The organism is Pseudomonas sp. B40(2017) (genome assembly GCF_002112855.1).
Lineage (GTDB): Bacteria > Pseudomonadota > Gammaproteobacteria > Pseudomonadales > Pseudomonadaceae > Aquipseudomonas > Aquipseudomonas pharyngis.
In genome coordinates this window covers 57,672-112,496 of the sequence record NZ_NEIT01000012.1, presented here as the reverse complement: position 1 = coordinate 112,496, position 54,825 = coordinate 57,672, and the positions used below count along the sequence as shown (strand labels likewise).

General features: G+C 60.8%; 56 protein-coding genes, 2 tRNA genes, 1 pseudogene and 1 riboswitch (2 of these 60 running past the window's edge). Of the genes and pseudogenes, 23 read left to right on the top strand and 36 right to left on the bottom strand.

Annotation, left to right across the window (positions count from 1 at the left end):
* A protein-coding gene (gene ggt, locus CAF76_RS27780) for a gamma-glutamyltransferase (RefSeq protein WP_085649230.1) crosses the window boundary here: on the bottom strand, positions 1–1,072 show its 5' portion. It extends 761 nt beyond the left edge of the window; 1,072 of the gene's 1,833 nt are visible here — the first part of the coding sequence; its start codon is at positions 1,070–1,072; its stop codon lies beyond the left edge, outside the window.
* 155 nt (positions 1,073–1,227) lie between these two features.
* On the opposite strand from ggt, the gene CAF76_RS27775 reads away from it, so the two are divergent.
* Entirely contained in the window at positions 1,228–2,325 is a 1,098-nt protein-coding gene (locus tag CAF76_RS27775) for a M14 family metallopeptidase (RefSeq protein ID WP_085649229.1), read from the top strand.
* A gap of 85 nt (positions 2,326–2,410) precedes the next feature.
* Here the strand turns inward: CAF76_RS27775 and CAF76_RS27770 are convergent, their stop codons facing one another.
* From CAF76_RS27770 to CAF76_RS27755, 4 genes are all read right to left on the bottom strand, one after another.
* Complete coding sequence (locus CAF76_RS27770; protein WP_064599398.1) at positions 2,411–2,662, bottom strand: bacteriocin immunity protein; 252 nt, start codon at positions 2,660–2,662, stop codon at positions 2,411–2,413.
* Positions 2,663–2,668: 6 nt separating this feature from the next.
* Positions 2,669–3,919 (bottom strand): S-type pyocin domain-containing protein, encoded by a 1,251-nt coding sequence (locus CAF76_RS27765; RefSeq protein ID WP_085649228.1) that lies wholly within the window; start codon positions 3,917–3,919, stop codon positions 2,669–2,671.
* Between the two features lie 224 nt (positions 3,920–4,143).
* Positions 4,144–4,220, bottom strand: a tRNA-Met gene (locus CAF76_RS27760).
* Positions 4,221–4,335: 115 nt separating this feature from the next.
* Positions 4,336–6,393, bottom strand: a complete 2,058-nt coding sequence (locus CAF76_RS27755) for a methyl-accepting chemotaxis protein (protein ID WP_085649227.1) — start codon at positions 6,391–6,393, stop codon at positions 4,336–4,338.
* Positions 6,394–6,726: 333 nt separating this feature from the next.
* Between CAF76_RS27755 and CAF76_RS27750 the strand changes: the two genes are divergently transcribed.
* Positions 6,727–7,944 carry an MFS transporter gene (locus tag CAF76_RS27750; protein WP_085649226.1) on the top strand — a complete coding sequence of 406 codons (1,218 nt, stop codon included), beginning with the start codon at positions 6,727–6,729 and terminating at the stop codon, positions 7,942–7,944.
* A gap of 63 nt (positions 7,945–8,007) precedes the next feature.
* Here the strand turns inward: CAF76_RS27750 and ychF are convergent, their stop codons facing one another.
* The 8 genes from ychF to CAF76_RS27710 all read right to left on the bottom strand — a co-directional run bounded on the left by ychF (position 8,008) and on the right by CAF76_RS27710 (position 14,932).
* Positions 8,008–9,108 (bottom strand): redox-regulated ATPase YchF, encoded by a 1,101-nt coding sequence (ychF, locus tag CAF76_RS27745; RefSeq protein WP_007951727.1) that lies wholly within the window; start codon positions 9,106–9,108, stop codon positions 8,008–8,010.
* A gap of 22 nt (positions 9,109–9,130) precedes the next feature.
* Positions 9,131–9,715, bottom strand: a complete 585-nt coding sequence (gene pth, locus CAF76_RS27740; protein WP_007951726.1) for an aminoacyl-tRNA hydrolase — start codon at positions 9,713–9,715, stop codon at positions 9,131–9,133.
* 171 nt (positions 9,716–9,886) lie between these two features.
* A complete protein-coding gene (locus tag CAF76_RS27735) occupies positions 9,887–10,489 on the bottom strand; it encodes a 50S ribosomal protein L25/general stress protein Ctc (protein WP_011335926.1) in 603 nt (200 codons plus the stop codon).
* Positions 10,490–10,630: 141 nt separating this feature from the next.
* Positions 10,631–11,572 carry a ribose-phosphate pyrophosphokinase gene (locus tag CAF76_RS27730; protein WP_003171603.1) on the bottom strand — a complete coding sequence of 314 codons (942 nt, stop codon included), beginning with the start codon at positions 11,570–11,572 and terminating at the stop codon, positions 10,631–10,633.
* Positions 11,573–11,619: 47 nt separating this feature from the next.
* Positions 11,620–11,694, bottom strand: a tRNA-Gln gene (locus tag CAF76_RS27725).
* A 37-nt stretch (positions 11,695–11,731) separates the two neighbouring features.
* Positions 11,732–12,583 carry a 4-(cytidine 5'-diphospho)-2-C-methyl-D-erythritol kinase gene (gene ispE / locus CAF76_RS27720; protein WP_085649225.1) on the bottom strand — a complete coding sequence of 284 codons (852 nt, stop codon included), beginning with the start codon at positions 12,581–12,583 and terminating at the stop codon, positions 11,732–11,734.
* A 3-nt stretch (positions 12,584–12,586) separates the two neighbouring features.
* The gene (gene lolB, locus CAF76_RS27715; RefSeq protein WP_085649224.1) at positions 12,587–13,204 is read right to left on the bottom strand and encodes a lipoprotein insertase outer membrane protein LolB; all 618 of its coding nucleotides are present in this window, start codon (positions 13,202–13,204) and stop codon (positions 12,587–12,589) included.
* Positions 13,205–13,207: 3 nt separating this feature from the next.
* Positions 13,208–14,932 (bottom strand): tetratricopeptide repeat protein, encoded by a 1,725-nt coding sequence (locus tag CAF76_RS27710; protein ID WP_085649223.1) that lies wholly within the window; start codon positions 14,930–14,932, stop codon positions 13,208–13,210.
* Positions 14,933–15,114: 182 nt separating this feature from the next.
* Between CAF76_RS27710 and hemA the strand changes: the two genes are divergently transcribed.
* The 6 genes from hemA to CAF76_RS27680 all read left to right on the top strand — a co-directional run bounded on the left by hemA (position 15,115) and on the right by CAF76_RS27680 (position 20,475).
* Entirely contained in the window at positions 15,115–16,401 is a 1,287-nt protein-coding gene (gene hemA / locus CAF76_RS27705) for a glutamyl-tRNA reductase (RefSeq protein ID WP_039766341.1), read from the top strand.
* Complete coding sequence (gene prfA / locus CAF76_RS27700) at positions 16,398–17,480, top strand: peptide chain release factor 1 (protein WP_085649222.1); 1,083 nt, start codon at positions 16,398–16,400, stop codon at positions 17,478–17,480. The genes hemA and prfA overlap by 4 nt, the downstream gene beginning before the upstream one ends.
* Complete coding sequence (gene prmC, locus CAF76_RS27695) at positions 17,481–18,311, top strand: peptide chain release factor N(5)-glutamine methyltransferase (protein ID WP_085649221.1); 831 nt, start codon at positions 17,481–17,483, stop codon at positions 18,309–18,311. It begins immediately after the preceding gene.
* Positions 18,305–19,060 (top strand): molybdopterin-synthase adenylyltransferase MoeB, encoded by a 756-nt coding sequence (locus CAF76_RS27690; RefSeq protein ID WP_085649220.1) that lies wholly within the window; start codon positions 18,305–18,307, stop codon positions 19,058–19,060. Before prmC ends, CAF76_RS27690 begins: the two co-directional genes overlap by 7 nt.
* A complete protein-coding gene (gene murI / locus CAF76_RS27685) occupies positions 19,053–19,844 on the top strand; it encodes a glutamate racemase (protein ID WP_085649219.1) in 792 nt (263 codons plus the stop codon). Before CAF76_RS27690 ends, murI begins: the two co-directional genes overlap by 8 nt.
* Positions 19,845–19,956: 112 nt before the next feature.
* A complete protein-coding gene (locus CAF76_RS27680; RefSeq protein ID WP_039766327.1) occupies positions 19,957–20,475 on the top strand; it encodes an acyloxyacyl hydrolase in 519 nt (172 codons plus the stop codon).
* Positions 20,476–20,607: 132 nt separating this feature from the next.
* Here the strand turns inward: CAF76_RS27680 and CAF76_RS27675 are convergent, their stop codons facing one another.
* From CAF76_RS27675 to CAF76_RS27620, 12 genes are all read right to left on the bottom strand, one after another.
* On the bottom strand, positions 20,608–20,913 hold the full coding sequence (locus CAF76_RS27675; RefSeq protein ID WP_007951707.1) for a YkgJ family cysteine cluster protein: 306 nt from the start codon (positions 20,911–20,913) through the stop codon (positions 20,608–20,610).
* Between the two features lie 52 nt (positions 20,914–20,965).
* Complete coding sequence (locus tag CAF76_RS27670) at positions 20,966–21,457, bottom strand: DUF2878 domain-containing protein (protein ID WP_085613397.1); 492 nt, start codon at positions 21,455–21,457, stop codon at positions 20,966–20,968.
* Entirely contained in the window at positions 21,450–22,721 is a 1,272-nt protein-coding gene (locus CAF76_RS27665) for a cyclopropane-fatty-acyl-phospholipid synthase family protein (RefSeq protein WP_064599381.1), read from the bottom strand. Before CAF76_RS27665 ends, CAF76_RS27670 begins: the two co-directional genes overlap by 8 nt.
* Positions 22,708–23,523, bottom strand: a complete 816-nt coding sequence (locus CAF76_RS27660) for a DUF1365 domain-containing protein (protein ID WP_085649218.1) — start codon at positions 23,521–23,523, stop codon at positions 22,708–22,710. The genes CAF76_RS27665 and CAF76_RS27660 overlap by 14 nt, the downstream gene beginning before the upstream one ends.
* Entirely contained in the window at positions 23,520–24,767 is a 1,248-nt protein-coding gene (locus CAF76_RS27655) for an NAD(P)/FAD-dependent oxidoreductase (protein WP_085649217.1), read from the bottom strand. Before CAF76_RS27655 ends, CAF76_RS27660 begins: the two co-directional genes overlap by 4 nt.
* On the bottom strand, positions 24,764–25,546 hold the full coding sequence (locus CAF76_RS27650; RefSeq protein WP_085613393.1) for an SDR family oxidoreductase: 783 nt from the start codon (positions 25,544–25,546) through the stop codon (positions 24,764–24,766). The genes CAF76_RS27655 and CAF76_RS27650 overlap by 4 nt, the downstream gene beginning before the upstream one ends.
* Positions 25,543–25,965 (bottom strand): nuclear transport factor 2 family protein, encoded by a 423-nt coding sequence (locus CAF76_RS27645; protein WP_085649216.1) that lies wholly within the window; start codon positions 25,963–25,965, stop codon positions 25,543–25,545. Before CAF76_RS27645 ends, CAF76_RS27650 begins: the two co-directional genes overlap by 4 nt.
* Complete coding sequence (phrB, locus tag CAF76_RS27640) at positions 25,958–27,403, bottom strand: deoxyribodipyrimidine photo-lyase (protein ID WP_143491858.1); 1,446 nt, start codon at positions 27,401–27,403, stop codon at positions 25,958–25,960. The genes CAF76_RS27645 and phrB overlap by 8 nt, the downstream gene beginning before the upstream one ends.
* 20 nt (positions 27,404–27,423) lie before the next feature.
* Entirely contained in the window at positions 27,424–28,365 is a 942-nt protein-coding gene (locus CAF76_RS27635) for a MerR family transcriptional regulator (protein WP_085649215.1), read from the bottom strand.
* On the bottom strand, positions 28,365–29,327 hold the full coding sequence (locus CAF76_RS27630) for a DUF523 and DUF1722 domain-containing protein (RefSeq protein WP_039766312.1): 963 nt from the start codon (positions 29,325–29,327) through the stop codon (positions 28,365–28,367). The genes CAF76_RS27635 and CAF76_RS27630 overlap by 1 nt, the downstream gene beginning before the upstream one ends.
* 112 nt (positions 29,328–29,439) lie before the next feature.
* Entirely contained in the window at positions 29,440–29,655 is a 216-nt protein-coding gene (locus tag CAF76_RS27625; RefSeq protein WP_039766311.1) for a TIGR02450 family Trp-rich protein, read from the bottom strand.
* A complete protein-coding gene (locus tag CAF76_RS27620) occupies positions 29,652–30,638 on the bottom strand; it encodes an NAD(P)/FAD-dependent oxidoreductase (protein ID WP_039766309.1) in 987 nt (328 codons plus the stop codon). The genes CAF76_RS27625 and CAF76_RS27620 overlap by 4 nt, the downstream gene beginning before the upstream one ends.
* A gap of 197 nt (positions 30,639–30,835) precedes the next feature.
* Between CAF76_RS27620 and CAF76_RS27615 the strand changes: the two genes are divergently transcribed.
* Complete coding sequence (locus tag CAF76_RS27615) at positions 30,836–31,738, top strand: TIGR01777 family oxidoreductase (protein ID WP_039766308.1); 903 nt, start codon at positions 30,836–30,838, stop codon at positions 31,736–31,738.
* Positions 31,739–31,751: 13 nt separating this feature from the next.
* Positions 31,752–32,777: a ferrochelatase gene (gene hemH / locus CAF76_RS27610; protein ID WP_085649214.1), complete on the top strand. Its 1,026-nt coding sequence runs from the start codon at positions 31,752–31,754 to the stop codon at positions 32,775–32,777.
* Between the two features lie 110 nt (positions 32,778–32,887).
* Here the strand turns inward: hemH and CAF76_RS27605 are convergent, their stop codons facing one another.
* Together CAF76_RS27605 and upp are read right to left on the bottom strand one after the other, a co-directional pair.
* Complete coding sequence (locus CAF76_RS27605; protein ID WP_039766305.1) at positions 32,888–34,162, bottom strand: uracil-xanthine permease family protein; 1,275 nt, start codon at positions 34,160–34,162, stop codon at positions 32,888–32,890.
* Positions 34,163–34,164: 2 nt separating this feature from the next.
* On the bottom strand, positions 34,165–34,803 hold the full coding sequence (upp, locus tag CAF76_RS27600) for a uracil phosphoribosyltransferase (protein WP_007951682.1): 639 nt from the start codon (positions 34,801–34,803) through the stop codon (positions 34,165–34,167).
* A gap of 165 nt (positions 34,804–34,968) precedes the next feature.
* Here upp and CAF76_RS27595 point away from each other — a divergent pair, with 165 nt between their 5' ends.
* The 3 genes from CAF76_RS27595 to CAF76_RS27585 all read left to right on the top strand — a co-directional run bounded on the left by CAF76_RS27595 (position 34,969) and on the right by CAF76_RS27585 (position 36,535).
* Positions 34,969–35,526 (top strand): hypoxanthine-guanine phosphoribosyltransferase, encoded by a 558-nt coding sequence (locus CAF76_RS27595; RefSeq protein ID WP_007951681.1) that lies wholly within the window; start codon positions 34,969–34,971, stop codon positions 35,524–35,526.
* Between the two features lie 178 nt (positions 35,527–35,704).
* Positions 35,705–36,184, top strand: coding sequence for a hypothetical protein (locus CAF76_RS27590; RefSeq protein WP_085649213.1), 480 nt, complete (start codon positions 35,705–35,707; stop codon positions 36,182–36,184).
* A 63-nt stretch (positions 36,185–36,247) separates the two neighbouring features.
* Positions 36,248–36,535, top strand: a complete 288-nt coding sequence (locus CAF76_RS27585) for a PA4642 family protein (RefSeq protein ID WP_085649212.1) — start codon at positions 36,248–36,250, stop codon at positions 36,533–36,535.
* A 75-nt stretch (positions 36,536–36,610) separates the two neighbouring features.
* On the opposite strand, the gene mqo is transcribed toward CAF76_RS27585, so the two are convergent.
* Both mqo and CAF76_RS27575 read right to left on the bottom strand, forming a co-directional pair.
* Complete coding sequence (gene mqo / locus CAF76_RS27580; protein ID WP_085649211.1) at positions 36,611–38,119, bottom strand: malate dehydrogenase (quinone); 1,509 nt, start codon at positions 38,117–38,119, stop codon at positions 36,611–36,613.
* Positions 38,120–38,819: 700 nt separating this feature from the next.
* Positions 38,820–39,053, bottom strand: coding sequence for a hypothetical protein (locus CAF76_RS27575; RefSeq protein WP_039766297.1), 234 nt, complete (start codon positions 39,051–39,053; stop codon positions 38,820–38,822).
* Positions 39,054–39,243: 190 nt separating this feature from the next.
* Between CAF76_RS27575 and CAF76_RS27570 the strand changes: the two genes are divergently transcribed.
* A complete protein-coding gene (locus tag CAF76_RS27570) occupies positions 39,244–39,828 on the top strand; it encodes a YajG family lipoprotein (protein ID WP_007951676.1) in 585 nt (194 codons plus the stop codon).
* 56 nt (positions 39,829–39,884) lie between these two features.
* Here the strand turns inward: CAF76_RS27570 and CAF76_RS27565 are convergent, their stop codons facing one another.
* On the bottom strand, positions 39,885–40,091 hold the full coding sequence (locus tag CAF76_RS27565) for a hypothetical protein (RefSeq protein ID WP_085613384.1): 207 nt from the start codon (positions 40,089–40,091) through the stop codon (positions 39,885–39,887).
* Between the two features lie 193 nt (positions 40,092–40,284).
* Between CAF76_RS27565 and CAF76_RS27560 the strand changes: the two genes are divergently transcribed.
* Positions 40,285–40,563, top strand: coding sequence for a hypothetical protein (locus CAF76_RS27560; RefSeq protein WP_011335898.1), 279 nt, complete (start codon positions 40,285–40,287; stop codon positions 40,561–40,563).
* A gap of 49 nt (positions 40,564–40,612) precedes the next feature.
* Here CAF76_RS27560 and CAF76_RS27555 read toward each other — a convergent pair whose 3' ends face one another.
* Positions 40,613–41,776 carry a 1-acyl-sn-glycerol-3-phosphate acyltransferase gene (locus CAF76_RS27555; RefSeq protein ID WP_178076209.1) on the bottom strand — a complete coding sequence of 388 codons (1,164 nt, stop codon included), beginning with the start codon at positions 41,774–41,776 and terminating at the stop codon, positions 40,613–40,615.
* Positions 41,777–41,918: 142 nt separating this feature from the next.
* Between CAF76_RS27555 and CAF76_RS27550 the strand changes: the two genes are divergently transcribed.
* The 3 genes from CAF76_RS27550 to CAF76_RS27540 are packed head-to-tail and all read left to right on the top strand — an operon-like array spanning position 41,919 to position 43,031.
* Positions 41,919–42,101: a CPXCG motif-containing cysteine-rich protein gene (locus tag CAF76_RS27550; protein WP_011335896.1), complete on the top strand. Its 183-nt coding sequence runs from the start codon at positions 41,919–41,921 to the stop codon at positions 42,099–42,101.
* 9 nt (positions 42,102–42,110) lie between these two features.
* Positions 42,111–42,371: a putative signal transducing protein gene (locus tag CAF76_RS27545; RefSeq protein ID WP_025109321.1), complete on the top strand. Its 261-nt coding sequence runs from the start codon at positions 42,111–42,113 to the stop codon at positions 42,369–42,371.
* A 36-nt stretch (positions 42,372–42,407) separates the two neighbouring features.
* A complete protein-coding gene (locus tag CAF76_RS27540) occupies positions 42,408–43,031 on the top strand; it encodes an SOS response-associated peptidase (protein WP_064599348.1) in 624 nt (207 codons plus the stop codon).
* Between the two features lie 199 nt (positions 43,032–43,230).
* Here the strand turns inward: CAF76_RS27540 and CAF76_RS29180 are convergent, their stop codons facing one another.
* A complete protein-coding gene (locus tag CAF76_RS29180; RefSeq protein WP_371857322.1) occupies positions 43,231–43,974 on the bottom strand; it encodes a methyl-accepting chemotaxis protein in 744 nt (247 codons plus the stop codon).
* 114 nt (positions 43,975–44,088) lie between these two features.
* Positions 44,089–44,283, bottom strand: a pseudogene (locus CAF76_RS29175) (HAMP domain-containing protein); the annotation flags it as partial.
* 1,352 nt (positions 44,284–45,635) lie between these two features.
* Between CAF76_RS29175 and CAF76_RS27530 the strand changes: the two are divergent.
* The gene (locus CAF76_RS27530) at positions 45,636–46,454 is read left to right on the top strand and encodes a M48 family metallopeptidase (protein ID WP_085649208.1); all 819 of its coding nucleotides are present in this window, start codon (positions 45,636–45,638) and stop codon (positions 46,452–46,454) included.
* 44 nt (positions 46,455–46,498) lie between these two features.
* On the opposite strand, the gene CAF76_RS27525 is transcribed toward CAF76_RS27530, so the two are convergent.
* The 3 genes from CAF76_RS27525 to CAF76_RS27515 form a co-directional block, all read right to left on the bottom strand.
* Positions 46,499–47,083: a TMEM165/GDT1 family protein gene (locus CAF76_RS27525; protein ID WP_007956837.1), complete on the bottom strand. Its 585-nt coding sequence runs from the start codon at positions 47,081–47,083 to the stop codon at positions 46,499–46,501.
* 88 nt (positions 47,084–47,171) lie between these two features.
* Positions 47,172–47,294, bottom strand: a riboswitch (yybP-ykoY riboswitch).
* A gap of 40 nt (positions 47,295–47,334) precedes the next feature.
* A complete protein-coding gene (locus CAF76_RS27520) occupies positions 47,335–48,333 on the bottom strand; it encodes a class I SAM-dependent methyltransferase (RefSeq protein WP_064599344.1) in 999 nt (332 codons plus the stop codon).
* 33 nt (positions 48,334–48,366) lie between these two features.
* The gene (locus CAF76_RS27515) at positions 48,367–49,332 is read right to left on the bottom strand and encodes a 2-hydroxyacid dehydrogenase (protein WP_085649207.1); all 966 of its coding nucleotides are present in this window, start codon (positions 49,330–49,332) and stop codon (positions 48,367–48,369) included.
* A 179-nt stretch (positions 49,333–49,511) separates the two neighbouring features.
* On the opposite strand from CAF76_RS27515, the gene CAF76_RS27510 reads away from it, so the two are divergent.
* The 4 genes from CAF76_RS27510 to CAF76_RS27495 all read left to right on the top strand — a co-directional run.
* A complete protein-coding gene (locus CAF76_RS27510; RefSeq protein ID WP_064599339.1) occupies positions 49,512–50,141 on the top strand; it encodes a LysE family translocator in 630 nt (209 codons plus the stop codon).
* A gap of 156 nt (positions 50,142–50,297) precedes the next feature.
* Complete coding sequence (locus CAF76_RS27505) at positions 50,298–51,980, top strand: fatty acid--CoA ligase (protein ID WP_085649206.1); 1,683 nt, start codon at positions 50,298–50,300, stop codon at positions 51,978–51,980.
* Positions 51,981–52,316: 336 nt separating this feature from the next.
* Entirely contained in the window at positions 52,317–54,206 is a 1,890-nt protein-coding gene (locus CAF76_RS27500) for a DUF1302 domain-containing protein (protein WP_064383978.1), read from the top strand.
* 27 nt (positions 54,207–54,233) lie between these two features.
* Positions 54,234–54,825, top strand: the beginning of a protein-coding gene (locus CAF76_RS27495) for a DUF1329 domain-containing protein (RefSeq protein ID WP_085649205.1). It continues 773 nt past the right edge of the window; only the first 592 of its 1,365 coding nucleotides appear in the window; the start codon lies at positions 54,234–54,236; the stop codon falls past the right edge of the window.

Here is a 54,825-nt window from a genome sequence, read left to right as displayed (position 1 = left end):
GGCGCTCGGCTTCGGCGATCAGGTGCACGGCTTGCGGTGCCGGTTCGATGCCGGCCGGTTTATCGGTCTTCACAGGCTTGAGCGGCGTCAGGGACAGGCGCGGATCGCGGGTTTCCAGCGCCTGCAAGGTGCCGAGAATCTGTGCCACCGCAATCCCGCCCGATGACGGCGGCGGCATTCCGCAAACCTGCCAGCGCTTGTAGTCGGTGCACAGGGGCGCGCGCTCCTTGGCCTGATAGTGCTGAAGGTCGGTCAGCGACAGGCTGCCGGGGTTGGCGTGACCCTGAACCTTGGCCACGATCTCTTCGGCGATCGGGCCTTTGTACAGTGCGTCCGCACCTTCGTTGGCGATGCGTTTGAGCACGGCGGCCAGCGCCGGGTTTTGCAGTCGCGTGCCGACGGCTTTGACGCTGCCATCGCTGTTCAGAAAGTACCTGGCCATGTCCGGCGAGCGGCGAATCACCGGGTCGGATTCCAGCAGTGAATGCAGGCGCGGGGAGATCGCAAAACCCTGCCCGGCCAGTTTGATCGCCGGTTCGAACAGCTTGGCCCACGGCAAGCGGCCGTGCTTTTTGTGCGCCAGTTCCAGCGCTCGCATCACGCCCGGCGTGCCGACGGAGCGTCCACCGATCTGCGCCTGCGGGAACGGCATCGGTTTGCCGTCGGCTTGTAGAAACAGCTTTTCGGTCGCACCGGCCGGTGCGGTTTCGCGACCGTCATAGGTGCGCACCTGTTTACCATCCCACAGCACGATCATCGCGCCACCGCCGATCCCCGAGGACTGCGGTTCGACCAGGGTCAACACGGCTTGCATTGCAATGGCGGCATCGATGGCGGAACCACCCTGACGCAACATCTCGCGCCCGGCCTCGGCGGCTAATGGATTGGCAGCGGCGGCCATGTGTTTTTCGGCGTGGCTGGCTTGCAGGCCGGTGCGGTAACCGGAGGCGGCTTCCGGTGCCAGCGGCAGGGTCGAGGAGGGCGGGGCGTTGCAGGCCGTGAGGGCGATGGCGCTGACGATCAGCGTCAAGGCGGGCAGGCGGAAACGGTTCAGGGGCAGGGCTGGAAACACGCGGGGCTCTCCGTCCGTGGGATAAAAGTCTGACGGACTGTATCGACCGGCCGTGTACGACGCAAACCGCAGGTGTGTTTGTCCTTCATGCCTTGGCGAATTTTCTGTAGGGTCAGAGCCAATAGTGAAGCCAGAACAATCAACAAGAGGCCGCCATGCACAACGCATTTCCGACACAGCCCAGCTATCGCGAACAGCGCGAGCGCTTTCTTGCCGCCGCGAAGGTGGCGGGTGCCACGCTCTCTTTGTACGTGCATCCGCTCAATGGGCCGTTTGGCGAGTCTTTGGGTACCGATGTCGCGGTGCTGGGGGATCCAGCGGCCAAACGGCGCCTGGTGGCGCTCAGCGGCACCCACGGTGTTGAGGGTTATTACGGTTCGGAGTGCCAGATCGACTGGCTGAAGCATTTCACGCCGGAGTCGCTGCCGAAGGATGTCGCGGTGGTGATGGTTCACCTGATCAACCCGTGGGGCACGGCGTGGCTGCGGCGGGTCAATGAAGACAACATCGACCTCAACCGCAATCACCTGGATTTCAACCGACCGCTTCCGGACAACCGTGCTTACGCCGCGCTGCATGAAATCTACGCCTGCACCGACTTGAATGGTCCCGAGCGGCAAAAGGCTGATGCCTTGCTCGATGCGCAAATTACCGAGCATGGCTGGCCGGCAGTCATGTCGATTGTCGAGGGCGGGCAGCACAGTCATCCCGACGGATTGTTTTTTGGCGGGCTCGCGCCGAGCTGGTCGAATCGCACGCTGCATTCAATCATCGAGAGTCATCTGGCCGGTGCTGAAACCGTGATGTGTTTCGACCTGCACACCGGCGCCGGCGAGTACGGGCATCCGATGCTGCTGACGATTACCCAGGCGCCGTATCCGGCACTGGCCCAAGCGCAATCCATTTACGGCCCTTGGCTCTACACGCTGCACACCGGTGCCGAAACCTTGAGTGATACCGGTGTTGCGGCAACCGCTACGGGTTACACCTCGCAGGCGCTGCTTAGTGCGCTACCGAATGTGCAACTGATGCCGTTCGTGATCGAGTGCGGGACTTACCCAGGGCCGGACGTGCATCGTTACCTGCGCGACGATCACTGGCTGCATCTGCATGGTGATCCGCTGGATGCGACGGGGCGCGAGATCAAACTGAATCTGCTGGAGCAGTTCTATCCCGCCGATCCGGACTGGCGGGCGATGGTCGGTTTGCGCACGCGGCAGATCTGGGCGAAAGGGCTCGCGGCCCTGGGATAACAGGTATAAACAAACGGTTTGCCCTTCGGTAAGCCGTTTTGACTGCTTGGATATTTGCAGTGGTGGGACTATGGGGGCCTGATGTTCACTGCTTGAAGCCAGGCAGTCCGTTGGTCGCACGCCATTCTTTCACGGTCTTCGTAATGCCCACGGCAGAGTTGTCCTCTCCTGGTTCGGGATAAAAAATCAAGTCGGTGCCATCCGGGTGACCCGTAAGCTTTCTGAATTGTGCCAGCAGCTCGCCAAGCTCCGTATCCGATCCACTTTTATTGGTGGCACGTATTTTTTCGATGAAACGGATAAATTCGGTTTCAGTGTATTCAGATATTTTTTCCATGTGTGTTCACTGTTTTTTATGTTGAAAGATGTGATTTTTAGGGGTGTTGATTCGGAGGTTGTCTATGTCGTAGACAGCGCCGCCATCAGTAATCCGCTCGACGTGATGTATTTCAAATACCCCTCTTGTGCCTACAGACTCCCTGTCTCGAACCGCGGGTGCGTTGCCCGACATTAAACGATCTTGGGCATCCGAATTGAACTGATCGAAAAGTTCTGGATCATCCCGCACGGCTTGCCAGAGTGCTTTTCTGAACGCGTCGAAACTTGAAAACTCCCGCCCTCTGAGCCTGTCCGCTATTCGCGTGGGAATTGGCACACCAATCCCCGTTCCTGCTCCCGCCAGCCATATCCCGGAAACATCCTCACCAATCCCCGTCACCGTCCCGGGCGTCAATCTGGCCGGCTTCGAAAACACCACATACAACGACTTCAGCCCGGTCTCCGCCGGAAACACCAGAATACAATCCTCGGCGGTGATGTCTTCGCCGGGCAGGATTTCAATCTGGCTGTCGGTGTTCGCGGCGATCGGGTGGACGAGGATCGTACTCAGTGCTTCGCCGTGCTCCGGATGAACCAGCGGCGGCATCGATCCCAGCGGCCCGCGTTGCGGCGTCCACAAAATCGTGATGCCGTTGAGCTTTGCCTCCATGGCGGTCTTGTCGTTGTTCCACTCGACTTTTACGGTACGCACGGAGTCGTCGCCCGAGACGCCGGTGTGGATGCCGTAAACCTGCATGACCCCTTCGGCATCACGCCGGAACTGGAAGCGCACGCGAGTGGTGGCGCGGGGTAGGGTGCGCAGTTGTTCGTCGGTATAAAGGGTGCCGTCGCCCATTCTGGCCGGCAGCATCCCTAGGATGAAAACACTGGCCGGGCCTGTCGCACCACGGATTGCCCAGTTGAGACGTTGTTGCAGAATTCCACCGCCCGCCATGCGCCCCAAGGCCAGATCGGCGCCGATTGCTTTCGCTACGACCTTACTGGCTGCGGGAAAGCGTATGGCGCCCGCCACCATGATCTTGCCGAAACTGGAGGCGGGCTCAGGTGTTGTGCCGGCATCCGTTCGACACCAGTTGTCCGGTGTGCAGGACTTGGCAAATACCAGATCGTCGCGGGGCTTTGGGGTTGGCCATTCATCTGTTGGAACGTAGACGGGTTCCGGCTCTCGGGGCGGAAACCAGGCGGCCCATGAGGCACCGCCGTTCAGAAGCTTTCGGCGCCAGATATCATCGAAAAGGTTTTTGTCCGGGTCCATGACAACTCCCTGTCTGTCGTTGGATCGAGACAGGGGAGCTTGTCGGCCAATCGCGATGGCGATCAAATCGACTGGTAGGGATGCAGGTGCCTGAACGAACGAAAAATCCTCTTCGTACGCTTTTCGCACCCGGTTCCTACGGAGCCAGCCGATTCACTGAGGAAGGGCACTTTTCTCGAGGCATAAAAAAACGGCTCACCTTTCGGTAAGCCGTTTTTAGTACTTGGTGGCTACACAGGGACTTGAACCCCGGACCCCAGCATTATGAATGCTATGCTCTAACCAACTGAGCTATGTAGCCAAGTGGCGCGCATTATTCCCCTGAAATGGAAAAGCGTCAAGCGTAAATTCAAAATATTTCTTCTTATTTTCAACCGCTTATCCTCCCGCGCCGAAAATCGGCGCGGGAGGGGCTTTCAACGCAGCTGAAATCTTCCGGTGTTGGCACTCAAGGCATGGCTGCCCTGGCTCAAGGTGTCCGCCGCAAGATTCACGGCCCGCGCGCCTTCGAGCAGGCGAACCGCCGCCTGATCCACCTGCTGGATATTGCCGCTGACCTCATCGGCGGTGCTGGCCTGTTCTTCGACCGCCGTGGCGATCTGGGCGAGGGTGTCGGTGACGCTCTGCACGGCGCTGGCGATTTCCCCCAGGCGTTCGCCCAGTCCGGTGACCGCTTCCGCGTCTGATTGCGCCTGACCGCATGCCGCTTCCATCAGGCTCACGGCTTCGTTGACCGTATTGCGCAGGCTGTCGACCGTACCGGCGATCTGCGCCGTGGATGATTGCGTACGTTGCGACAGGCTGCGCACCTCGTCGGCCACCACGGCAAAGCCACGACCTTGTTCACCCGCGCGAGCGGCCTCGATAGCGGCGTTGAGTGCGAGCAGGTTGGTCTGCTCGGCGACGCCGCGAATGGTGTCGACTACCAGTTGAATCTGCTGCCCTTGCTCGCTGACCCGGCCGAGCGCTGCGGCAGTTTCGTTCAGACGCTGATTGAGCTGCTGGATGCTCGCCGTGGTGCGTTGACTGTCACGGCTGCTGTCGGCAGCGATGCGCTGGGTGTGCTGGGCGCTGCCCGAAGCCTGTTCGCAACTCTGCGCCACGCCTTGGGACGTCGCCGCCAGTTGCGTGGCCGCTGCAGCGATCTGACTGATCTGCAATTGTTGCGCTTCGACTTCGCTGAGAGCGCCGCTGGAGTGATCGTTGAGGCTGCGTACCGCGTTGCTCAGTTGCGAAGTCTCGTGATCGACACCCAGCAGGCTGGTGCGCAGTTGCACTACGGCCACGTTGAGCGCGGTGCTGATCGACGCCAGTTCATCACGGCCCACGACCGGCACTTGCAAGCTCAGATTGCCGTCGCGCAGAGCCTCGGCGAGCAGCGTGATGCCGCTGGCGCTACGACGGATCGAGGCTTGCAGGCACACGAACAAATATAGCGCCGCCAGCAACAGGCAACCGAAGACCGCCGCGACAACGATGAACTGACGAATCGCCGATCTGTGGTAGTCATCCAGCCGCTGATCCAGCGACACCAGCGATTGTTGGCGCAGCGTGGCGAGGTTGCCGAGCAGGGCATCGAGAGTGCGCTCGAACTCTTCCGGCTTGAGATTGATGCTGCCGCCGAACACGCCGTCATCCAGCACTTTCAATCCGGCGTCCAGCTGTTTGAGGCTGTCGTGATATTGCCCGGCCCAGCCTTGCAGGGCTGGCGGCAGACGCGCTTCGAGCAGGCTCGCGGTTTTTACCAGCTGCTCGCGGGCATCGCCGATGCGGCTGCGCAGATCACGCAGTTGCAAGCGGCTTTGCAGGGTGAACTGACCGGAAACTACAGACGCCTGGCCGACGGCTGCCAGTCGGCCGACCCGCTCGATCAGGTCTGGTGCGTGCTGGGTGGAAATCTGTGTCAGCAGATAGGTTTCCAGCCATGGCGCGAGGATCAGGCGATTGTCCATCGCGATTTGCTCACGCAAAGCTTGCAGGGCGCTGAGGGCGTTGGTGAAGCGGTCGTAACCATCCGGCCACCAACCGACACCGGAAAGGCTTTTCGAGTCCAGACCATTGAGCGCGGCTTGCAGGGCCTGATAGCGGGTCAGGGTTTCACCTTCCGCGCCTTCGGCTTGCAAGGCACTGCCCAGCTCCAGCGTCGCCTGGGCAACGGCAGGCTGCACGCCATCGAAGGCGGCCACGGCGGCCAGAGTCGCGGGTGTCGGCTGGCGGTTGGTTTCCGTGGCGCGCCAGCGGGCGGCGCGGTCGCGTTGGGCGGCGAGCAGGTTGTCGAGTGCATCGAGGGCGAGCAACTGCCGCACACCGGCACGTTCACCGGCGATCAGGTTAAGTTTGTCGCGATAGTCCTGGCCGATCATCAACAGGCTGCCGGCCAATGGCAGGATAAACAGCAGAAACAACAACTGGAATTTACGTGCGAACCCAAATCGCCCCAGCAACCTGATCCCCGGTGATAAAAAAGCCTGCATGCCCCATGACTCCTCTGGACACCACGCACCATCGGCGTGCATCGCGGTCGTTGCGACCGGGATTGGTGCCCTGCTAAAAGGCCTCGAAAGTTCACCCTTGCCCGCTCTGTAGGCCGGCTCTGTAGCGAAACTTCCCATTCTCGATGCCCTTTGTAAGGGCGCCGCGTTCAAGCGGATAAGCAAGGCAAGATTCAGACCATGGCGTTGCGCTATCACTTGCGGCGCGACGACTGAATAGTTCGTTAGCTGGCTAAGGGGATGGCGCTGGCGCACCGAAAAATGGCACATTGACGCACCTGCCCGCGTGCACCCATCTGCAGTCCGGAAATTCCCATGGCTATCAGCAACGTTCAGACCGCCGCTGCCTCGGCGTCCGCTCCTCCCCAGAGCAGTCCACTGGTGATGCGCATCATCGGCGCGGTGGCGCTGGCGCATTTGATCAACGACCTGATCCAGTCGGTGCTGCCGTCGATCTATCCGATGCTCAAGGCCAACTATGGCCTGAGCTTCACCCAGGTCGGCCTGATTACCCTGACCTTTCAGTTGACCGCGTCGCTGTTGCAGCCGTGGGTCGGTTATCACACCGATCGGCATCCGAAACCGTGGCTGTTGCCGGCAGGTTCCGTGTGCACGCTGATCGGCATTGTGATGATGTCGATGGTTGGCAGTTTCCCTCTTATCTTGCTGGCGGCGGCGTTGATCGGTATCGGCTCTTCGACCTTCCACCCTGAAGCTTCTCGTATCGCGCGTCTGGCGTCGGGCGGGCGCTTCGGTCTGGCGCAATCGACCTTTCAGGTCGGTGGTAACGCCGGTTCAGCCTTCGGCCCGTTGCTGGCAGCGGCGATCATCATTCCTTTCGGGCAGGGCAACGTGGCCTGGTTCGGGCTGTTCGCGGTGTTTGCGTTGTTCGTGCTCTATCGCATCAGTCGCTGGTACGCCCATCACCTGAACCTGTTCAAGCTCAAGGCCGGCCAGGCCGCCACTCATGGACTGTCGAAGGGCAGGGTGGTCTGTGCGCTGGTGGTGCTGGGGCTGCTGGTGTTCTCCAAGTATTTCTACATGGCCAGCCTGACCAGTTACTTCACCTTCTACCTGATCGAGAAGTTCGACCTGTCGGTGGCCAGTTCGCAGCTGCATCTGTTCCTGTTCCTCGGCGCGGTGGCGGCGGGTACGTTCTTTGGCGGGCCGATTGGCGACAAGATCGGGCGCAAGGCGGTGATCTGGTTCTCGATCCTCGGCGTGGCACCGTTCACGCTGCTCATGCCCCATGTCGACCTGTTCTGGACCAGCGTCCTGAGCGTGGTGATAGGCTTCATCCTGGCTTCGGCGTTCTCGGCGATTGTGGTGTACGCGCAGGAGCTGGTGCCGGGCAATGTCGGGATGATTGCCGGGGTGTTCTTCGGTCTGATGTTCGGTTTCGGCGGGATTGGCGCGGCGTTGCTCGGTCATCTGGCGGACATTCACGGCATCGAATACGTGTACTTCCTGTGCTCGTTCCTGCCGCTGTTCGGGGTGCTGGCGATCTTCCTGCCAAGAACCAAGAAGGCCTGACGGGCCGAATTTCAGGCACAAAAAAGCCGCGTATCAAACGCGGCTTTTTCATGGGTGCAGCTTTTACACGTTGAAGCGGAAGTGCATCACGTCGCCGTCCTTGACGATGTAGTCCTTGCCTTCCAGGCGCCATTTACCGGCTTCCTTGGTGCCTGCTTCGCCCTTGTACTGGATGAAGTCGTTGTAGGCGATCACTTCGGCGCGGATGAAGCCTTTCTCGAAGTCGGTGTGGATCACGCCGGCGGCTTGCGGTGCGGTGGCACCGACGCGGACGGTCCAGGCGCGGACTTCTTCGACACCGGCGGTGAAGTAGGTCTGCAGGTGCAGCATTTCGTAGCCGGCGCGGATCACGCGGTTCAGGCCAGGCTCTTCCAGGCCCAGGGCCTCGAGAAACATGTCTTTCTCTTCGCCGTCGTCCAGCTCGGCGATTTCCGCTTCGATCTTGTTGCAGACCGGAACAACCATCGCGCCTTCTTCTTCGGCGATGGCCTTGACCACGTCCAGATGCGGGTTGTTCTCGAAACCGTCTTCAGCGACGTTGGCGATGTACATGACCGGTTTGGTGGTCAGCAGGTGGAAGCCCTTGATGATGGCCTTTTCGTCGGCGCTCATGTTCTTCATCAGGCTGCGCGCAGGCTTGCCTTCGCTGAAGTGCGGGATCAACTGCTCAAGCAGGGCCTTCTGGGCCACCGCGTCCTTGTCACCGCCCTTGGCGTTGCGCGCGACTTTCTGCAGTTGCTTCTCGCAGCTGTCGAGGTCGGCGAAGATCAGTTCCAGGTCGATGATTTCGATGTCGCGTTTCGGGTCGACGCTGTTGGAGACGTGGATCACGTTCTCGTCTTCGAAGCAGCGCACGACGTGAGCGATCGCGTCGGTTTCGCGGATGTTGGCCAGGAACTTGTTGCCCAGGCCTTCACCTTTCGACGCGCCGGCAACCAGGCCCGCGATGTCGACGAATTCCATGGTGGTCGGCAGGATGCGCTTCGGATTGACGATGGCCGCCAGAGCGTCCAGACGCGGATCCGGCATCGGCACGATGCCGCTGTTCGGCTCGATGGTGCAGAAGGGGAAGTTCTCGGCCGCGATCCCGGATTTGGTCAGGGCGTTGAACAGGGTGGACTTGCCGACGTTAGGCAGGCCGACGATGCCGCAATTGAATCCCATGGTGTTTCCCCTCGGATTAGAGTCAGGCCTTCTGGCTGTGCAGGTTTTTCATCGCGCGGTTCCATTCACCGGCGAGGATATCCGGCAGCACGCCGAGGGCAAAGTCGATGCTGGCATCGAGTTTTTCCTGTTCGGCGCGTGGCGCACGACCCAGGACGAAATTTGAAACCATACTGGCGACGCCCGGGTGGCCGATGCCAAGCCGCAGGCGGTGGAACGTATTCTGATTACCCAATTGCGCAATGATGTCGCGCAACCCGTTGTGACCGCCATGGCCGCCGCCGACTTTGAGTTTGGCGACGCCCGGAGGCAGATCGAGTTCGTCATGTGCCACCAGGATTTCTTCGGGCTTGATGCGGAAGAAACCGGCGAGTGCCGCCACGGCCTGGCCGCTGCGGTTCATGTAGGTGGTGGGAATCAGCAGACGAACATCCTGACCCTGATGCGAAAAACGCCCGGTCAGGCCGAAATACTTGCGATCGGCCACGAGATTCACATTCTGTGCGTGGGCGATGCGCTCAACAAAAAGGGCCCCTGCGTTATGCCGGGTCTGCTCGTATTCAGCGCCTGGATTTCCCAGGCCAACGATCAGTTTGATGGCAGTCACGATAGGGGCCCTTCCTTTGAGTGGTGGATAACATCGCCGCGATCAGGGAAGGCGGCGAAAGTGGACGAAAAATGCTCATTTACCATGGATGTAAACTCCGCGTTCCCGCCCGCTTTCTCGCTACGTTCCAGTCCGCGATGTTACCTGCTCACTCAGGCATGACAGAGTGAATTACTCTGCTGCGCCTTCTTCGGTAGCTTCTGGAGCAACACGTGGAGCGTGGACGTTGGCAACAGCCTTGTCATCGCCGTGTGCCAGAGCAACGAACTCAACGCCTTTAGGAGCCTTGATGTCCGACAGGTGAACGATGGTGCCGATTTCAGCGTTAGCCAGGTCGACTTCGATGAACTCAGGCAGATCTTTCGGCAGGCAGGAAACTTCGATCTCGGCAACAACGTGCGAGATTTCGCCGCCTTTCTTCACTGGAGCAGCTTCGTTGATGAAGTGCACAGGAACGATAGCGGTCAGTTTCTGGCCAGCTACAACGCGTACGAAGTCAGCGTGCATCACGTGGCCTTTGGCCGGGTGACGTTGCAGAGCCTTGATGATCACGTTCTGCTTGGTGCCACCAACGTTCAGTTCGATAACGTGGCTGTAGGCAGCTTCGTTTTCGAGCAGTTTGGCAACTTCTTTGGCCAGCATGCTGATGGATTCAGGGGCTTTGTCGCCACCGTAAACAACAGCTGGAACCAGGGCAGCGAGACGACGCAGGCGGCGGCTCGCACCTTTCCCCAGGTCGGAACGCAGTTCAGCATTCAAAGTAAAATCGTTCATTTTGTATCTCCAAAATAGCCATGACCGAGTGGCGTTTGCGACCAGCGCCGAACACGGTATGGGCAAAAAAGCCCCGCCCCGGCAGAAATGCCGGGGCGGGGCGCTTTTCGTCAACGAGACATTTCGAGAAGGGCAGGGCCCTTAACGGAACATCGCGCTGATCGATTCTTCATTGCTGATGCGGCGAACCGCTTCGGCAACAACCGGTGCGATATCCAGTTGACGGATACGTGCACAGGCTTGTGCTGCAGCGGACAGCGGGATGGTGTTAGTGACCACCAGCTCGTCCAGCACGGAATTTTCGATATTCTCGATGGCCCGACCCGACAGCACAGGGTGTGTGCAGTAGGCAAAGACCTTGGCTGCGCCATGCTCTTTCAGGGCCTTGGCCGCGTGGCACAGAGTGCCGGCGGTATCGACCATGTCATCGACCAGGATGCAGGTACGCCCTTCGACATCACCGATGATATGCATCACTTCAGAGTGATTGGCTTTCTCACGGCGTTTGTCGATGATCCCGAGATCCACGCCCAGGGATTTGGCAACGGCACGTGCACGCACGACGCCACCAATGTCCGGGGACACGATCATCAGGTTCTCGAAGCGCTGATCTTCGATGTCATCCACCAGAACCGGGGAGCCGTAGATGTTATCTACCGGAATATCGAAGAAGCCCTGAATCTGGTCAGCATGCAGATCAACCGTGAGAACACGGTCGATGCCGACTACGGTGAGCATGTCAGCAACGACTTTCGCGCTGATAGCCACACGTGCGGAACGCGGACGGCGATCCTGACGGGCATAACCAAAATAAGGAATAACAGCAGTGATACGAGTAGCCGAGGAGCGGCGGAAGGCATCAGCCATCACTACCAGTTCCATCAGGTTATCGTTGGTCGGAGCGCAAGTCGGCTGAATAATGAAGACGTCTTTACCGCGAACGTTTTCATTGATCTCGGCTGTAATTTCGCCGTCGGAGAATTTACCGACAGAGATGTCACCGAGAGGGATATGCAGCTGACGTACGACACGCCGAGCCAGATCGGGGTTAGCGTTCCCCGTAAAGACCATCATCTTGGACACGCGCAGTACCTGAAGGCTGAGGGTATACCTGGATGAGTATAGGAAAATGGCAGGGGCGGCTGGATTCGAACCAACGCATGGCAGGATCAAAACCTGCTGCCTTACCGCTTGGCGACGCCCCTGTATCTGTTGCTTGCAAGTGCCGGGCACTTGATTCCTTTAGAGCAGATTTTGCAGCTTGCGATGCAACATCGAAACGTTGCTTCCTTTTGCTACAAACCCTGTAAGGGTCTCTGTCAGAAGGGCCGAGACTTTATCAGCTTCAGCTTTGCTTGGGAAGCCCCCAAACACACAACTTCCAGTTCCGGTGAGTTTTGCTTCGGTAAAATTACCTAACAAATTCAATGCGTTACGTACTTCTGGATAACGCCTCGAGACCACCGGCAAGCAGTCATTTCGACTGTTTCCCTCGGGAACGGGGCGCACTTTAATGGGCGGCGTGTTACGTGTCAACAAAGGATCTGAAAAAATTTCTGCCGTACTAACAGAGACTTGCGGAACGAGCACGACGTACCACGGTTCGGCGGGCTCGACCGGGGTCAGTTTCTCGCCGACACCTTCGGCGAAAGCTGCGTGGCCACGCACGAACACCGGCACGTCCGCGCCCAGTGTCAGGCCCAGTGCTGCCAGGCGATCTTCATCCCAACCCAGTTGCCACAAGTGATTGAGGCCGAGCAGGGTGGTGGCCGCATTCGAGCTGCCGCCACCAATGCCGCCGCCCATCGGCAGGATCTTGTCGATCCAGATATCGATGCCGAGCGAGCAGCCGGATTGTTCCTGGAGTTTCTTCGCCGCGCGCACGATCAGATTGCTGTCGTGGGGCACGCCTTCGAATTCGGTGTGCAGGCGAATCACGCCGTCGTCACGCACGGCGAAGGTGATTTCGTCGCCGTAGTCGAGGAACTGAAAAAGCGTCTGCAACTCGTGATAACCGTCTTCACGGCGACCGAGAATGTGCAGCATCAGATTGAGTTTGGCCGGCGAGGGCAGGGTGAGGCGTGGAGCGGTCATGCGTTATTGCCCCAATTTGCGCGGTTGCCAGGTCTTGATGACCAGCGTCACGTCCAGGTCGGTGCCGTGCAGCTTGATCCGCTCGGGCAGCCAGTAACCGTTCTGTTCGGCGTAGCTGAGGTATTCGACCTGCCAGCCATCCTGATCCAGATTGGCCAGACGGCTGTTGCCGTCCAGGGTCAGACGGCTTTTGCTGTCCGGTGCCGGGAGGCCGCGAACCCACCAGGCCAGATGCGAGACCGGCAGATTCCAGCCCAGTTGCTCTTCGACCAGTGCTTCCGGAGTCGGCGCTTCATAACGGCCCTGATTCGCCACTTCCAGCGACACCGCGCCCGGACGGCCGGTCAGGCGCGCCGCGCCACGACCCAGCGGGCCGGACAGGCGGATGTCGTAGTAATCCTGACGTTGCAGCCAGAACAGCGTGCCGCTGCCCGAATCTTTCGGGGCGCGGATGCCGATCTTGCCGTCGATCTGCCAGCCGTCGAGGCCGGTCAGTTGCTGTTTGTGCTCGCGCCATTGGCCCGGATTGCCGTGGCCTTCGACCGATTCACGGGCGCCGAAGCCCGCGCAACCGGCGAGCAGGGCGATGAAGCTGAAAACTATGATGTGGCGCAAAAACATGAGTTAAAGAGTCTCGGATCCGGTCAGGCGCTTGATGGTGCTGCGCAGGATGGTGCTGTCAGGCTGGTCTTTGAGGAACTTGCCCCAGATTTGTTTTGCTTCGCGCTGTTTGCCCTTGGCCCACAGCACTTCGCCCAGATGCGCGGCGACTTCATGATCGGGGAAGCGCTCGAGGGCCTGACGCAGGTATTTCTCGGCGTCCTCCAGATTGCCCATGCGAAAGTTCACCCAGCCGAGGCTGTCGAGCACTGCCGGGTCTTCCGGGTTGATCTGGTGCGCCTGCTCGATCAGCGACTTGGCTTCAGCGTAGCGGGTGGTGCGGTCGGACAGCGTGTAGCCGAGAGCGTTGAGGGCCATGGCGTTGTCCGGATCGCGCTTGATGATCAGGCGCAGGTCTTTTTCCATCTGCGCCAGGTCATTGCGTTTTTCCGCCTGCATCGCGCGGGTGTAAAGCAGATTCAGATCGTCCGGGTACTGCTGCAAGGCTTGTTGCAGGACTTTCCAGGCCTTGTCGCCCTGATTATTGGCGGACAGGGTTTCGGCTTCGATCAGGTACAGCTGGATCGCGTAATCCGGCTGCTCGTCACGCTCGGCGGCCAGTTTGCTCTGGGCTTCGGCGGTCTTGCCGTTGTTCATCAGAATATCGGCCTGACGCAGTTGCGCCGGCAGATAGTCGTTGCCCGGGCCGACCTGGGCATACTCGATGAGCGCGCCTTGCGGGTCGTTGCGCTCTTCGGCGATGCGGCCCAGGTTCAGGTGCGCCGAGTCGACATGGCTTTCCCGGGCGATCAGGTCTTCCAGATAGCCCTTGGCCTCGTCCCAGGCCTTGGCTTCCAGGCAGACCAGCGCCAGGGAATAACGCAGTTCGTCGTCTTCCGGGTATTGCTGAACCAGGGTGGAGAACTCGACCTTGGCGTCGTCCATCCGGTCCTGTTCCACCAGCATCCGCGCGTAGGTCAGGCGCAGGCGCTTGTCGTCCGGATACTTCTTGATGCTCTTTTGCAGCAGCGGCAGCGCTTCGTCGCCGCGATTCAGCCCTTGCAGCAGGCGCGCGCGCAGCAGGATCGGGGCGATCTCGCCGTCTTCCGGCGGATGGTCTTCGAGCAGGGCAAGCGCACCTTTGCTGTCGCCATCCTGCTGCATCAGCAGGGCCTTGCCGAAAATCAGCTGATTGTTGTTCGGGTGACGCTGCAACAGGCGGTCGAAGCTTTTCATCAGGCCGTTGCGGGTTTCCTGATCGGTATCGGCGGCCGACAGCGCGAGGAAGTCGAAATGGGTGTCGCCCTTGCCCTGCAGGACTTTCTCCATATAGACCATCGAGTCGTCATAGCGCCCGGCGCGGGCCAGTTGCACGGCGGCGGCGCGTTGCGCTTCGAGGTCGTCCGGGGCGTTTTTCGCCCAGATCAGCGCGGTATCGAGGGCCGGCTGGTCGGCGCCCAGGTACTCGGCGATGCGGAACGCACGCTCGGAAACACCCGGATCCTGGGTATTGATGGCCTGGGTCACGTAGTTGTCCAGGGCAATATCGAAACGATTGCGCTGGCCAGCGAGCTCGGCGCTCAGCAGGCTGAACACCGTTTCCTGGCTGAACGAGCTGTAAACCTTGGGCTTTTCAGGGGCCGGCGTGGTGTCTTCGACCGGTGAGGCACCGTCCTGCGGAACGGGGGCCAAGGCCTGGCAGCCGCTGAGGAAGACAAAAGCGAGGAGCAACGCGGAAGATCTATTCATATAGGAAGAGGACGACTAACCTGCGGTCGGATCATCATGACACAAGCCTTCGGCCAAACATAACCGAGTCTCGATTGTGGCCATTATAGGGGCCGGCAATTGGGACAATAGTCAGCGGTAGTTGTTCTGAATCTGACGAAGTAGGACAATTGCCGGCTTCACGTCACCATCAGCGACCTTGAATGGCCTTCCTTGCACTCGGTATCAACCACAAGACTGCTTCAGTAGACGTCCGCGAGCGCGTGGCCTTTACCCCTGAGCAGCTGGTGGAGGCCTTGCAGCAGCTCTGCCGACTCACCGACAGCCGCGAAGCTGCGATCCTCTCCACCTGCAATCGCAGTGAACTGTATATAGAACAGGATCACGTGTCGGCGGACATCGTGTTGCGCTGGCTGGCCGAATACCATCAATTGAGCCTCGAAGAGCTGCGGGCGAGTGCTTATGTGCATGAAGACGATGCGGCCGTTCGTCACATGATGCGCGTCGCCTCCGGGCTCGACTCGCTGGTGCTGGGCGAACCGCAGATTCTCGGCCAGATGAAATCGGCCTACGCCGTGGCCCGCGAGGCCGGCACCATCGGGCCGCTGCTCGGGCGACTGTTCCAGGCGACCTTCAATGCCGCCAAGCAGGTGCGCACCGACACTGCCATCGGTGAAAACCCGGTATCCGTGGCGTTTGCCGCCGTCAGCCTGGCCAAACAGATTTTCAGCGACCTGCAACGCAGCCAGGCCCTGCTGATCGGTGCCGGCGAGACCATCACCCTGGTCGCCCGCCATCTGCATGAACTGGGGGTCAAGCGCATCGTGGTCGCCAACCGGACGCTGGAGCGCGCCAGTCTGCTCGCCGAGCAGTTCGGTGCCCACGCGGTGTTGCTGTCGGACATCCCGGCTGAACTGGTGCGCAGCGATATCGTTATCAGCTCCACCGCCAGTCAGTTGCCGATCCTCGGTAAAGGTGCGGTGGAAAGCGCGCTGAAGCTGCGCAAGCACAAGCCGATCTTCATGGTCGACATCGCTGTTCCCCGCGACATCGAGCCGGAAGTCGGCGAACTCGACGACGTTTACCTCTATAGCGTCGACGATCTGCACGAAGTGGTCGCCGAAAACCTCAAGAGCCGTCAGGGTGCAGCGCAGGCGGCCGAAGAGATGGTTTCGGTCGGCGCCGACGATTTCATGGTGCGCCTGCGCGAGCTGGCGGCGGTCGATGTGCTCAAGGCCTATCGTCAACAGAGCGAACGCCTGCGCGACGAAGAGCTGCAAAAGGCGCTGCGCCTGCTGGCCAACGGCGGCAACGCCGAAGACGTCCTCGGGCAACTGGCCCGTGGCCTGACCAACAAACTCCTGCACGCCCCGAGCGTGCAGTTGAAAAAGCTTTCTGCCGAAGGCCGCCTCGATGCGCTGGCCATGGCTCAGGAACTCTTTGCCCTCGAGGGCTCACCGGATAGCTTTTCGGATAAAAAACCGCAATGAAAGCGTCACTGCTCAATAAGCTGGACATTCTCCAGGACCGTTTCGAGGAACTGACCGCGCTGCTCGGCGACGGCGAAGTCATTTCCGACCAGACCAAATTCCGCGCCTATTCCAAGGAATACGCCGAACTTGAGCCGGTGGTGCAAGGCTATAAAAAGCTGCTCGGCGTACAATGCGATCTTGAAGGCGCGCAGGCGCTGCTCAAGGACAGCGACCCGGACATGCGTGAAATGGCCGTGGAAGAAGTCCGCGAAGCCAAGGAATTGCTGATCACGCTGGAATCCGACCTGCAACGCATGCTGCTGCCCAAGGATCCTAACGACGGGCGCAACGTGTTCCTCGAAATCCGCGCCGGCACCGGTGGCGACGAGGCGGCGATCTTCTCCGGCGACCTGTTCCGCATGTATTCGCGTTACGCCGAACGGCGTGGCTGGCGGGTGGAAATCCTTTCGGAAAACGAAGGCGAACACGGTGGCTATAAAGAAGTCATCGCCCGCATCGAAGGCGACAACGTTTACGGCAAGCTGAAATTCGAATCCGGCGCGCACCGCGTACAGCGTGTACCCGCCACCGAATCCCAGGGCCGTATCCACACCTCGGCCTGCACTGTGGCGGTGTTGCCCGAGCCGGACGAGCGCGAAGCCATCGAGATCAACCCGGCGGATTTGCGCGTCGACACTTACCGCTCCTCCGGGGCCGGTGGTCAGCACGTCAACACCACCGACTCGGCGATCCGCATCACCCACATCCCGACCGGCACCGTTGTCGAGTGCCAGGAAGAACGTTCCCAGCACAAGAACCGTGCCCGGGCGATGGCCTGGCTGGCGGCCAAGCTCAACGACCAGCAGACCGCTGCGGCGGCCAACGCCATCGCCAGCGAACGTAAATTGCTGGTGGGTTCCGGTGACCGCTCCGAGCGCATCCGCACCTACAACTTTGCCCAGGGCCGGGTCACCGACCACCGCGTTAACCTGACCCTGTATTCCCTCGACGAAATCCTCGCCGGTGGCGTCGAAGCGGTGATCGAGCCGTTGCTGGCCGAATACCAGGCCGACCAGCTCGCAGCGATAGGTGAGTAAATGACCATCATCGCCAGCCTGTTGCGCGCCGCCGAATTGCCGGATTCGCCCAGCGCGCGTCTGGACGCCGAATTGCTTCTGGCCGCCGCGCTGGGCAAGTCGCGCAGTTTTCTCCACACCTGGCCCGAGCGCATCGTGCCCAGCGAAGCCGCACTGGTCTTCGCCGAGTACCTGCAACGCCGCCGCAGCGGCGAGCCGGTGGCCTACATTCTGGGCCAGCAGGGTTTCTGGAAGCTCGATCTGGAAGTCGCACCGCACACGCTGATCCCACGCCCGGACACCGAACTGCTGGTGGAAGCCGCGCTGGAATTGTTGCCGGCGACCCCGGCCAAAGTGCTCGACCTCGGCACCGGCAGCGGGGCGATTGCCCTGGCTCTGGCCAGCGAGCGCCCGGCGTGGAAGGTCACCGCCGTGGATCGCGTGCTGGAAGCCGTGGCCCTGGCCGAGCGCAATCGTCAGCGCCTGCACCTGAATAACGCAACGGTGCTGAGCAGCCACTGGTTCAGCGCCCTCGAAGGCAAGCGTTTCGAGTTGATCATCAGCAACCCGCCGTACATCCCCGCGGCCGATCCGCATCTGGTGGAAGGCGATGTGCGCTTCGAGCCGGAAAGCGCATTGGTGGCCGGCATCGACGGGCTCGACGATCTGCGGCTGATCATCGCCCAGGCGCCGTCCCATCTCGAGGCCGGTGGCTGGCTGATGCTCGAACACGGCTATGATCAAGCCGAAGCCGTGCGCGATCTGCTGCTGACGCAAGGTTTCGACGAAGTCCACAGCCGCACTGATCTGGGCGGCCATCAACGGATCAGCCTGGGGCGCCTGCCGTGCTGAATGATCAGGAATTGTTGCGCTACAGTCGGCAGATCCTGCTGCAACACATCGACATCGATGGCCAGTTGAAGCTCAAGGACAGCCGGGTATTGATCGTCGGCCTCGGTGGTCTCGGTGCGCCGGTGGCCTTGTATCTGGCGGCGGCGGGTGTCGGTGAGTTGCACCTGGCGGATTTCGACACGGTCGACCTGACCAACCTGCAACGCCAGATCATCCACGACACCGACAGCGTCGGCATGACCAAGGTCGACTCGGCGCTCAAGCGCCTGAGCGCGATCAATCCTGAAATCAAACTGGTGCCTCATCGTCAGGCGCTGGACGAGGATTCTCTCGCTGCCGCCGTGGCGGCGGTGGATCTGGTGCTCGACTGCTCGGACAACTTCTCCACTCGCGAAGCGGTCAATGCCGCATGTGTGGTGGCGCGCAAGCCATTGGTCAGCGGCGCGGCGATTCGCCTTGAAGGACAGCTTTCGGTGTTCGACCCACGTCGCGCCGAGAGCCCGTGCTACCACTGCCTGTACGGTCACGGCAGCGAAGCCGAACTGACTTGCAGCGAAGCCGGCGTGGTCGGGCCGCTGGTCGGTCTGGTCGGCAGTCTGCAAGCGCTGGAAGCCTTGAAGTTGCTGGCGGGTTTTGGCGAACCACTGGTGGGCCGTCTGCTGTTGATCGATGCGCTGGGTTCGCGCTTCCGTGAGCTGCGGGTCAAGCGCGATCCCGGTTGCAGCGTTTGTGGTTCGCAGCATGCGTGAAGCGCCGATCGCCGTATTCGACTCCGGCGTCGGTGGCGTGTCGGTACTGGCGGAAATCCAGCACCTGCTGCCGAATGAATCACTGCTGTACCTCGGCGATTGCGGCCATATTCCCTATGGCGAGAAAACCCCGGAATTCATCCGCCAGCGTTGTAGCGTGATGGCCGGTTTTTTCCGTGAGCAGGGGGCCAAGGCGCTGGTGATCGCGTGCAATACCGCGACCGTGGCCGGCGTTGCCGATCTGCGCCGGGACTTTCCCGACTGGCCGATTGTCGGGATGGAGCCAGCGGTCAAACCGGCCGCCGCGGCCACCCGCAGCGGCGTGGTCGGCGTACTCGCCACCACCGGCACCTTGCAGAGCGCCAAGTTCGCCGCATTGCTCGACCGCTTCGCCACGGATGTGCGGGTCATCACTCAGCCGTGTCCCGGACTGGTCGAGCGCATTGAAAGCGGCGATCTGCACAGCGCCGAGTTGCGTGCATTGCTCAAGCACTACGTTGACCCGCTACTGGCCAACGGCTGCGACACGATCATTCTGGGCTGCACCCATTACCCGTTTCTCAAGCCGATGCTCAAGTCGATGATCCCCGAGAGCATCAGCCTGATCGATACCGGCGCGGCGGTAGCGCGGCAACTGCAGCGGCTGCTGGCCGAGCGTGATCTGCTCGCCGAAGGTCCGAACCGACCGGTCAGATTCTGGACCAGCGCCGATCCCGCGTCTTTACGCAAGACCCTGGTCCTGCTGGACCAAGTCGTTGGCGACGTTAAAAGATTCACTTTGTAAAAAAAATGTGAAATATCTAAAAAGTCAGCTGAACTTCTGACCAAGCGCAGATTTCTATAGCGCAGAGTGACCTAGAAAACCAAACGATCGTTCCGGAAAAGGAAGTTTCAAAGTGAAGCGACTATTCTGCTTGGCCGCGATTGCGGCTGCACTGATGGGGCAAAGTTTTACCGCACAGGCTGCTGGCGTCGAGTTTGCAGTGGGTGCTACCAGCGATTCGACGATGACTTATCGCCTGGGCATGAATTTCGACTGGGACAAGAGCTGGCTGCAAAGTGACGTCGGTCGTCTGACCGGTTACTGGAGCGGGGCTTACACTTATTGGGAAGGCGACAAGACGTCGAGCAACAACAGCCTGTCGTTCTCGCCGGTATTTGTTTACGAGTTTGCCGGTCAGTCGGTCAAACCGTATGTCGAGGCGGGGATCGGCGTGGCGCTGTTCTCCAACACCGAATACGAAGACAACAAGCTCGGCGGCTCCTTTCAGTTCGAAGACCGTATCGGTTTCGGCCTGCGCTTCAATGGCGGGCATGAAGTCGGGATCCGTGCGACGCACTATTCCAACGCCGGTCTGAGCAGCGACAACGACGGGGTGGAAAGCTACGCACTGCATTACACGATGCCGCTGTAAAACGGCTTCATGTAAAAAGAGTGGGAGCGTGCCTGCTCGCGATTGCGATTTCACATTCAATGCTTATGTTGACTGGTGATCCGTTATCGCGAGCAGGCTCGCTCCCACAGTCGTTTTAGGGAGACTGAACTGTCAGCGATACGCCGTGGCAATTCCCTGGCGTTCGTCGATGCATTCCGGAGCGCCCATTTCGAATTCGCGGCAGATCAGCGGGCGCTTCTCGTAAATCGTGCACATCATCGTGTCGCGATCCAGCGCCGCGCACCAGCCGTCATCCAGACGCAGCATCACCTCGCCACCCCAATCGTCGGTATCGATAAAACGTTCGGGGACGCCAGTGTCGGTGATCAGCATCACCTCAAGCTGACAGCAGCAGGCTGCACAGGTCGAACAGGTGACCTCAGGCTCGGCAATTTGCCGATGGGGAATGGTTTTCATGGCGCCAGTGTACGGCAGTGACCCGTGAGCGTGTGAAAGGTCTGACAGGCGTTTAACGCGCTAGCCGTCGGGACAATTGGTGCAGCAGCGGAAACAGCAACGCCCACAGCAGTGCGATGCCGATCAGGGTCGGTAACTCACCAAAAGGAAATTGCACACCGGCCAGTCGTCCGCCGGCGCCATAGGACAGCGCGCCACCTGCCGCGCCGAGCAGACTGGCCAGCCACCACGGCCGTGCGCTCCATTGCAGGCAATGACGCAATGTCGTGGCGAACAACGCCCACAGCAACATCAGCCACAGCGGAATCAGCGGCGACAGATCCTTGAACTCGAAAACCCCGAGGCCGCGCAACACGCTGTCCACCGCCGTGCCGATAATCACCACGCTGAGGATCAATCGGCCTTCATGCGCCCAATTGCTGATCCAGCGTAGATGAATCACCAGCACCGCCAGCGCCAGCAGCAACCACAAACTGTTACCGCCGAGCACGCAGGCCAGCCAGCCGATCTGGAACAGCACCGCGTTGGCCAACCGTTCAAGCATCGAACCGGCCCAGCAAAGGCGCCGTCATCGCCGCCGGTTTGGCCAGCACCAGTTGTGCGGTGCCGATGGTGCGCTCGAGGAATCCACCCTCGCAGTAACACAGGTAGAACTCCCACAACCTGAGGAAGTAATCGTCATAGCCCAGTTCGCTCAGACGGCCGTGCGCATGGCGAAAGTTCTCGTGCCACAGACGCAGGGTGCGGGCGTAATGCAGGCCGAAATCTTCCATGTGCAACAGGTTCATGTCGGTGTCGCGGCCGACGATTTCGAGCATTTTCTGCACGCAGGGCAGGGCGCCGCCGGGGAAAATGTAGCGCTGGATGAAGTCCACGCCACGGCGCGCCTGTTCGTAGCGCTGTTCACGGATGGTGATCGCCTGCAGCAGCATCAGGCCGTTGCTCTTGAGCAGGTGCGCGCATTGCTTGAAGTAGGTCGGCAAGAAGCGGTGGCCGACCGCCTCGATCATTTCGATCGACACCAGTTTGTCGTACTGGCCGGTGAGGTCGCGGTAGTCCTTGAGCAGCAGCGTCACTTGATCCTGCAAACCGAGGCGTTCGATGCGGGCCGCGGTGAAGGCGAACTGCTCCTTCGACAGCGTGGTGGTGGTGACTTTGCAGCCGTAGTGCTGCGCCGCATAGAGCGCCATGCTGCCCCAGCCGGTGCCGATTTCCAGAAGGTGGTCACCGGGCTTGAGCGCGAGTTTCTGGCAGATCCGCTCCAGTTTGTTCAGTTGCGCCTGCTCCAGGCTGTCGTCGGGGCTGAGAAACTGCGCAGCCGAATACATCATGGTCGGGTCGAGGAACTGCTCGAACAGGTCATTGCCGAGGTCGTAATGCGCGGCGATGTTTTTCTGCGAGCCCTGGCGCGTATTGCGGTTGAGCCAGTGCAGCCCGCGCACCAGCGGGCGACCGAGCCGGGCCAGGCCACCTTCCATGGCGTCGAGCACTTCAAGGTTGCTGACGAACACACGCACTACGGCCGTCAGATCCGGCGAGCGCCAGTAGCCATGAATAAAGGCCTCACCGGCACCGATCGAACCATTGCCGGCGACCAGCCCCCAGACGGCGGGATCCAGCACCTGAATTTCCCCCACCAGCGTGCTGCCCGGCGTACCAAAGACGTGGCGTTCGCCGTCCTCGATCACGATCAGTTGACCCTGCTTGAGCTGCTCGAGCTTGCGCAGCACTCCCCGGCGCAGCAGCGATCCGCTCAGGCCGTGGGGGCTGAGCAGGCTGGCTTTGGCCGAGACGCTAGTGGATTTCATGGTGGCGTTCCTCGGTCGGTACGGTGGCGGTTCGAAAGCGGTCGTCGGCACGCTGGTGGTCATACACCGGGGTGCGCTTGAGCAACAGGCGCAGCGCCTGCCAATAAATCGCCAGCGCGGTCTTGGCGGTCATCCAGGGAAAGCGCCACAGGTGCCGGTGCAAGTGGCGCCGATCAAGGGGGACGCGTCGCAGATCGAGGGTGGCGTCGAACAGTTTTTGCTCGCCTTGCCAGTCGGCCATGTGCACGCCCAGGACCTGCGCGGCAGGGCTGAAGCTCATGCGGTATTCCAGGTCCGGCGGCAGGAATGGCGAGACATGAAACGCCTTGGCCACGGCAAAGTGCTGGTGAAAGTCCTGCAGATTGCTGGGCGCTCTGGCCGGCAACACGTAGTGAAAACGCTCGCGCCACGGAGTGTTGCGGACTTCGCAGAGAATCGCCGCCAGTTGGCCGTCGGCCTCGTGGCAATAGAAAAAACTCACCGGGTTGAACGACAGGCCCCAGCTGCGCGGCTGGGTCAGCAGGCAGATCGAACCTTGCGGCGCATGGCCCAGGGCTTCGCCGACAAGTTGCCGCACCGCATCGCTCAGGCGCACGCCCCGGCCGGTGAAGGTTTTCAGGTAGTCGGTTTCGCGGAATGAAAACGGCGCAAAGCGGCTGGCACCGGCCAGCCGGGATAGACCCAGCACCGTCTCCTGCTCAGCCAGATCGAGATACAGCATGCCGATCCGGTAACGGAATTCATGACGGCGCGGAGCAAATCGCCGATGGGCGATCCAGCCACTGTAGAGCGCGCTGTTCACAGGCTTTCTCCGAAGGCTGCGGCCACGCGCAGGGCGCTGACCACGCCGTCCTCATGAAAACCGTTGGCCCAATAGGCGCCGCAATAATGCGTGTGGTGCAAGCCGTCCAGTTCTGCCCAGCGTTGCTGCGCCGCCACCGCCGCGAGGCTGAATTGCGGGTGGGCGTAGGTGAAGCGTGCGAGCACTTTGGACGGCGTGATGCCGGCACTCTGGTTAAGGCTCACGCAGAACGTGGTGTCGCTCTGGAGGCCCTGCAGAATGTTCATGTCGTAGGTCACGGCTGCCCGGGTATGACCCGCTCCGCCGAGGCGATAATTCCAGCTGGCCCAGGCCCGTTTGCGTGTGGGCAGCAGACGGGTGTCGGTGTGCAGCACCACTTCGTTGTCGGCGTAGGGCAGGGCGCCGAGGATTTCCCGTTCTTTATCGTCAGGACTTCCCAGCAGTCGCAACGCCTGATCGCTGTGACAGGCCAGCACTACTTTGTCGAAACGTTCGATGCCGGCCGGGCTGTGGATAACCACGCCGTGCGCATCGCGATCGATCCGGCTCACCGGGCAGTTCAGGCGGATCCGTTCCTTGAACGACGCGGTCAGCGGCGCGATGTAAGCACTTGAGCCACCCTCGATCACCTGCCACTGCGGCCGGTTGCTGATCGACAGCAACCCGTGATTCTCGAAAAAACGCACGAAGAACTGCAACGGAAAATTAAGCATCTCGGCCATCGGCATCGACCAGATCGCCGCGCCCATCGGCACGATGTAATGCAGGATGAAACGCTCGCCGTACCCGCCGGCCTTGAGGTAATCGTCGAGGGTGGTGTCGGTGGCGATCCGCTGTTCGGCAAGGTCGCGCCGGGCTTCTTTATTGAACCGCAGGATGTCGCGCAACATGCCCCAGAATCCGGGCGACAGCAGATTGCTGCGCTGGGCGAACAGACTGTTGAGGTTGTTGCCGTTGTATTCCAGGCCAGTGTCCGGATCGTTGACCGAAAAGCTCATCTCGGTGGGTTTGAACGTCACACCCAGTTGGCCAAGCAAACGAATGAAGTTCGGATACGTCCAGTCGTTGAACACGATGAAGCCGGTGTCCACCGAATACTCGCGCCCGTCCACGGTGACCGGCACCGTGTGCGTATGGCCGCCGATCCGGGCGTCTGCTTCGAACACGGTGATTTCGTGTCGGCGTGCGAGCAGGTACGCGCAGGTCAAACCGGCGATGCCGCTGCCGACGATGGCGATTTTCATGTTGCATCCCTGAGCGGCGGGTTGCTGCGCACCATGCGTTTGCCAATCGCCAGTTGTACGCGGGCGGGCATTTTCGACAAGGGCCACAGAGCTGCCATGAACAGTGCGGGAAAGGCGATCTCCAGCGGCCGATCCTTCAGCTTGGCGAAGATATGCCGCGCGGCTTTGTCCGCAGGCCAGCTGAGTGGCATCGGAAAATCATTTTTGGCGGTCAGCGGTGTATCGACGAATCCTGGGCTGATTACCGTGACTTCAATACCTTCGTCCGCCAGGTCGATGCGCAGGGATTCGAACAGATAACGCAGCCCGGCCTTCGATGCGCCATAGGCTTCGGCGCGTGGCAGCGGCACATAGGTCACCGAGCTGGCCATCCCCACCAGATGCGGTGCCGTACCTTTGCGCAGCAAGGGCAGGGCGGCTTCGATGCAATAGCTGCTGGCGAGCAGGTTGGTACGCACCACGTGCTCGATGATCGAGGCGTCGAACTGGTGAGCGTCGACGTATTCGCAGGTCCCGGCATTGAGGATGACGGTATCCAGCGAGCCCCAGTCCGCGGCTATCTGTTCGCCAATTTCGCGTACGGTCTGGCTGTTGGTCAGATCGCCGGGCAACACCAGAACCTGTCCCGGATACCGTTGTGACAGAACCTTGAGCGGCGCGACCTGGCGGGAACTGACCGCCAGCTGTGCACCGCTTTTGAGAATGTCTTCCGCGAGTGCTGCGCCGATGCCACTGCTGGCACCGGTCAACCAGTAACGACGTGGAGCTGTACGACTCATCCCAATCTCCTTTTCAGCCAGGCGATCACCCGGCCCAATACAGGTAAATGTTCATAAAGCAGCGCTCCGGCATCGAAGTAATCCCGGTGGCGGTAAACCTTGTCGCGCCAGAGCAGGTGCGAGCAGCCGGCGACGCGGATCAGTTGTCCACCGCTCAGGCGCGGGTGGCGGTAACTCATGACCCAGCGCAAATAACCTTCGCCTTCGCCGATCTGGTCGAAGCCGTGGAAATCGAAGCGCAGTTCGTTGACGTTGGCGTACAACTCGCTGAAGTAACCGCGCAGGTTCGTCAGCCCCTGCACTTCGTGCAGCGGATCGGTGAAATGAATGTCCTCGCTGTACAGTCCGTCCAGGGTGCGCAAGTTGTCTTTGTTCAACTGTGCGAACCGCTGGGCGAAACCGCGCAGGAATTCACTCATCGCTCACTCCTTGAGACGCGCGCGACGGCAGGTTCTTGAACGCTGCCAGCGCCCGCTCCCGTGATGCATTCAGATTAACGATCGGCGCCGGATAGTCGGCGACGCCGAACAACCCGCCAGCACTGGCCGGGTTGTGCACTTCTTTCTTGTTCAGCCCGGCCAGCTCCGGCAGCCAGTGCTTGATGAACAGGCCTTCGCTGTCGAATTTTTCCGACTGGCTGAGCGGGTTGAAGATGCGGAAATACGGCGCCGAATCGGTGCCGGTCGAGGAACTCCACTGCCAGCCGCCGTTGTTGGCGGCCAGATCGCCGTCGATCAGGTGGCGCATGAAGAAACGCTCGCCTTCGCGCCAGTCGATCAACAGGTTCTTGGTCAGAAACATCGCCACCACCATCCGCAGGCGGTTGTGCATCCAGCCGGTTTCCAGCAGTTGGCGCATGGCTGCATCGATGATCGGCAAGCCGGTGCGCGCCTCTTGCCAGGCGGCCAGATCCTCTGGTGCGTCGCGCCAGGCCAGGGCTTCGGTTTCCGGACGGAATGCGCGATGCCGTGAAACCCGCGGATAACCGACGAGAATATGTTTGTAGAACTCGCGCCACAGCAGTTCGTTGATCCAGGTGACGGCGCCGACCTTGCCGCTTTCGAACTCGCCCTGATTGCTCTGCAGGGCAGCGTGCAGGCATTGGCGCGGCGAGATCACACCGGCGGCCAGATAGGCCGAAAGCTGGCTGGTGCCGGGTTTGGCCGGGAAGTCTCGTTCGCTCTTGTAGTAGTCGATCTGTGCATCGGCGAACGTGTCGAGGCGACGCCGGGCTTCGGATTCACCGGCGGGCCACAAGGCGCGCAGGGAGTCGCCGGGTGTCGGGAACCCTTCGATGGTTGTTGGAACGGGGTCACTGTCGATGTTCAACGCCGATTGTTTGCCCGGGGCCTGTTTCAGCGAAGGCATCGAGCGATGCAAGCGTTCGTAGCAGACCTTGCGGAACTGGCTGAACACCTGGAAGTAAGTGCCGGTTCGGGTCAGCACGCTGCCGGGCTTGAACAGCAATTGGTCGAGGTAACTGTGGAAGGTGATGCCTGCCGCTTGCAACGCTTCGGCAACTGCCTCGTCGCGACGGCTTTCGTTGATGCCGTATTCTTCGTTGACGTGCACCGCCTCGATCTTCAGTTGCCGACACAGTTCGAGCAGCACGGCGGGTGCCTGATCCCAGCGAGGCGCGGTGCGGATCAGGAGCGGGATGTTCAGGTCGCCAAGGCTTTTGCTCAATTCACGCAGATTGCGCAGCCAGAAATCGATCTTGCACGGCGCGTCGTCATGTTCCTGCCATTGCTCAGGGCTCAACAGGTACACGGCGACGGTCGGGCCGCGTTCGGCGGCGGCCGCGAGGGCGGTGTTGTCATGTTGGCGCAAGTCGCTGCGCAGCCAGATCAATTGCATGTCGGTCTCTGTCGGAATCATTAAATCAACCCACGCTCAATGAGTGCCCGATGTGCCGAAAGGGGGTCTTCGGCCAGGAACAGATCAGCGAGTTCGGAAGTCTTTGCGGACAACTCGGCGTGGTGAATACACACCGTTGGTCCGACAATCAGTTTCGGGCAGCTGACACCGTTGAACAGTTTCGGTAGCTGCGCCAGGTTCAGGGCTTTGCTGGAATACAGCAGTACGCCACGGGCTTGCAGGGTATCGGTTGCCAACGCCAGTTCGCCGGCCGGCAGCGGCCAATCGAATACCTGCACCGGGCAATCGGCGCTGCTGATCAGCCAGGCGCAGAGCCACAGATGCGGCTCCAGTGGCAGGTCCGACTGGTTGATCAGCAGCAGCGGCGCGGTGCGCAACTGACGATTGTTATGGTAGATGCGTGCGCCGAATTTGCTGCGCAACCAGGCATAAAAGAACACCCGCTCCATCTGCGCGCCGAACTGGCCCTGCCAGCGCTGTTCAAGATCGCTTACCAGCGGCAGCAGCAATTGCTCGCACAGAGTGCGTGGCGGATACAGCGCCATCGCCTGGTTGATGCCGTCGTCGAGGCTGCGCTCGTTCAGGTGGGTGACCGCCAGCAGGGCGGCCTGGCGCAGTGGATGCCATTCGTCCTGCGCTGGTTCGTTGAACGTCTGCGCAGTGTCGAGGAGCGGTTTGACCTGGCTGACCGCTACGCCACGGTTGAGCCAGGTAAGGATGTTCTGGATACGTTGCACATGCTCGGCGTTGTACAAGCGATGGCCCTTGGGCGTGCGCTGCGGAACGATCAGCCCATAGCGCCGTTCCCAGGCGCGCAGGGTGACGGCGTTCACGCCGGTCTGACGGGCGACTTCGCGGATCGGCAGCCAGCCCTCGTCGAGGGCTTTCTTGAAGTCGGCGCCGAGGTCTTCCCGGGCGCTGGTGTCGAGTGAGTCATTCATCAAATGGCGTTTCGCAGGCTGAGGTTTTCCGGATGCGGTTGCAGGTAAACCTGCTGCGCAATGTAGGGATCCGGGTGGAGGCGAAAGTGATGCTTGAGCAGGGTCAACGGCACCACCAGCGGCACGATGCCGTGCCGGTACTGGCCGATGATGTGCTGCACTTCCTGTTTGTCTTCGGGGCTGATCGCCTGTTTCAGGTAGCCACTGATGTGCTGCAGGACGTTGCTGTGGGTACGGCGGGTGGCGCATTTTTTCAGTGCCGCCATCAGTTCGCTGAAATAGCGCGGGCCCAGCTCGGCCGGGTCGGTCTGGCCCATGTTGCCCAGCAGATTGCCCAGCGCCTTGTATTGCACCGGGTTGTGCGCCATCAGCAGGTATTTGTAGCGCGAGTGAAATTCTGTCAGTACGCGGCGGCTCAGGCCCTGCTTGAGCACTTGTTGCCATTCGCGGTAGGCGAGCACGCGGGTGATGAAATTCTCCCGCAGCACCGGATCGTTGAGACGCCCGGCTTCTTCCACCGGCAGATCCGGATGCTGTGCACAGAACGCTTCCGCGTAAATGCCACGCCCACCACCATTCACCGGTGCGCCGTTGGCGTGGTAGACCTTGACTCGCTCAAGTCCGCAGGACGGCGATTGCTGCATGAAGATGTAGCCGCAGATGTCATTGAGCTCCCCGGCCATTTTCTCGCCGTAGGCGGCCAATGGCTGGGTGACGTTGATCGACGGATTGACGGTGCCGACTGCATCAGGCTTTTGCGGATCGCCCACCAGACGAATCGGCTCGCGGGGAATCCCCAGGCCAATCGCTACCTCAGGACAGACGGGAACGAATTCGAAATGCTCGGCCAGGGTGCGGCTGCACAGCCGCGATTCCTTGTGCCCGCCGTTGTAGCGCACTTCGGCGCCCATCAGGCAGGCGCTGATGGCGATTTTCGGTAGGGACGTCGATGAGTCGGACATGCAGCAACCTCGAATCTGAACCTGTACAGACAAATAGATTTGTACACCATGCTTTCAGCATAGATTTATGGGTGTACAAGTCAAACTGTTTGTATAAGTTTTTTTGAGGTTTTTAGCGCCAGCCCATTTTCCAGCGTGAATCATCCTGCAGGGCATGCCAGTCGCATTGCTCGGTACGCCGGGTCAGCACCGCCTGCAGTTCGATTTCCAGCACCGTGCCGTCCTCGTCGCGGAACAGTTCGGTCACCAGAAAATGCTTTTCACGGTTTTGCGGGTGAGCTGCTGTCCATTTCGACAGCAGCAATTTGCGGGGGTTGATGCGATTCACTGCAGGTGTTCGTGCAAGCGTCTTGCCGCCTCCTGGCCACTGAGCCATGCCCCTTCGACCCGACCCGACAGGCACCAGTCGCCACAGGCATACAGGCCCAGATCGGCGTCGGCCAGGGTGCCCCATTCATGACTGCTGGCCGGCCGGGCATAGAGCCAGCGGTGGGCGAGGCTGAAGGTCGGGGCCGGCATGGCGCTGTGCAGCAACTCGGCGAAGGCGCCGTGCAATTGTTCGATCACCGCTTCCTTGGGCAGATCGATGTGCTGCCGGCTCCAGGCACTGGTGGCGTGCAGGACCCAGGTGTCGCACGTGGTGTCGCGTCCCGGTTTGCTGCGGTTGCGGGCCAGCCAGTCGAGGGCGCTGTCCTGGACGAAGCAGCCTTCGATTGGCGTATCCAGCGGTGTATCGAAGGCGAGGGCGACGGCCCAGGTCGGGTCCATTTTCACGCCGGCGGCGGCACCGGCGAGTTTCGGTGCGGAGGCCAGCAGGGCAGTAGCCTGAGGCGCCGGTGTGGCGACCACCACGTGGCTGAATGGTCCGTGGGTGAAACCTTCGGCATCTTGCAGGTGCCAGTGTTCTTCGCCGCGATAGACCTCGGTGATCCGGCAGGCGAAATGCACTTCCAGGCCATCGAGCAGGCCCCGGGTGATGGCGCTCATGCGCGGCGTGCCGACCCAGCGGGTCTGTTCGTCAGGCGACAGGTTCAACTGCCCGCCATGAAAGGTGTAGAGCTGCGGTGCCCATTCGGCGACCCAGCCTTTGCTTTGCCAGCGCTGGACTTCGGTCACGAAGCGCCGATCACGGGCGGTGAAGTATTGCGCACCCATGTCCAGCGAACCGGCATCGCTGCGCTTGCTCGACATGCGCCCGCCGCTGCCGCGACTTTTATCGAACAACTGAACGGTATGCCCGGCATCTGTCAGCGCCTGGGCGGCGGAGAGTCCGGCGATGCCGGTGCCAATGATTGCGATAGGTACAGTCATAGGGGCCTCGTTTACCTTTCTGTACAGACTACGCCGTGGATGAAACCTGTACAATTATGTTTTTTGGTATAACTTCCAGCGTTCTTGTTCTGACAGCTTGGCCTATGGTTAAACAATAGAGCCTGCCCGATAGAAAAGATCCCTGTTTATAAAAATAGACTAGTGATCGGGGTAAAACGCCACGCGAGGAAGAAGTCATGCACATATTGCTGACCGGCGGTACTGGATTGATCGGACGTCAGCTTTGCCGACACTGGTCCGCCCAGGGGCATCGCCTGACGGTCTGGAGTCGTCGTCCGGAAAAAGTTGCGAAAATCTGTGGCGCCCAGGTGCGTGGCATTGCGCGTCTGGAGGACCTTGGCGACGAACCGGTCGACGTGATCGTCAACCTGGCCGGCGCGCCGATTGCCGACCGGCCGTGGACCCATCGGCGCAAGGCGTTGTTGTGGAGCAGTCGGATTACGCTGACCGAAGCGTTGCTGGCGTGGCTGGAACATCGCGGGCAGAAACCGTCGCTGCTGATCTCGGGCTCGGCCGTGGGTTGGTACGGTGACGGCGGCGAGCGCGAGTTGACCGAGGACTCGCCACCGGTGATTGACGATTTCGCCAGTCAGTTATGCATCGCCTGGGAGGAGACCGCGCAACGCGCCGAAGCGATGGACATTCGCGTGGTGCTGGTGCGCACCGGGCTGGTGCTGTCGGCCGAGGGCGGCTTTTTGTCGCGCCTGCTGCTGCCGTTCAAGCTCGGGCTGGGCGGGCCTTTGGGCAACGGTCGGCAGTGGATGCCGTGGATTCATATCGATGACCAAATCGCCCTGATTGATTTTCTTCTGCACCGCGATCAGGCGAGCGGTCCTTATAATGCGTGCGCGCCGAAACCTGTGCGCAATCGCGAATTCGCCAAGACCCTGGGCAGCGTGTTGCACCGCCCGGCGTTCATGCCGATGCCGGCCCTCGCCTTGAAGGTCGGGCTCGGCGAGATGTCATTGCTGTTGCTGGGTGGCCAACGGGCCACGCCCAAACGCTTGCTGGAAGCGGGATTCACTTTCCGGTTCACGGATTTACGCGCGGCCCTGGACGATCTTTCCAGCCGCCTCTGAAATAGGACGTTGCATGACCGATCACGCCTTGCTTCTGGTCAACCTGGGTTCGCCGGCCTCCACTTCGGTGGCCGACGTGCGCCGCTATCTCAATCAATTCCTGATGGACCCGTACGTGATCGACCTGCCGTGGCCGGTGCGGCGTCTGCTGGTGTCGCTGATTCTGATCAAGCGCCCGGAGCAGTCGGCCCATGCCTACGCCTCGATCTGGTGGGACGAAGGGTCGCCGCTGGTGGTACTCAGTCGTCGCCTGCAACAGCAGATGAAGGCGCAGTGGACCCACGGCCCGGTGGAGCTGGCCATGCGTTACGGTGAGCCGTCCATCGAGACAAATCTGCTGAAACTGGTCGCGGCGGGACACAAACGCATCACCCTCGCGCCGCTTTATCCACAGTTTGCCGACAGCACCACCACCACCGTGATCGAAGAAGCCAAGCGGGTGGTGCGCGAGAAAAAACTCGATGTGCAACTGTCGGTGTTGCAGCCGTTCTACGATCAGCCGGAATATCTCGACGCCCTGGTGGCCAGCGCCAAACCGCATTTGCAGCAGGATTACGATCACCTGTTGCTGAGCTTCCATGGTTTGCCTGAGCGGCACCTGACCAAGCTCGACCCGACCGGCAATCATTGCTTCAAAAATGAAGATTGCTGCAAGAACGCCTCGGCTGCCGTATTGGCCACCTGTTATCGCGCCCAATGTCTGCGCACAGCGGCGTTGTTCGCTGAGCGCATGGGGCTGCCGGACGGCAAGTGGTCGGTGTCGTTTCAGTCGCGGCTGGGCCGGGCGAAATGGATCGAGCCCTACACCGAAGCGCGGCTGGATGAGCTGGCCAAAAGCGGCGTGAAGAAGATTCTGGTGATGTGCCCGGCGTTTGTTGCCGATTGCATCGAGACCCTGGAAGAGATCGGCGATCGCGGCAAGGAACAGTTTTGTGAGGCAGGGGGCGAGGAGTTGGTGCTGGTGCCGTGCCTGAATGACGACCCGCAATGGGCGAAGGCGTTGGCAACACTTTGTGAACGGGCGCCACTGGCCCTCTAGTAAGAGCCAAAAGCTTCGCGAGCAAGCCCGCTCCCACATTTGATTGCATTTCAATGTGGGAGCGGGCTTGCTCGCGAAGGCTGACTGTCAGGCGATGAAGATCTAAAAGTTTAGATCAGCGGCTCATCCGCCTTTTTCTGCTTCCAGCCGTCATTGCCCGGCAGCAGCAGGTTCAGCGCAATCGCCACCACCGCGCACAGCGCGATGCCTTTGAGGCCGAAGTCGTCCGGACCTGTGCCGGTGCCGACCAGCACACCACCGATACCGAACACCAGGGTTACCGAAACGATCACCAGATTGCGCGCTTCGCCCAGGTCGATCTTGTGACGGATCAGGGTGTTCATCCCCACTGCCGCGATCGAACCGAACAGCAGACACAGAATACCGCCCATCACCGGCACCGGAATGCTTTGCAGCAGGGCGCCGAACTTGCCGATGAACGCCAGGCTGATGGCGAAGATCGCCGCCCAGGTCATGATTTTCGGGTTGTAGTTCTTGGTCAGCATCACCGCGCCAGTAACTTCGGCGTAGGTGGTGTTGGGCGGGCCGCCGAACAGGCCGGCTGCAGTGGTGGCGATCCCGTCACCGAGCAGGGTGCGATGCAGGCCCGGCTTCTTCAGGTAGTCGCGACCCGTCACGCTGCCGACGGCAATCACGCCGCCGATGTGTTCGATGGCCGGGGCCAAAGCTACCGGGACGATGAACAGGATCGCCTGCCAGTTGAACTCCGGTGCGGTGAAGGCCGGCAGGGCGAACCACGGTGCCGCGGCAATTTTCGCGGTGTCGACTACGCCGAAGTAGAAGGACAGGGCAAAACCCACCAGCACGCCGGAAATGATCGGCACCAGACGGAAAATGCCCTTGCCGAACACCGCCACGATCAATGTGGTCAGCAGCGCCGGCATCGAGATCATCATGGCGGTCTGGTAATGGATCAGTTCCGAACCGTCGCCGGCCTTGCCCATCGCCATGTTCGCGGCAATCGGCGCCATGGCCAGACCGATGGAAATGATCACAGGGCCGATCACCACCGGCGGCAGCAAACGGTCAATGAACCCGGTGCCTTTGATCTTCACGGCCAGGCCGAGGAAGGTGTAGACGAAACCGGCCGCCATCACGCCGCCCATGGTCGCGGCGAGGCCGAACTGGCCCTTGGCGAGAATGATCGGGGTGATGAAAGCGAAGCTCGACGCCAGGAATACCGGCACCTGACGTCCGGTGACGATCTGGAACAGGATTGTTCCCAGACCTGCGGTAAACAGTGCCACGTTCGGGTCAAGGCCCGTGATCAGTGGCATCAGCACCAGGGCGCCGAAAGCCACGAACAGCATCTGTGCGCCGGACAGCACCGTGCGCCAGAGCGGATCGTTGAACTCTTGCTGCATGCTTACGCGTCCTTCTGCTTGGTGCCGAAGATCTTGTCACCGGCATCGCCAAGCCCAGGAATGATGTAACCGTGCTCGTTGAGTTTTTGATCGATGGACGCGGTGTAGATGATCACGTCCGGGTGAGCTTTCTCGACAGCGGCAATGCCTTCCGGCGCGGCAACCAGCACCATCGCGCGGATGTCCTTGCAACCGGCTTTCTTCAGCAGGTCGATGGTTGCGACCATGGAGCTGCCGGTGGCGAGCATCGGGTCGATGATCATCGCCAGGCGTTCGTCGATTTCCGGAACCAGTTTTTCCAGGTAGGTGTGGGCCTGCAGGGTTTCTTCGTTACGGGCAACGCCCACGGCACTGACTTTTGCGCCCGGGATCAGGCTCAACACGCCTTCGAGCATGCCGATGCCGGCACGCAGGATCGGCACGACGGTAATCTTCTTGCCGGCGATTTTCTCGACCGACACGGTGCCGCACCAACCTTCGATATCGTAGGTTTCCAGCGGCAGGTCTTTGGTCGCTTCATAGGTCAACAGGGCACCGACTTCCTGCGCGAGTTCGCGGAAATTCTTGGTGCTGATGTCTGCACGGCGCATAAGGCCAAGTTTGTGACGGATCAGCGGATGGCGGATCTCTTGGATGGACATGGGGAAAGGCTCCGGCGGCGGGCAAAAAAACCGGCCTAGATTAATCTATCCGACGGTGATGTCCTATAGGACATACAGTACGTTAGTCCACAAATGCTTGATTCGGCCGTGCGGGATGCGTACCTTTGCTCGCTTTTCCGAAACAGACCCCCCTTGGAGAGCGCCATGTCCGCTGATCTCGAGCATATCCGTCAAATCATGCGAGAGGCTGACTGCCTGTACACCGAAGCTGAAGTCGAGGCTGCCATTGCCCGCGTCGGTGCACAAATCAACGAACAACTGGCCGACAGCAACCCGGTGGTGTTCTGCGTGATGAACGGCGGCCTGATCTTCTCCGGCAAACTGCTGACCCATCTGCAGTTCCCGCTGGAAGCGTCCTACCTGCACGCCACCCGCTATCGCAACGAAACCAGCGGCGGCGACCTGTTCTGGAAAGCCAAGCCGGAAGTCTCGTTCATCGACCGTGATGTGCTGATCATCGACGACATTCTCGACGAAGGGCACACCCTGGGCGCGATCATCGACTTCTGCCGTCACGCCGGCGCGCGCAAAGTGCACACCGCCGTGCTGATCGACAAGGACCACGACCGCAAGGCCCGTCCTGACCTGAAAGCCGATTTCGTCGGTCTGCCGTGCATCGACCGTTACATCTTCGGCTACGGCATGGACTACAAAGGCTACTGGCGCAACGCCAACGGGATCTTCGCCGTCAAAGGCATGTAAGAACCTGCATTGCCCCGTGTGGGAGCGAGCCTGCTCGCGATGGCGGTATGTCGACAACATTGATGTCGACTGATAGAACGCCATCGCGAGCAGGCTCGCTCCCACAGTTGTTTTTGGGTGTGCTGATCCACCCCGAATCCCATGCTAGAGTGCTCGGCCCCGTCCCCCGGAGCCTGTCATGAGCCTCTTGATCCGCAGCTGCGCCGCCCTGTTGCTGACCCTCAGCCTGCCGCTGGCCGCCGCCCCGATGCACAGTCAATTCCTGCCGCCGGACGACCTGACCCTGCGTGATGCCGAGCCCGAGCAGCAGCAACTGTTGCAGGTCACCGACTATTCCGTAGTGGTCGGCGCTCAGCGCCAGTCCAATCAGCAGCCGATTCCGGTCACCTCTTCGTTGATGATCCGCCTCAAAGGCAAGTCCCTGAACAAAGGGGCGACGATCAATCAGGTGCTGGTCAACTTTGATGGCGAAAGCAAAAGCCTGAAAAAACCGGTGTATGACGACAAGAGCAAGACCCTGACGCTCTACTACCCGCTGGCCCAGTACCGGGTGGTGGTCGATCTGTTGCGCAACGATACGGTCTACGTGCAATTTCTCAGTTACACCAACGGCCACATCTGGGCCGATTTGCACACCGGCAGCACGCGCTCGCGTTGAGCCTTATGCCTGCGCAGGGGTAAACTGCCCGCCCCGTGAAATGTCTGCGAGCTGGAGTCGGCAATGCGTAAAGATAAGAAGCAAGTGATTGGTGACGAGATCGGCGATGAGCAGATCAAGCTGTTCCTCGATTTTGAGCCGGTCGACGCCACCTCGCCGTCGCTGCACAAACTGGTCAAGGCCTACCGTGGCCTGCGCATCGACGATTTCGAGCGTTTTCTGACGTTCTTCGTTGCAGCCGGTTATGACGTGGACGGCCAGGACGAGCACGGCAAGACCTTCGTCGACCAGATCCGCGATCAGCGCAACGCCCCGGAATACATCGAGCTGATCGAGAAAGCCCGCGGCTGATCGCCCGAAGTTTTCCACAGGCATAAAAAAACGCCCCGCACTCACCGAGTGCGGGGCGTTTTTCATGGAGACGAATCAGGCGTAGCTTTCGGTCTCGTTGCTGGCTTCAACCAGTTCCAGCGCGACGTTGTTCTGCGTGTTGATCTTGCGATACAACGCAGCGTCGGTTTCCAGGACCTTTTCACGGGCCGGGAAGATTTCCGCCAGTTTGGCAGCCCATTCACCCTTGGCCTTGGCCGGGAAGCACTTCTCGATCAGTTCGAGCATGATCGAAACGGTCACCGAAGCGCCTGGCGAAGCGCCGAGCAGGGCGGCGAGGGAGCCGTCCTTCGCAGCCACCAGTTCGGTACCGAACTGCAGGATGCCGCCTTTTTTCGGGTCTTTCTTGATGATCTGCACCCGTTGGCCGGCCACTTCCAGGCGCCAGTCTTCGGCTTTCGCCTCCGGGTAGAAACGACGCAGGGATTCCAGGCGCTGTTCCATCGACTGCATCACTTCGCTGACCAGGTACTTGGTCAGGTCCATGTTGTTTTTCGCCACGGCCAGCATCGGCCCGATGTTGCCGGCGCGAACCGACAGCGGCAGGTCCATGAAGGAGCCGTGCTTGAGGAACTTGGTGGTGAAACCGGCGTATGGCCCGAACAGCAGGGATTTCTTGCCGTCGACCACGCGAGTGTCCAGGTGCGGCACGGACATCGGTGGCGAACCCACGGCGGCCTGGCTGTAAACCTTGGCCTGGTGATGCTTGACCACCTCCGGGTTGTCGCAACGCAGCCACTGGCCGCTGATCGGGAAGCCGCCGAAGCCTTTGCTTTCTTCGATGCCCGAAGCCTGCAGCAGCGGCAGGGCCGCGCCACCGGCGCCGAGGAACACGAACTTGGCGTCGACTTCACGGCTGCTGCCGCTGTTGACGTCCTTGATGCTGACGGTCCAGCCGTTGGCGTTACGCTTGAGGCCGGTCACGCGCTTGCAGTACTTGACCTGGGCATCGGGTGCGCTGGTCAGGTGCTTGAGCAACTGATTGGTGAGGGCGCCGAAGTTGACGTCGGTGCCGTTCATCACGCGGGTGGCGGCGAGTACCTGGTCTTTTGGACGACCCGGCATCATCAGCGGCATCCACTCGGTCATCTTCGCCTTGTCTTCGGTGTATTCCATGTCGGCGAAGGCGTGGTGCTTGCGCAGCGTATTGAAACGTTCCTTGAGGAACGACACGCCTTTCTCACCCTCGACGTAACTCAGGTGCGGCACCGGGCTGATAAAGGATTTGCACGAGCCGAACGTGCCTTTCTTGGTCAGGTACGACCAGAACTGCTTCGACACCTCGAACTGGGTGTTGATGTGCACGGCCTTTTTGATGTCGACGGTGCCGTCGGCAGCCTGCGGCGTGTAGTTCAGCTCGCACAGGCCGGCGTGGCCGGTACCGGCGTTGTTCCATGGGTTGGAACTCTCCGCGGCACCGGAATCCATCAGCTCGACGACTTCCAGCTTGATCGCCGGGTCGAGTTCCTTGAGCAGTACTGCGAGGGTGGCACTCATGATGCCGGCCCCAACCAGAACTACGTCGACTGCTTCGTTATGCGCCATTTAACGCGTCTCCAAAATCTGCAGCACCAAATTGTCGGCATGGCTGCCAGGCGTCCAGGGCAGGTCAGTTGAGCCCCGGGTATCCTTGGTCAGGTGTGCCATGTCCGAATCTTCGCAATTTTTCGCAACTTCGACGGATGCGTGCGGCCTGGCTTCAAGAGTCCCATGAACTCATTTCGGCACGGGGCTGGCAATTCGACTTATGGTCGAGACATCCGTTTGTGCAACCAAATCCGTAGCGGACAGGCTTCAGGCTCCGGTAGTCGAGGCGTTCCCGTTCCTGTGTCGTTGGGCTGTTTCAGACGCTAATGGTGCATGTTCAGACGCAAAACTATTCATTTGCTCGCCACACTCTTGTGAAGTTGTGAAAACCCGTTTTTTTCACGCTCTTTTGAAGACGTGAACCTCAAAAAGGGCTGTCCGGGGCTGGCACCGTGCCCGGAGGGGCAAACAACTCAGTGGCCGAGCGTCATGACAGCTCTGCAGATTCGCGAAAAGCGGGATTTGCCAGGGAAACAGCAAGCACGCCAGCTTCACTCGATCTGTGTGGGCGGCTCTCTGTGGGCGATTTGGATGCCAATGCAAGCGCATTGACGCTGTTGCGGGGCCCGATCAGGAGACGTCCTTATAATCGGGGGGAGATTGTATCGAAGAAATGCGCGGAGTTGGTCGAGTTTAATGACTTTTATTAGGCATCCGGTCAGATGCTCAACATCGCCTGAGCCCGTGCGCGTGGGCGCTGCTGTTCGACCCGGGCGCTGGCGGGCAGTGGCTGATGCAGCCAGTTGAGACGGATTTCCTCGATTTCCACCCAGCCATCACCCATCGGTTGCAGGCTGCATTGCTTGAAGGCCTGGCAATGGCCGTTGCGGTCGAGCAGGGCGAAGCTGCGGTGCAGTGGGCGTGGGGCGAACAACGAGATCAGATAGCGCATGGCAGTGCTCCTTTTAGGGATCTGTGAGGAAGATTGGCAAAGGGCCGTGACGCGCACGTGTATGGGGGGTGACGAATGTGTGACAGGAACCGCTGGCAGCGGGTTTTGTCAGAGATTTCAGTGCTGGTGACCCACAGTGGCCCACCGCTATACTGCCGGCCTGTCTGTGCCTGATTCTGGAGAGAAGAGCATGTTGCAACGCCTGTTGTTCGGTTTGATCACTGTGACCAGTTTGACCCTGGTTGGCTGCGCCCACAGCCCGCAACAACTGAGCCCGGAACCGAAGCTGACCACTCAGCTGGCACCGGTCGGCCATGGCCAGCCTGTCGTGGTTCGCGTGGTCGACGGTCGTCCGTCGCCAACCCTCGGCACCCGTGGCGGCCTGTACCCGGAAACCAGCGCCATCACCGTGCAGCGCGAGCAGATCCTGCCGAAGCTGCAGGCCCAGGCTGAAGCCGCCGTGCGTCTGCTCGGGTTCACCCCGACCAACAACGCGCCCAATGCACCGCAGTTGACCGTGACTTTGGCCGAGCTGAAGTACCAGTCGCCCAAAGAAGGCATGTACGTGACCGAAGCCACCATCGGCGCCACCTTCCGCTCCGACGTGCAGAACGCCAACCGTCGCTACAGCGGCCGTTACGGTGCCTCGCTGGATCAGCGTTTCGGCATGGCGCCGAACCAGGAAACCAACACCAAACTGGTCAGCGATGTGCTGAGCGATGCACTGACCCGTCTGTTCAAGGATCCGACCGTGGGTCAGGTCCTCGCCGAGTAAGTATTCGGTTGCTGCGAAAAAAGCCCGGGGCCAGTGATGGCTCCGGGCTTTTTCGTTCAGGCGGCTTGTGAATAGAAGTCGAGGACGCTGACGCCGGTCAGCAGATCGGTCTCGGGCAAGTCTGCATGCTGGTGCCCGCCGAGGGCGCAATACACCAGCCAGTGACGGTCCTGAACATTGAAGGCCAGGCTGCCGACGAGGGCTTGCTGCTCGTCGGACGGAGAGATGAGGTACAGGCGATCCTGGTTTTCAGCGTGAAGCATGTCGCGTTCCGTGTCGGTTTCGAGGCGCGCAGGGTGACTGAAACAAATGACGATGCCGTGACACAGGACAGCCATCGGTCGATTGAGGGGCTATTTGTCGCAAAGGGTAGGGCAGTCGGGGAGGGTTCCGGTAGAATCCGCGCCGCGGTCGTCGGTCTGGCGCTCGCCATACCGGTTTAGATTGAGGTCTGTGATGTCGCTGCACTTGATGACGCTGTTTACCGCCCATCCCGCCAAACTGATCAACCTGTTGGCCCTGCTGCTGGCCTTTCCCGGCAGTTGGCTGCTGCACGCGACCCGCCGCCGTGAACAACGGGCCATGGCCAGTATCGCGGCCCAGCGTCAGAGTCAGCCGGATCAGGAACCGGTGCTCGATTGGGCGACCCTGCGCATGAACCGCTTCTTCTATCGCTTCGGTTTTGCCTGCCTGGGCCTGGCGCTGCTGGTGTCGTGGATCAGTACCCGCTTTTGAACGAAGAACGGCGCCCGAAGGCGCCGTTCTTGTATCCGGCCAAAACCGCTTACAGCGGCAGGCCAGCCTTGACCCGGTACTGATTGCGCACCGGCGTCGCATATTGCAGCACCAGATACGGACGATGCTCCTCGGGGCAGGCGTCCAGACGGTTCTGCCATTCTTCCTGGGCCTTGGCCAGTTCCTCGGCACCGAACACTTCGGCAGCCTTCGGTACGTTCAACTGCGGATCGGCGTCAGCCCACTGCGCGTATGCCAGGTAATGCACCGGGAACAACCGGTAGCCGCCGAGAATCTGCTTGTCCATCTCGACCGCCAATTGCTTGGTGTCCTCGTACAGCTCGGTGATCGGCGCGGCGAAGTTCACGTGCACCCGGCCCTTGTAGCCGGTGATGCCCTTGGCGATGCTGACGTCATCCTCGCCCGGCGCCTTGCTGTAGGTGCCGGTGGTGGCGCGGATGTAAAGCTCGCGGGCCTTGGCCTGATCGCACGGGTCGTATTCGTAGCTGATCGACACCGGGGTCAGGTTCAGCGACTGAATGACTTCGCCGAACGGCTCGTCCTTGCGACTCATGTGGAACATCTTGAGAATCGCCGACTCGGTACGGTCATCGCCGTCCTTGGCCCGGCCCTCGGCCTGGGCGATCCAGATCGAGGCGCAATCGTTGCGGATCGAGTGGTTGATGTACGCCGACAGCAGTTGATAGGCGGCCATTTTCTCGCGGCGCCCGGTGATCGAGCGGTGCACGATGAAGCTCTTGTTCAAGCGCATCAGGTCGCTGACGAACGGCTTTTGCAGCAGGTTGTCGCCAATCGCGATGCGCGGGGTCGGCAGGCCGGCGTGGTACACGGCGTAGTTGACGAAGGCCGGGTCCATCACGATGTCGCGGTGGTTGGCGATGAACAGATAAGCGCTGCCGGACTTGAATTGCTCGACACCGGTGTAGGTCACGCCGTCGGTGGCGCGCTCGATGGTGTGGTCGACGTAGAACTCGACCTTGTCCTGCAACGTGGCCACGGAGGTTACGTCGGCAAACTCACGACGCAGCCGATGGGCTATAAGTGGTTTGAGCATCCAGCCGAAGGCACCGGCAAAACGCGGGAAGCGGAAGTGGGTGAGGATATCTAGAAACGCCTTGTCGCCGAGCAGTCGCGCCAGTACCGCAGGTACTTCGCTGTCGTCGTAAGGTCGGATGGCATCGAATTCGCCCATCATGCTCTCTTGTTGGAAACGGCTAGGGTAAGTAAAGGTTTTGATCGAAAACCAACGGGGCACGGTCTGAAAAAGTAGCCAGACAAAAATAGCCCTGCAAATAGACCGGCGATTATACGCACAAGTCACCCGGGAGACCGCGATGCTGGAAAGCGCAGTATATGAATGTCCGTATTGTGGTGAAGAGGTCGAGACGACCGTGGATCTCTCCGCTGGCGACCAGACCTATATTGAAGACTGTCAGGTGTGTTGTCGGCCGATCACCTTTGTGTTGCAGGTCCATGGAGAGGACTGGTTTCTGGAAGTCTTCAGCGAAAACGAGTGAGGCACGGCCATGCAGCGAATCTACGAGCCGGAAAACCTGATGGAAGGCGAGATGCTCAAGGGCATGCTGGCCAGCGAAGGCATCGAGGCGCATCTGGTGGGGCGGGACTTGCTCGGGGGCACCGGTGAGTTGCCGATCTTCGGCCTGTTGGGACTGTCGGTCGATAACGATCAGGCCGAGTACGCCCGCGAGCTGATCACCGCGTACAATGCCGCGCTGCCGCTGCCCGGCGATGAACCGGAGAGCTTCCCCGGTACGCTGGTCTGTTAGGCTGGCGTTCGTTTTATTTGTGAGTCGTGCTGCCCCATGTGTGGACGTTATGCCCTGTTTCGCTGGAACCGCGATTTCGCGTCCCTGCCAGGTTTTCCTGCCGATCAGCAGGCGCAGTGGAACATTTCCCCCAACGATTCGGTGTTGATGCTGCGCGCCGAACCCGACGGCCAGCGCACGCTGGCCCGTGCCCGTTGGGGGCTGACACCGCCGTGGCTGACCGACCTGTCGCGCACCCCGGCCCACGCTCGGGCCGAAACTGTCGCCGAACAGCCGATGTTCCGTGAAGCCCTGCGCTTGCGTCGTTGTCTGCTGCCGGCCAACGGGTTTTACGAATGGCGCGGCAACGTGCGCAAGCGGCCGTACTGGCTGACACCGGGAGAAGGGGCTTCGTTGTTTTTTGCGGCGATCTGGGAGGCGTATCCGGTGCAGGAACAGGTGTGGCTGAGCACGGCGGTGATCACCCAGCCGGCGGCCAGTCAGCGCCGGCCGCTGATTCTCGATGAGGCGGGGCAGGCGGCGTGGCTTGATCCCGAAACGCCGCTGCATGTCCTGCAAGGTTTGCTCGCCAGCGAGCCCGCCGCCTTGCGCGAGCGGGTGCTGGCGAACCTGGTCAATGATCCGAAGCTCAACGGGCCGGAGTGCCTGACTCCGGCCTAGCAGCAGATCAAGAGCCCCTCACCCTAGCCCTCTCCCAGAGGGAGAGGGGACCGATTGGGGGATGCTTCAGTAATGTACTGACCTGCACGATTTGCTTTGAATCCATAATCGACTCGGTTTTTCAGGTCGACGGATAGCTCAAGACTGCTCGGTCGGCTCCCTCTCCCTCCGGGAGAGGGCTGGGGTGAGGGGGTGGCTCTTAAACCTTGAACTGGTTGATCAACCGCCGCTGCTGCTCCGCCAGTTTGGTCAGATCGGCACTCGCCGAACTCGACTCATCCGCACCACCCGCCACTTCGTTCGCCACCTGACCGATATTGATCACATTGCGGTTGATATCGTCGGCCACCGCGCTCTGTTCTTCGGCAGCGCTGGCGATCTGGGTGTTCATGTCGTTGATCACCGAAACCGCCTGAGTAATCGTTTCCAGTGCTTCGGCTGCCTTCGCCGCGTGCTGCACACTTTCGTCGGTGCGGTTCTGGCTGTCCTCCATGACCCGCACCACATCGCGTGTGCCCTGTTGCAGTTGCTGGATCATGCTCTGGATTTCTTCGGTGGCCTTCTGGGTCTTCTGCGCCAGGTTGCGCACCTCATCGGCCACTACCGCAAAACCGCGTCCTTGTTCACCCGCACGAGCCGCTTCAATCGCCGCGTTGAGGGCCAGCAGGTTGGTCTGCTCGGCGATCCCGCGAATGGCAATAAGGATCGCGTTGATGTTCTCGCTGTCCTTGGCCAGCGTCTGTACTACGTCCACAGCTTTGCCGATTTCCACGGCCAGTACGCCAATCGAGTTGGAGGTGTCGCGCACGATCTGCATGCCCTGGCTGGCGGCCTGATCGGCGTGGCTGGCCGCTTGTGCTGCCTGGGTCGCGTTACGCGCCACGTCTTGCGCGGTGGCAGTCATTTCCTGCACGGCGGTGGCGACCTGATCAATCTCGGCCATCTGCTTTTGAATGCCGATATTGGTGCGGATCGCGATGTCCGCCGTGTGCTCCGAGGAATCGCTGACGCTCTGTACCGACGACACCACCTGCGTGATCATCCCCTGCAATTTGGCGAGGAAGGTATTGAAGCCTTTGGCGATTGAACCGAGTTCGTCGTTGCGATCACTGGTCAGGCGACGGGTCAGATCGCCTTCGCCCTGGGCGATGTCATCGAGCATGGTCACCATCTGTTTGAGCGGACGGGCGATGCCGTGGCCCACCAGCCAGATCACCAGCAAGCCAAGGCCGGCGATGATCAGGCCGACCATGGCCATGCCGAAGGTGTCGGATTTGCGCTGGGCGTCGAGGTCGCCTTGGAGCTTTTGCAGGTCGGCCATCACCGCGTCGAGCGGCAGTTGCAGCATCAGCGTCCAGCGTGCGTCGGTCTGGCCGATGCCGAACGGCAGGTACAACTCGATCCGGCCTTGCTCTTTATTGACGGTGTACGTCACTTCGCCGCGCTTGAGATTGGCCATGTTGGCAATCTGCTGGGCGTCGAGGATGTCGCTGACCTTCTCGCCGAATTTGCTCGGGTCCTTGGTGTAGGCGACGATCCGGCCGTTGCCGCCGATCAGGGCCATTTGCCCGGCGCCGCTGTACAGTTTCTGGTTGGCGCTCAGGAGCATTTCCTGGATGAAGTTCACCGACAGGTCGGCGCCGACGATGCCCTGGAAGGCGCCGTTGAGCATGATCGGTTCGATAAAGGAGGCGAGCATGACGATCTTGTCGCCGACCTTGTACGGGGCCGGATCGATCACGCAGGATTTCCTGGTTTCTTTCGAGCACAGGTAGTACTCGCTGGCGCGCACGCCGGTGGACAGGACTTTCTGGTCGTCGACGTCCACCAGTTTGTCCAGGCCCAGGGTGCCGTCGTCATTGCGAAACCACCACGGCAGGAAGCGGCCGTTGCCAGGGTCGATGCCGACAACCTGAGTGCCGACGTAGGCCGCGTCATTATGATCCAGTGCGTTTTTTTCCCAGCCGATGTAAGTGCCGAGAATCTTCGGATTCTTCTCGACGTTTTCCTTGATCAGGCTGATCAGTTGCTCACGGCTGACGGTCAGGCGTGGCTGGCCGTCGGTGCCCGGTGTGCCGAGCAGGGCGTTGACCCGCACCAGTCCGCCGGCTATCAACAGCGGCGCTTCCAGTTCGCGCTGGATCTGGCTGACCTGAGTCTGCGCCAGCGACGTCAGGCGCTGTTCGATGACTTGTTCGAACTGGGCCTGGGTCCGTTGCTGGACCATTTCCTGGGTGCGGGCACCGGAGAACAGCGCATACAGCACCAGCGCGGCGACCACGCTGAGTACGATGGCGCCGGCCAGGGCGGCCACGGAAAACTGGATCGACTTGAACTTCATGGGAGCTCCGCACGCGAGAGGACGTCTGCGCTCCTGTATCGGCAGCCACTATTGCGCCATGAGGTGAAGAGGGATCAATTGAGGGCGGATGTCGCAAATGGATCAGTGCGCGACGCTGTAACAGAGGGATTGGCGGCGGATGTGAATCTTTTCCTGCAGGGCTGGCGGGCGTGTTATGAAAACAGGTGCATCACGTCCGTTGTATCTGGCGCCGATACAATTACCCGCCTAGGATACGCGACAGGTTTTCAGGGAGCTTTTGAATGAACAAGACATTGGTTGTAAGTGCACTGGGCGCAGCGCTGTTGCTGGCCGGTTGTCAGTCGGTCAACACCACCAGCGGCGGTGCCGTGGGCGTGGAACGCAAGCAGTACATGTTCAGCATGCTGTCCTCGCAAGAGGTCGACCAGATGTATGCCCAGTCCTATCAGAAGACCGTGGGCGAAGCGTCCAGCAAAGGCGTGCTGGACAAGACCAGCAACGATGCCAAGCGTGTTCAGGCGATTGCCAACCGCTTGATCGCTCAGGCACCGAACTTCCGTCCGGATGCGGCGCAGTGGAAATGGGAAGTGAATCTGATCAAGAGCGACGAGCTCAACGCCAACTGCGGGCCTGGCGGCAAGATCATTTTCTACACCGGGCTGATCGACAGCCTGAAACTCACCGACGATGAAATCGCCGCAGTCATGGGCCATGAAATCGCCCACGCCTTGCGCGAGCACGGTCGGGAAGCGATGTCCAAGGCCTATGGCATCGAAATGGCCAAGCAGGGCGCCGGTGCGTTGCTCGGCCTGGGTCAGGACAGCCTGGCGCTGGCCGACACCGTGGCCAACTACGGCATGACGCTGCCCAACAGCCGCGCCAACGAAAACGAGGCCGACCTGATCGGTCTGGAACTCGCCGCGCGTGCCGGGTACAACCCGAACGCCGCCATCACTTTGTGGGACAAGATGAGCAAGGCCTCTGAAGGCGCGCCGCCGGAGTTCATGAGCACTCACCCGTCTTCCAGCAGCCGCACGGCTGCGTTGCAGGCGGCGATTCCGAAGGTCATGCCGCTTTACGAGAAAGCGCCCAAGTCCTGAAGCCATGATCGCTCCCGCACTCGGTGCGGGAGCGATCTGCCGGATCAAACCCAGCCGCTGCTCTGCATCGCCTTGTACACCGCGACGATCGCCAGGATCAGGAACGCCGAGGCGGCCAGTCGACGGATCAGGGTCAGTGGCAGTTTCTCTGCCGCAAAATTACCCGCCAGTACCACCGGCACGTTCGCGATCAGCATGCCCGCCGTGGTGCCAATAATCACCAGCCACAGCTCCGGGTATTGCGCCGCCAGCATCACGGTAGCGATCTGGGTCTTGTCGCCGATTTCCGCAAGAAAGAACGCAATCAGCGTGGTCAGGAATGGCCCGAACTTGCGGGCGGTGCTGGCTTCATCGTCATCCATCTTGTCCGGCACCAACGTCCAGAGGGCGGTGGCGGCGAAGCTCGCGGCAAGAATCCAGTGCAGGACCGAATCGGAGAAGAAGCTGCCGAACCAGGCGCCGACCGCACCCGCTGCCGCGTGGTTGGCCAGGGTCGCAGCCACGATACCGGCGATGATCGGCCAGGGTTTGCGGAAGCGAGCGGCGAGAATCAGCGCGAGCAGTTGCGTCTTGTCGCCGATTTCGGCCAAGGCAACGATTGCGGTGGGAACGAGTAACGAGTCCAGCATCAGGATTTCCTAAGGGGCGGGTCGACACGGCTATGACACGTACAGCCTTCCCGCCCCGGGTAAGGTGTGCGTGTCATAGGTCTTGTCAAACCCTGCGATCCGTCTGCTGCGGACGCTTGAGTCGCATACGCCATGATCTGAGGATCAAGTATGTTGACGTATGCCGGACGAGCTTGGCGCTCGTGGGAGACTACTCCCCTAGGACGGAGCGGATTCTGCCTTCGCGAATCCGATAGAGCAAGAACAAATTTTCAGCCGCGCTTGGCCCGGTAAATCCGGAATCCATTGCCTTCGGCCTTGATCGCACACACCCCGAGATGCTCTTCGATCAGCGGTTGATATTTCAGGAAACTGTTGGCAACCAAACGAAGTTCGCCGCCGTTTTTTAGATGTTTGGCCGCTTTTCGTAGCAAGTTTTCGGTAGCGAAATAGTCGGTATGCACACCGACATGGAACGGCGGGTTGCTCAAGATCGCGTTCAAGCCCATCGGTGCGGCATCGATCCCGTCACCGGTCAGCACTTCGGCTTCCAGACCGTTGGCCGCCAGGGTCAACCGGCTGCTGGCGGCAGCGAAGGCATCAACGTCGAGCAAGGTGACCTGATTGTGCGGGTAACGACGCTTGACCGCCGCACCCAGCACGCCGGCGCCGCAACCGAAGTCCAGCAGATGGCCGCTCGGCAGTTTGTCCAGATGTTCCAGCAGCAGGGCGCTGCCGCGATCCAGTCGGCCGTGGCTGAATACGCCCGGCAGGCTGATGACTTTCAACGGACCTTCGGCCAGCGGCAGTTCGTAGGTCTGCGCCAGGCTTTCCAGCGGTTTGGCTTCGGGAGCGTTGGCCACCGTCACTTGCCACAATTGGCAATGGCGCGCGCTGTCGAGCTTGCGCGGCTTGCCGAACGGGTTGAGCTGTTTGGAGGCGCCTTCGATACCGCTGCGTTTTTCCCCGACCAGATACACCTCGCGCCCGGCCAGGCGTGAAGCCACGGCATTGAGGATGTAATCGGTCAGGTCCTTGGCCTTGGGCAGGAACACCACCGCCGTGTCGAACGAGCGCTCCGGCACGTTCACGCCAAAATGGCTGCGCCCTTCGAAGCGCGCATCGAGTGCAGCCTGGTCGCCGGCGTGCCAGCACCAGCCAAACGCCTCGGGCAGGCGCCCCAAAAGATCATCGGCAGGCAAACCGGCCAGCAACACTGAACCCTGGAATAACTCGGCCTGACGAAGCAGTACTTCACTGCGCGGATCCATAACTGCTCCTGTGAAAAAAAGTGCCGCAGTTTATCAACTGACGACCCGCAGCGCCTTACCGCTGTAGAACGCCTGGGTGTTTTCCACCAGTTGGCCGACGATTCGCTGCCGCGCTTCGCGGCTGCCCCAGGCGTTGTGCGGGGTAACGATCAGGCGCGGGATGTCGGCTGCCAGCAGCGGATTGCCTTGGCTCGGCGGCTCGACGCTCAGCACATCGGTGGCCGCGCCGCCCAGATGACCGCTGCGCAGGGCATCGGCCAGGGCCTGTTCGTCGATCAGTCCACCACGGGCGGTGTTGACCACGAAAGCGCCGGGTTTCATCGAAGCGAGTTCGCGGGCGCCGATGAAGTGCCGGGTGTGCTCATTGAGCGGGCAGTGCAGGGTGAGAGCGTCGATCTGTGGCAGCAATTGCTCAAGCGGCAGACGATCCGGACGGGTCGGTCGCCCCGGAATCTGCCCCAGCAACACACGCATGCCGAAGGCTTCGGCCAGACGCGCGACCGCGCCGCCGAGTTCGCCGTGTCCAAGCAGGCCGAGGGTTTTGCCTTCCAGCTCGACGATCGGGTAATCCAGCAGGCAGAACTGTTTCGCCTGCTGCCAGCGGCCTTCGCCGACGGCTTTTTGATAATCGGCCAGGCGCGTGGCGAGGTTGAGCAGGAGCATGATCGTGTGCTGCGCCACCGATGGGGTGCCGTAGCCCTGGCAGTTGCACACGGTGATGCCGTGGGCGCGGGCGGCGGCCAGATCGACGTTGTTGGTGCCGGTCGCGGTGATCAGGATCAGTTTCAGTTGTGGGTTGGCGGCCATGGCGGCAGCATCGATCAGCACTTTGTTGCTGATCGCCACGGTTGCACCTTGCAGGCGCTCGGCTACCTGCGCAGGCAACGTCTGGGCGAACAGTTGCAGATCGCTGAAGCAGTCACGCAAAGGGCTCAGATCGAGATCGCCAAGATCCAGCGAAGGGTGATCGAGGAATACGGCGCGGTGGGCGTTCGTCATCAACTGTACCTGTCGTGCTTTGAAGGGAAGGCGTAATCTGCCGAGCCTACCAGATGAAACACCTGTGGGAGCGAGCCTGCTCGCGAGGCGTCGTGTCAGGCAATAATGAGGCGGCTGACACTCCCTTTTCGCGAGCAGGCTCGCTCCCACAGGAATGTAATGACTTCAAAGGAGCCCCCATGTACTGGACCGAATTCTTGACCGTTGCCCTGATCCACCTGTTGGCCGTTGCCAGCCCCGGTCCTGATTTCGCCGTGGTGGTGCGCGAAAGCGTGACCCATGGTCGACGCGCCGGGACCTGGACCGCGTTGGGCGTGGGCACGGCGATTTTCCTGCACGTGGGTTATTCGCTGCTGGGGATCGGCCTGATCGTTTCTCAATCGATCGTGCTGTTCAACGCCTTGAAATGGGCAGCCGCCGCGTACCTGCTGTACATCGGCTTCAAGGCCCTGCGCGCGCAACCGGCGAAAACCGTGAGCGATGATCTGCACAAAGAGGCCGGCGAGCGCACCGCCCGTGGCGCGTTCACTTCGGGTTTCGTGACCAACGGCCTGAACCCGAAAGCCACGCTGTTCTTCCTGTCGCTGTTCACCGTGGTGATCAACCCGCACACCCCGCTGACAGTCCAGGCCGGTTACGGCATTTATCTCGCCGTTGCGACCGCCACCTGGTTCTGCCTGGTGGCCATGTTGTTCAGCCAGCAGCGCGTGCGCGCCGGTTTCGCCCGCATGGGCCACTGGTTCGACCGCACCATGGGCGCGGTGCTGATCGCCATCGGCGTGAAACTCGCGTTCACCGAGATGCATTGATCCTTCTGCGCTGTCACCTGTTTCGGCAAATGCTGGCGCAAAGCTAGCATTTGTACGGCTCTGCAAATCATTCCTTTGGCTGATTTGGCTGACGTATAACGGTTCTAGAGTACGAAACTCCAAAGCCAACACCGTGCAGTCAGAAAAGGGATTCTTATGTTGCAGACTCGCGTCATTCCGCCCGCCGAAGGGGCGTACCAGTATCCACTGCTGATCAAACGGCTGCTGATGTCGGGCGCCCGTTACGAGAAAACCCGCGAGATCATCTACCGTGACCAGCTGCGCTACAGCTACCCGACCCTGATCGAGCGGGTCGCGCGGCTGGCCAACGTACTGACGGCGGCCGGGGTCAAGGCCGGTGACACCGTGGCGGTGATGGACTGGGACAGCCATCGATACCTGGAGTGCATGTTTGCGATTCCGATGATCGGCGCGGTGATCCACACCATCAACGTGCGCCTGTCGCCGGAACAGATCCTCTACACCATGAACCACGCCGAGGACCGCTTCGTGCTGGTCAACAGCGAGTTCGTCGGGCTGTACCAGGCTATTGCGCCACACCTGACCACGGTGGAGAAAACCCTGCTGCTGACCGATCTGCCGGATAAAGCCGCAGATCTGCCGAATCTGGTCGGCGAGTACGAGCAACTGCTGGCGGCCGCGAGTCCGCAGTACGACTTCCAGGATTTTGACGAAAACTCGGTCGCCACCACGTTCTACACCACGGGCACCACCGGCAATCCGAAGGGCGTGTATTTCACCCATCGGCAACTGGTGCTGCACACCATGGGTGTGTCGACCATCATGGGCGCCATCGACAGCGTGCGGTTGCTGGGCACCAACGACGTGTACATGCCGATCACCCCGATGTTCCACGTGCATGCGTGGGGCCTGCCGTATGTGGCGACCATGCTCGGGCTCAAGCAGGTTTATCCGGGGCGTTACGACCCGGAATTCCTGGTCGAGTTGTGGCGCAAGGAAAAGGTCACGTTCTCCCACTGTGTGCCGACCATCCTGCAGATGGTGCTCAATGCCAAGGGCGCGCAGGGCATCGATTTCGGCGGCTGGAAAATCGTCATCGGCGGCAGTGCGCTGAACCGCACGCTGTATGAAACGGCCAAGAGCAAAGGCATTCAGCTGACGGCTGCTTACGGCATGTCGGAAACCGGGCCTCTGGTTTCATGCGCGCATCTGAACGATGAGTTGATGGCGGGCACCGAAGACGAGCGCACCACCTATCGGATCAAGGCCGGCGTGCCGGGGCCATTGGTCGAAGCGGCGATCGTCGATACCGAAGGCAATTTCCTCCCGGCCGACGGCGAGACCCAGGGCGAACTGGTGCTGCGCGCACCGTGGCTGACCGAAGGCTATTTCAACGAACCGCAGAAGGGTGCCGAGCTGTGGGCCGGCGGCTGGCTGCACACCGGCGACGTGGCGACGCTCGACGCCATGGGTGTGATCGACATCCGCGACCGGATCAAGGACGTGATCAAGACCGGCGGCGAATGGATCTCCTCGCTGGACCTCGAAGACCTGATCAGTCGTCACTTCGCGGTACGTGAAGTAGCAGTGGTGGGCATCGCCGATCCGCAGTGGGGCGAGCGTCCGTTTGCCTTGCTGGTGGTCCGCGAAGGGCATGCCATCGGGGCACGCGAGCTCAAGGAACACCTCAAGCCATTCGTTGAACTGGGGCACTTGAGCAAGTGGGCGATACCAAGCCAGATCGCCCTTGTTACTGAAATTCCCAAGACCAGTGTCGGCAAGCTCGACAAGAAGCGCATCCGCCTCGACATCACTGAATGGCAGGCCAACAACAGCACCTTCCTCTCGACGCTTTGAGCGTCCGCTGGCGCGCCGAAAACGGCGCGCCAGACCCACCAAGCAAGCGCTTGGCTTGTGAAATTCGAATTTTCAGCCATCCTTGCCGTGCCGACATGTGTCGGACTGGCGAAAGGACTGTTCCAGAGTGGCCGGCAGCTGCAAATCACACTTTAGAGGGATCAAGCAGTACCACCTGCTGGCTATAGTCCGCTCAAGGATTTTTAAGAACGGGGCACACGCACAAACGGGGCGATGCAACATTGAAGCGATTTCGGGAAGCCGCTGGCACCCGGTCCTTCAGGCGTTTTTAAAAGTACTCACTGCCATAACAATAATGCACATGGAGTAGCGTCGATGACCTCAGTAAACCAGTTCTGGCGCCGGGCAAAGCTGCCTCTGGCCGTCAGTCTTGCTTCTTCGCTCGCCGGGCCCGCATTCGGCGTCAGTTTCAACGTCGGTGAAATCGAAGGCCAGTTCGACTCCTCCCTGTCGATCGGTGCCAGCTGGTCCACCCAGAGCCCGAACAAGAACCTCATCGGCGTCAACAACGGCGGTCACGGTCTGTCCCAGACTTCCGACGACGGCCATGCCAACTTCAAGAGCGGCGAAACCTTCTCGAAGATCTTCAAGGGCATTCATGACCTCGAACTGAAATACGGCGACACCGGCGTGTTCGTCCGTGGCAAGTACTGGTACGACTTCGAACTGAAGGACGAGAGCCGCGAGTTCAAGGACATCAGCGACAGCAACCGCAAGGAAGGCGCCAAGTCCGCCGGCGGTCAGATCCTCGACGCCTTCGTCTACCACAACTACGCGATCGCCGATCAGCCAGGCTCCGTGCGTCTGGGCAAACAGGTGGTGAGCTGGGGTGAAAGTACCTTCATCGGCGGCGGCATCAACTCGATCAACCCGATCGACGTTTCCGCGTTCCGTCGTCCGGGCGCCGAGATCAAGGAAGGCCTGATCCCGGTCAACATGTTCTACGTGTCCCAGAGCCTGACCGACAACCTGTCGGCCGAAGCCTTCTATCAGCTGGAGTGGGACCAGACCGTCGTCGACAACTGCGGCACGTTCTTCTCCCAACCGGACATCATTGCCGACGGTTGCACCGACAACCTGCGCGTACTGAACAAGCGCTCGCAGATCCCGGCCATTGCCCTGGGGCCATTGGCGGCCAACGGCGTCAACGTCAATGAAGAAGGTGTGCTGGTGCCGCGCGGCGCCGATCGCGATGCGCGGGACAGCGGCCAGTGGGGCGCGTCCCTCAAGTACATGTTCGAACCGCTGGACACCGAATTCGGTGCCTACTTCATGAATTACCACAGTCGTGCGCCGATCTTCAGTGCCACCGGCGCGCCGCAATCGGTCTACAACGGCGTAGCTGCATTGCCAGGTCCGTTTCAGGCGCTCGGGCCTCTGTTGGTTGCCGGCAATTCGAAGTACTTCGTCGAATACCCTGAAGACATCCGCCTCTACGGTCTGAGCTTCTCCACCACCTTGCCTACCGGTACGGCGTGGAGCGGTGAGATCAGCTATCGCCCGAATGCACCGGTGCAACTGAACTCCACCGACATCCTGTTCGCCGGTGTGCGTCCACTGGGTGGCCCTTACGCCAACGCATCGCTGCTCAATGGCGTGCCGGGTCAGGATCTGCATGGCTACGAGCGCAAGGAAATCACTCAACTGCAAACCACCTTCACGCACTTCTTCGATCAGGTCATGGGCGCCAGCCGCCTGACCCTCGTGGGTGAAGTGGGCATGACTTATGTGGGCGGCCTCGAAAGCCGATCCGACAAGCGCTATGGCCGCGATCCGGTCTATGGCCCGGGCGAGCTGCCAGCCACCGGTACCACCAACACCTGCGTCAACATCCTCAACAACGGCACCATCAACGGCGCCGGACCAGGTTCGCCGCAGAACAACCGCAGCCGCAATTGCGACAACGACGGTTTCACCACGTCGATGTCCTGGGGCTACCGCGGCCGTGCAATCTGGGAATACAACGATGTCTTCGCCGGCGTGAACCTCAAGCCGAACGTGGCCTGGTCCCACGACGTCAGCGGCTACTCGCCGGGCCCTGGCGGCAACTTCGAGGAAGGTCGCAAGGCCGTCAGCCTGGGCGTCGACGCCGAGTACCAGAACACCTACACCGCGAGCCTGGCGTACACCAACTTCTTCGACGGCAAGTACACCACCGTGGATGACCGCGATTTTGTGGCGCTCAGCCTCGGCGTGAACTTCTAAGCACTGCATTTCAGGACGAACGAATTTATGAAAATAACAAAGAGTCTGTTCCACGCCGGTGTTCTGGGCCTGTCGCTGCTGGCGACCGGCGTCATGGCGGCGGTGCCTGCCGCCGAAGCGGACAAGCTGGGCAAGAGCTTGACCCCGATGGGCGCCGAAATGGCCGGCAACGCCGACGGCTCGATCCCGGCCTGGAAACCGATGCCGAAGAATGCCGGCACCGTCGACAGCAAAGGTTTCCTGTCCGATCCGTACGCCAGTGAGAAACCGCTGTTCACCATCACCAAGCAGAACGTCGATCAGTACAAAGCCAAGCTCGCGCCGGGCCAGTACGCGATGTTCCAGCGCTATCCTGACACCTTCAAGATGCCGGTCTATCCGTCCCATCGTGGTGCCACCGTGCCGGATGCGGTGTTCGCAGCCATCAAAAAGAACGCCACCACCACAACCCTGGTGTCGGGCGGCAACGGCCTGGAAAACTTCGATACCGCCGTGCCATTCCCGATCCCGAAAACCGGTGTGGAAGTCATCTGGAACCACATCACCCGCTATCGCGGCGGCAGCGTGACCCGTCTGGTGACCCAGGCCACGCCGCAACCGAACGGCTCTTTCAGTCTGG

What these genes read in the sequence shown, in the direction of transcription:
- CAF76_RS27650 (WP_085613393.1), bottom strand. Translation starts at nt 25,546, where the DNA reads ATGAGTCGTACAGCTCCACGTCGTTACTGGTTGACCGGTGCCAGCAGT.
- CAF76_RS27590 (WP_085649213.1), top strand. Translation starts at nt 35,705, where the DNA reads ATGAGCCTCTTGATCCGCAGCTGCGCCGCCCTGTTGCTGACCCTCAGC.
- CAF76_RS27545 (WP_025109321.1), top strand. Translation starts at nt 42,111, where the DNA reads ATGCAGCGAATCTACGAGCCGGAAAACCTGATGGAAGGCGAGATGCTC.
- CAF76_RS27635 (WP_085649215.1), bottom strand. Translation starts at nt 28,365, where the DNA reads ATGAATGACTCACTCGACACCAGCGCCCGGGAAGACCTCGGCGCCGAC.
- murI (WP_085649219.1), top strand. Translation starts at nt 19,053, where the DNA reads ATGCGTGAAGCGCCGATCGCCGTATTCGACTCCGGCGTCGGTGGCGTG.
- CAF76_RS27540 (WP_064599348.1), top strand. Translation starts at nt 42,408, where the DNA reads ATGTGTGGACGTTATGCCCTGTTTCGCTGGAACCGCGATTTCGCGTCC.
- CAF76_RS27525 (WP_007956837.1), bottom strand. Translation starts at nt 47,083, where the DNA reads ATGCTGGACTCGTTACTCGTTCCCACCGCAATCGTTGCCTTGGCCGAA.
- CAF76_RS27515 (WP_085649207.1), bottom strand. Translation starts at nt 49,332, where the DNA reads ATGACGAACGCCCACCGCGCCGTATTCCTCGATCACCCTTCGCTGGAT.
- CAF76_RS27510 (WP_064599339.1), top strand. Translation starts at nt 49,512, where the DNA reads ATGTACTGGACCGAATTCTTGACCGTTGCCCTGATCCACCTGTTGGCC.
- lolB (WP_085649224.1), bottom strand. Translation starts at nt 13,204, where the DNA reads ATGTTTTTGCGCCACATCATAGTTTTCAGCTTCATCGCCCTGCTCGCC.
- ispE (WP_085649225.1), bottom strand. Translation starts at nt 12,583, where the DNA reads ATGACCGCTCCACGCCTCACCCTGCCCTCGCCGGCCAAACTCAATCTG.
- CAF76_RS27645 (WP_085649216.1), bottom strand. Translation starts at nt 25,965, where the DNA reads ATGAGTGAATTCCTGCGCGGTTTCGCCCAGCGGTTCGCACAGTTGAAC.
- CAF76_RS27655 (WP_085649217.1), bottom strand. Translation starts at nt 24,767, where the DNA reads ATGAAAATCGCCATCGTCGGCAGCGGCATCGCCGGTTTGACCTGCGCG.
- CAF76_RS27770 (WP_064599398.1), bottom strand. Translation starts at nt 2,662, where the DNA reads ATGGAAAAAATATCTGAATACACTGAAACCGAATTTATCCGTTTCATC.
- ychF (WP_007951727.1), bottom strand. Translation starts at nt 9,108, where the DNA reads ATGGGATTCAATTGCGGCATCGTCGGCCTGCCTAACGTCGGCAAGTCC.
- CAF76_RS27675 (WP_007951707.1), bottom strand. Translation starts at nt 20,913, where the DNA reads ATGAAAACCATTCCCCATCGGCAAATTGCCGAGCCTGAGGTCACCTGT.
- CAF76_RS27530 (WP_085649208.1), top strand. Translation starts at nt 45,636, where the DNA reads ATGAACAAGACATTGGTTGTAAGTGCACTGGGCGCAGCGCTGTTGCTG.
- CAF76_RS27670 (WP_085613397.1), bottom strand. Translation starts at nt 21,457, where the DNA reads ATGCTTGAACGGTTGGCCAACGCGGTGCTGTTCCAGATCGGCTGGCTG.
- CAF76_RS27615 (WP_039766308.1), top strand. Translation starts at nt 30,836, where the DNA reads ATGCACATATTGCTGACCGGCGGTACTGGATTGATCGGACGTCAGCTT.
- CAF76_RS27710 (WP_085649223.1), bottom strand. Translation starts at nt 14,932, where the DNA reads ATGAATAGATCTTCCGCGTTGCTCCTCGCTTTTGTCTTCCTCAGCGGC.
- prfA (WP_085649222.1), top strand. Translation starts at nt 16,398, where the DNA reads ATGAAAGCGTCACTGCTCAATAAGCTGGACATTCTCCAGGACCGTTTC.
- hemA (WP_039766341.1), top strand. Translation starts at nt 15,115, where the DNA reads ATGGCCTTCCTTGCACTCGGTATCAACCACAAGACTGCTTCAGTAGAC.
- CAF76_RS27630 (WP_039766312.1), bottom strand. Translation starts at nt 29,327, where the DNA reads ATGTCCGACTCATCGACGTCCCTACCGAAAATCGCCATCAGCGCCTGC.
- CAF76_RS27560 (WP_011335898.1), top strand. Translation starts at nt 40,285, where the DNA reads ATGTCGCTGCACTTGATGACGCTGTTTACCGCCCATCCCGCCAAACTG.
- CAF76_RS27755 (WP_085649227.1), bottom strand. Translation starts at nt 6,393, where the DNA reads ATGCAGGCTTTTTTATCACCGGGGATCAGGTTGCTGGGGCGATTTGGG.
- CAF76_RS27765 (WP_085649228.1), bottom strand. Translation starts at nt 3,919, where the DNA reads ATGGACCCGGACAAAAACCTTTTCGATGATATCTGGCGCCGAAAGCTT.
- CAF76_RS27570 (WP_007951676.1), top strand. Translation starts at nt 39,244, where the DNA reads ATGTTGCAACGCCTGTTGTTCGGTTTGATCACTGTGACCAGTTTGACC.
- CAF76_RS27735 (WP_011335926.1), bottom strand. Translation starts at nt 10,489, where the DNA reads ATGAACGATTTTACTTTGAATGCTGAACTGCGTTCCGACCTGGGGAAA.
- CAF76_RS29180 (WP_371857322.1), bottom strand. Translation starts at nt 43,974, where the DNA reads ATGGCCGAGATTGATCAGGTCGCCACCGCCGTGCAGGAAATGACTGCC.
- prmC (WP_085649221.1), top strand. Translation starts at nt 17,481, where the DNA reads ATGACCATCATCGCCAGCCTGTTGCGCGCCGCCGAATTGCCGGATTCG.
- CAF76_RS27595 (WP_007951681.1), top strand. Translation starts at nt 34,969, where the DNA reads ATGTCCGCTGATCTCGAGCATATCCGTCAAATCATGCGAGAGGCTGAC.
- CAF76_RS27500 (WP_064383978.1), top strand. Translation starts at nt 52,317, where the DNA reads ATGACCTCAGTAAACCAGTTCTGGCGCCGGGCAAAGCTGCCTCTGGCC.
- CAF76_RS27585 (WP_085649212.1), top strand. Translation starts at nt 36,248, where the DNA reads ATGCGTAAAGATAAGAAGCAAGTGATTGGTGACGAGATCGGCGATGAG.
- CAF76_RS27505 (WP_085649206.1), top strand. Translation starts at nt 50,298, where the DNA reads ATGTTGCAGACTCGCGTCATTCCGCCCGCCGAAGGGGCGTACCAGTAT.
- CAF76_RS27775 (WP_085649229.1), top strand. Translation starts at nt 1,228, where the DNA reads ATGCACAACGCATTTCCGACACAGCCCAGCTATCGCGAACAGCGCGAG.
- CAF76_RS27575 (WP_039766297.1), bottom strand. Translation starts at nt 39,053, where the DNA reads ATGCGCTATCTGATCTCGTTGTTCGCCCCACGCCCACTGCACCGCAGC.
- CAF76_RS27605 (WP_039766305.1), bottom strand. Translation starts at nt 34,162, where the DNA reads ATGCAGCAAGAGTTCAACGATCCGCTCTGGCGCACGGTGCTGTCCGGC.
- mqo (WP_085649211.1), bottom strand. Translation starts at nt 38,119, where the DNA reads ATGGCGCATAACGAAGCAGTCGACGTAGTTCTGGTTGGGGCCGGCATC.
- upp (WP_007951682.1), bottom strand. Translation starts at nt 34,803, where the DNA reads ATGTCCATCCAAGAGATCCGCCATCCGCTGATCCGTCACAAACTTGGC.
- CAF76_RS27565 (WP_085613384.1), bottom strand. Translation starts at nt 40,091, where the DNA reads ATGCTTCACGCTGAAAACCAGGATCGCCTGTACCTCATCTCTCCGTCC.
- phrB (WP_143491858.1), bottom strand. Translation starts at nt 27,403, where the DNA reads ATGCAATTGATCTGGCTGCGCAGCGACTTGCGCCAACATGACAACACC.
- hemH (WP_085649214.1), top strand. Translation starts at nt 31,752, where the DNA reads ATGACCGATCACGCCTTGCTTCTGGTCAACCTGGGTTCGCCGGCCTCC.
- CAF76_RS27520 (WP_064599344.1), bottom strand. Translation starts at nt 48,333, where the DNA reads ATGGATCCGCGCAGTGAAGTACTGCTTCGTCAGGCCGAGTTATTCCAG.
- CAF76_RS27665 (WP_064599381.1), bottom strand. Translation starts at nt 22,721, where the DNA reads ATGAAATCCACTAGCGTCTCGGCCAAAGCCAGCCTGCTCAGCCCCCAC.
- CAF76_RS27555 (WP_178076209.1), bottom strand. Translation starts at nt 41,776, where the DNA reads ATGGGCGAATTCGATGCCATCCGACCTTACGACGACAGCGAAGTACCT.
- CAF76_RS27550 (WP_011335896.1), top strand. Translation starts at nt 41,919, where the DNA reads ATGCTGGAAAGCGCAGTATATGAATGTCCGTATTGTGGTGAAGAGGTC.
- CAF76_RS27620 (WP_039766309.1), bottom strand. Translation starts at nt 30,638, where the DNA reads ATGACTGTACCTATCGCAATCATTGGCACCGGCATCGCCGGACTCTCC.
- CAF76_RS27750 (WP_085649226.1), top strand. Translation starts at nt 6,727, where the DNA reads ATGGCTATCAGCAACGTTCAGACCGCCGCTGCCTCGGCGTCCGCTCCT.